We start from the raw sequence: 48,109 nt of genomic DNA on the forward strand, positions 1-48,109 counted from the left end.
GATTAAGATCGACGGCAATGACGACGAATTCTACGCGCATCGCGGCGACGCGATCCAAGTGTGGGTGGACAAGACCGATCCGAGCAAGGCCTGGCTCTGACCTGCGGGTCGGCCGGAGTTCGAGCCGGCGGCATCGACCGGCTTGCCGAACTGGAAAACGGCGGCATCGCGGCAGCGGTTCCTGCCCCGGCGCCGACGCCGGCCTATCAGCCGCAACCCGCCACGGCCGCTCCGGCGGCGCGTGGTTTCGGCCGCAAGGGGCTGTGAGCCTGTCCCGGCTCAGCCCGCCTGCCTGAATTCCCCGACGACGATCGCGCCGCGCGAACAATCGCGAACGGATTCGGAATTGAAACGATTCCAAAATCTTATCCATAATGGGTAGAAAAGCCTGCCCGACCACTGGACAGCGAAAGTGTCTTATCCTAGCGGCACGCCTCCGGCCCGCCGTCCTGGCGGAATGCCGGTTCAACAGCAGTAAGAATTTGGGGGCAATCATGAAGAAGTTTGTCGCGCTCGCCGCATTGATGGCGTGCGTCCCGGGGGTCGCTTATGGGCAGGACAAGCCCGCCGACGCCAAGCTTTCCGGCGTTCGTCTCGAGGCGCGCATCGGTTACGAAACGCCGACCGTCAGCGATGACAGCGGCGTCTACAAGATCGGCAGCGCAGTGTCGTACGGCGGCGAAATCGGTTTCGACCTTCGTGCCAAGAACGTCACGTTCGGTCCGTACGCGGTCTATGAGGCGTCGAGCGTGTCGCTGTGCGACGGTGGCGACTGCCTGAAGGAGAACGGCAATCTGGGCGTCGGCGGCCGCATCGGCTTCGTCGTGTCACCCAAGGTCGTGATCTACGCCAAGGCAGGCTATGCCCATATCAGCTTCAAGGCGAGCAGTGGCGGCGCTTCCGCCAACGCCAACAAGGACGGCGTGCAGGGCGCGCTGGGCGTCGACGTCAACGTCACCAGGAACGTCTATCTGATGGGCGAAGTTAACTACGCCGATTACGGTAGCTTTTACGGCATCAACCTGCAGCGCCGCCACGTCGCGGCGGGCGTCGGCGTCCGCTTCTAAGCGGCGGCCGATCGGCTGAAGAAAGGGCGTTCGGCGGGTCCGGGCGCCCTTTTTCGTCTCTGCCGAAATCGAATTCAGCCCGCCTGCTTGAACTCGCCGACGACGATCGCTCCGAGATCGCGATTGAAGCTCTCGGTCGTCGCGGTGCCGTTGCCGCGCATGGTGAAGGTGCCGGCGTCGACATAGCCGCCGCTCCCGGTCGGATCCGACAATATCTTGTAGGTCATCGGACCCGACGCGCTGGTCACGGTGATCGCCGATTTGCCTCCATTGTCGGTATAAGCGACCGAAATCGCGCCGGGATCGTCGATCGCGGCGGGAACCAGCAATTGGTGGTTCTTGCCGGGGCGGAGGACGAAACTCTTGGCCTCACCCGGGTTGAGCCCGATCGTCTCGACCCCGACCCCGTCGGGCGGTGGCGGCGACGTGTTGTCCTGCGCGATCGCCGCGGCAGGCAGCAGCGCGAGGGTGAGGAACAGCAGGCGCATGGCGTGTCTCCAGCCCCCGCTCGGGGGGAGAAACGCGTTGGGGGCGGAAGGGTTCAGTGGCGTGGGATTGGGCGCGACGGCGGCCCGACAATCCTAACCGTCACCCCGGGCTCGTCCCGGGGTCCACCGTCCCACATGCCCCAGGACTCGCGGCTCCGTGGATGCCGGCACAAGGCCGGCATGACGAACTAGAGGTCAGGCCGCGTCCGCGTGCCCCTCCGCAACTGCACCAGATCCCAACGATTGCCATAAAGGTCGAGGAACACCGCCACCTTGCCATAATCGTATATCGCCGGCGGACGCACCCATTCGACCCCGGCGGCGGTAAAGGCGGCATGATCGCGATCGAAATCGTCGGTCGCCAGGAACAGGAACACCCGCCCACCGGCCTGGTCGCCGATATACTTGGCCTGATGCTCGGTCGACGCCCGCGCGAGCAGGATGGTGGTAGCATTGACCGGCGCACCGGGCGGGCGGATCGTCACCCAGCGCTTATCCTGCTCGGGCTGGTAGCTGTCCTCGACCAGGGTGAAGCCGAGTTTGCCGACGTAGAAGGCGAGCGCTTCGTCATAGTCGCGAACGACGAGAGCGATATGGGCGAGGTGTGTCTGCATTCCGCCATTTCTAGCGGCGCGCGCTGGGTAGGGCCATTGCAAATTTGTACAAATTATCGTACATGATCGACATGCAAAGTCTGAGCATCTCCGAAACTCGCGCGAACCTGAAAGCGGTGCTGGACAAGGTCGTCGCCGACAAGGCGCCGATCGCGATCACCCGCCCGAAGGGCGAAGGCGTCGTCATGGTGTCCGAAAGCGAATGGGCGTCGATCGAAGAGACACTGTATTTGTTGCAGTCGCCGGCCAACGCCAAACGCTTGCTCGACAGCGTGGCCGAGCTCGACGCCGGCAAGGGTAAAGAGCGCCAACTGATCGAGCCATGAAGCTCGTCTTCTCGTCGCGAGCCTGGGAAGATTATCTTTCGTGGCAAGGCGACGATCGCCGCGGCTTCGATCGCGTCAACGCGCTGATCAAGGAATGCCTGCGCGATCCGTTCCGGGGAACCGGCAAGCCCGAACCGCTCAGCGGCAATCTGTCAGGCTGGTGGTCGCGCCGGATCAACCGCGAGCATCGGCTGGTCTATCGGGTGAGCGGCAAGGACGAGGCGCAATCGCTCGAGATCGCGCAATGCCGGTATCATTATTGAGCAATGCGACCCCGCGGACCGGAGCGTCACCGGTTTAACGAACGAGCGAACGGGCGACGGGTAAAGTCATCGCCCGTTCGTCACTTCATCAATCGTGCTCCCGCCCCCCAGCACCCATGTACAACTCCCGCCCGGTCTCGTTGTACAGCTCGCTCATCTTCGCCATCCCGGCTTCCGCTTCCTCAGCAGCGATGAACGTCTCCGGCGCCGAGTTCTGCTTGGCCGCGAAGTCGCGCACTTCCTGGGTGATCTTCATCGAGCAGAATTTGGGTCCGCACATCGAACAGAAATGCGCGGTCTTGGCGCCTTCCGCGGGCAGGGTCTGGTCGTGGTACTGCTCCGCCGTGTCGGGATCGAGCGACAGGTTGAACTGGTCGCGCCAGCGGAATTCGAAGCGGGCGCGGCTGAGCGCGTCGTCGCGCATCTTGGCCGCCGGGTGGCCCTTGGCGAGATCGGCGGCGTGCGCGGCGAGCTTGTAGGTCACCACGCCGACCTTGACGTCATCGCGGTCGGGCAGGCCGAGATGCTCCTTGGGCGTGACGTAGCAAAGCATCGCGGTGCCGTACCAGCCGATCATCGCGGCGCCGATGCCGCTGGTGATATGGTCGTAGCCCGGCGCGATGTCGGTGGTCAGCGGCCCGAGCGTGTAGAACGGCGCCTCGCCGCACGCCTCCAGCTGCTTGTCCATATTCTCCTTGATCTTGTGCATCGGCACGTGGCCGGGGCCCTCGATCATCACCTGGACGTCCTGCGCCCAGGCGCGCTTGGTCAGCTCGCCCAGCGTGTAGAGCTCGGCGAATTGCGCTTCGTCATTGGCGTCGGCGATCGATCCCGGGCGCAGGCCATCGCCCAGTGAATAGGCGATGTCATACGCCTTCATGATCTCGGTGATCTCGTCGAACCGCTCGTAGAGGAAGCTCTCCTTGTGGTGCGACAGGCACCATTTCGCCATGATCGAGCCGCCGCGGCTGACGATGCCGGTGACGCGCTTGGCGGTCAGCGGCACGTACGGCAGGCGGACGCCGGCATGGATGGTGAAATAGTCGACGCCCTGTTCGGCTTGTTCGATCAGGGTGTCGCGGAAGATTTCCCAGGTCAGGTCCTCGGCAATGCCGCCGACCTTTTCCAGCGCCTGATAGATCGGCACGGTGCCGATCGGCACCGGCGAGTTGCGGATGATCCATTCGCGGGTGTCGTGGATGTTGCGGCCGGTCGACAGGTCCATCACCGTGTCGGCGCCCCAGCGGATCGACCAGACCATCTTGTCGACTTCGGCGGCGACGTTGGAGGCGACCGCCGAATTGCCGATATTGGCGTTGATCTTGACCAGGAAATTGCGCCCGATCGCCATCGGCTCGGATTCGGGGTGGTTGATATTGTTGGGAATGATCGCGCGGCCGCGCGCGATTTCGTCGCGGACGAACTCCGGCGTGACGTAATCGGGGATCGCGGCGCCCCAATCCTGGCCGTCGCGGACATATTCCGCCAGGCGGGCGCGGCCGAGATTCTCGCGCTCGGCGACATATTCCATTTCGGGGGTGATGATGCCCCGGCGGGCATAATGCATCTGGCTGACATTCATCCCCGGCTTGGCGCGCAAGGGTCGCTTGACCACATTGGGGAAGGGATCGACGCCGCCCGAACGGTCGGGGCCGAGCTGGCCATTATCCTCGGGTTTGAGGTGGCGCGCGTCATAGCTTTCGACGTCGCCGCGCGCCTCGATCCATTCGCGGCGCAGATTGGGCAGGCCGGCCTGGATGTCGATCCGGGCGTTCGGATCGGTATAGGGGCCCGACGTGTCGTAGACGCGCAAGGGGGGCTCGTCGCAGCTCGGGTCGAGATCGATCTCGCGCATCGCGACCTTGAGCGGACCGACATGGATCTTGCGGCTGCCCCGGATGGGGCCGGTGGTCACACCGATTTCGGTACGCGCGGGGATGTCGGCCATGCAAACTCACTCCAATGTCGGAGCGAGGACACGGATTTCGGATGAAAACCGCCCACTCCCTCCGCCGGTCTCAACCGGATCAGGTTCGACGGGTCGAGGGCTCCTGCCCTCCTCTCAAGCGCGGATCGGCGCTCCCCCGGGGATGGCGTGCACGCTAGGCGCTTGAGCGCGCGAAGGAAAGCCACTTGTTTCGATCGGAGGCGCTCGCGCGGTCCGAAGACGATGGACGACCGCGCATCGGACGGTCACCCCTAGCGCGATCCGCGAACCCTGATCTTGCCTCCAACATATCCACACGCCGCAAAGTACAACTTAATCCAGGATATGAATCGAAACCAATCGAGATTAGGATTGTTGTTGGCGGATCGGGTCGTTTTTGCGAGCATCCCCGACTGAGAGACTTGGCGCTCCCGCTCCTGGGAGATATCATGCTCGACGGCCTGCCTATCCTGATCGTCGAGGATCAGCCGCTGATTGCGCTCGAGCTATGCGAAATCGTCGAGAATTTCGATGGCCGCGTGGTGGGACCGATCGCGAGCGTGGCGGAGGCGTTGGTCCGTGTCGATCAGGAGCATATCGCCGGCGCGATCCTCGACGCCAATCTGCGCGATCGCGATGTCACCCCGCTGGCGCTCCGCCTGATCGAGCGCGGCACGCCGGTCGTCATCTATACCGGTACGGGATTGCCCGACGAGCTCGCGCGAACCCATCCCGAGCTTCCCATGATCCTGAAACCGGCACGCGCGATCACCGTGCTGGCCGTCCTGGTCGATCGCATCAGGGGCGAATAAGCCATCTATATCGCGGCCGGGTGCACCTGATCGAGATGGAGATAGGCCGGGTTGAAATCGCCGGCCTCGACCAGGCCATCCCAATCGCGCACCTCGATCCAGCGGCGCGAGCGATGGATCAGGCCGTCGGCCTGCAGCCCCTTCAGCACGCGATTGACATGTACCGAGGTCAAGCTGACCGCGTCCGAGATCCATTCCTGGCTCATCGGGATCATGAATCCGTCGGGCGTGCCGAGCTTGGCGGCCTTCAGCCGCATCGCGAATTCGCAGATCAGGTGCGCGATGCGGGCCCGCGCGTCGCGCCGGCCGATATTGGCGATCCATTCGCGGAAGATCGATCCCTCGACAAGCGTTTCGTACCACATCGCCATGCCCACCGACGGATGATCGAACGCGATCTTGCGGATCGCATCGACCGGGATCAGCGCGACGTCGCAATCGGTCAGCGTCTCGACATTGTGATCGGCGCGGCCGAGCAGCGAATTCTGCAGGTCGACCAGGTCGCCATCCATGTGCAGCGAGAAGATCTGTTTCTTGCCTTCGCGCACAATCTTGTGGCGATAAGCGAAGCCGTGGATCAACAGGCAGCTATGCTGCGGCCGGTCGCCGTCCCACACGACATAATGTCCGGCCTTGAGGCGTCGAAAGGTGACCGGGAGCGCGCGCAGCGCCGCTTCGTCCGCGTTGCTCAGCGGCGCCCAGAATTTCAGCTTGTCGATCAAGGGTTGGAGCGTCAGGCGCTCTAGGCTGGTCAAAATGGTGTGCTCCCTCAGGCGGGAGCGCTCGCAAAGTCTCTCAGCCACCGATATGCGTCTAGACGGTCGGTGATGAAGCATCCTTAGCCTAGTTTGGCATCTTGTCCTAATCCTGAATGCGAAGGCATCTTAACATAGGTGCCAATCGTCCGCCGGATCAGAACGTATAGGCCACGCCCGCACCGCCCATCCATTGGTCGCGGCTGCCGGCGATCGAGACGATCGGGGAGTCGGCGAAGTCGTTGAGCATGCGCTTGTAGCTGCCGCCCGCGAGCAGCTTGAACCCATGGAGCAGGTCGCCGGTCAGCGACACGGTGACGAAGCCGCCCGCGGTCCAGCTCTTCCACCCGGCGCGGGTGTTGAACTGGGGCAGGCCGCTGGCAAGACTGCCCGCCGCGTCGACGTCGAAATAGGCACGGCCATATTTGCGGTCGGCATGCTCGGCCGAGGCGAACAGGCCGACCGCGGCCTTGCGGCTGACCGGGGTCATGTAATTGATCGTCGGCGACCAGATCGCGCCGCGCTGGGCGCCGGTGACGCCCTTGCGATAGCTGAGCGACACCGACAATTGGTCGTACTGGCTGGTGATCACCCCGGTCTTGCCGATGCCGACAAAGCCGCCGACCTCGAGCGAGCGGTCGCGCTTGCCGAGCGCACGGACGCGGGGGTCGTCGATATACGACAGCGCCGAGCGGTTGAGGTCGAGCACCGCGATCGGGCCCGCCTGAATATCCCAATTGGGCCCGGGCTTGTTGGGGATGAGGTCGATCGAGGCGCGATTGCCGATCAGCTGGAAATTGAACCCCGAGACCGATCCGATCACCACCGGCGCGACGGAAAAGCCGGAATGATCGGCGCCTTCATAATCGGGCGTGTAGACCGCGCCGGCGCCGATCGTGACATTGTCCCTACCGGTATCGAGCTGTTCCGGCGCGGTGGGGGCCGGCGGCGCTCCAGTGTCCTGCGCGAAAGCGGGCGCGGCGAGCAACAAGGCGGGGGCAAGCAGCAAAAGACGCACAGGCAGGCTCCGATCAGGATGACGTTTGGGTAAAGCAACGCCACCCAGGCGTTTTGTGTCCATGCCCCAGATACTAAAGCATATAGCGCATCGTCACCTGTTGCGTTTCGGCAACGCCGCCCAGCGCGAATTCGGCGGCGGCGAAGCGCGGCGGGCCGAACCCGATCGGGGGATTGCGGCTGAACCCGAATCCTTCGCGCGGAATGCCCAACAAAGTGTCGAGCTTCGCGTTCGAATTCTCGTCATGGATCAGCGCGGCGGCGTAGTTGCCCGGCGGCAGATCGTCGAACCGGATGATGTGCTGACTGGCCGGGACCGATCGCGTGACGGCATGCTTGTCATCGACGCAGCCGGGAAAGTTCCTGGGCTCGGCTGTCAGGCAGATTCGGATCAGCCCGCGCGCCGAGCGCATCCCGGCGACATCGATCTCAAGGCTCCCGACCGGGGCGGCCGGACTGGCGGCCGGCGCCGTCGCCGGGAGCAGCGCGCCCAGCACCAGCAGGGCGCCGGCCTTCGCCGCGCGCGAACCCGCCGACCCCGCGGTCGGTGCCGCAGAGGCGATCCCAGAAGCGGAAATAAAGGCCATAATTGCACCTATACTCGGCGTGATGCCGTTGATGATGGCTGGCGGTGATCAGCCATGCCCCCAATGGTCCCCGCCACATGAAGCGCGGGAAGATTTCCCAGCCCATATGGTTGGTCACCCCCATAAGCGTCATGATTCCAAGCACGAAGGCCAAAGCGCCGATATGGATCGGAATCGCGAAGACGAGGGCAGGAAGGACGATCGCCCCGGTTAGTGCCTCGATCGGGTGGAACGCCATCGCCGCCCAGGCGGTCGGCGGCCGGCTGGCATGGTGGACGGCATGCGCCAGCCGGAACGGCGCCGGCCGGTGCATCCAGCGATGCGTCCAATAGAACCAGGTGTCGTGCGCCACGAGGTAGAGCAGCACCGACAGCGGCAGATACCAGAGCGGGAAGGCGTGGAGATCGCCATAGATCCGCGTCCATCCGCGGTTCTGCCACCCCCAGGCAACCACGCCCGCGGGAATGCCATAGATCGCCGCCGAGGCGAGGCTCCAGGCGATCTCGCACCGGATCTGCCTGCCGAGCCCGGCATAGAGTCCCGGCCGCACCGCACGTGTCGCTAGCGCGAAAGCGCCACTGCTGATCAGATAGCGGACGCCGACGATCAGCGTCATCGCAAGCGCGGAGAGGAGGATGGCGAGCGCGGAGGTCACGGCGCTGATCTAGGCCTTTGTCGCGCGGGCGTGAAGTTCGCCCCGCACGCCCCATCGCATGATACCAATAAAACCCCGCGCAGGATGAATTACTTGGACGGAAATTATCGTCCCATTTTCAGATGTTAATTTAACGAGTTCAATCTGGATTAAAATTGAATCGCCATAGAATGCCCTTAGCATTACTAAAGTTGCAGTTCTTTTGGTCGACTTGCTCCACCGCTATCTTCAGGAACGATAGTTATGCGAAGCATTATCCTTTTGTCCGCTGCAACCCTCGTTTCGGCATCGGCGACGCTTCGCGCGGAGCCCCCTACGCTGCCGCAAGCTCAGTCGGCGCAGCCTTGGGTGGAGCCACAGGACAGCGCCATGGCGATCTCCGATCCGGACCAATATGCCTGGAGGCTATTCGTCGCCCTGAATTGGCCGGCAAGCGCCGCGCCAGGGATAGCCGACTCGGCCAAACCGCTCGGCAGCACAGGCGACACGGTCTGGGAAAGCTGGAAGAACGCCAACGAAGTCTTTCTCGTCGACGGCGCCGACCCCGGTCCGTGGAGCGGGGGTACCAAGCCGGCGATCAGGAGTTTCCGCGAATTTGATACACGAGCGCGACAGCTACAACTCCGCGACGCCATGCTTGGTAAGCAGAAGCTGTTCTTCGATCCGCAAACGTCGCCGCAGGGAGGGAATGAGACGCGCATGAACCGCGCGGCATATGAGTTCATCACCACCAACGATCTCTTCAACCTCGACGGCCAGCGAGCACTCGCCAAAAGAGGCGACCTGACCATCACCTTCCCACCGGCCGCCAAGGAGATCAAAGCACAATGGCGGGCAATCACGGCCGCCGACAAGCCGCGCTATCATTGGACCGAGGTGCGCAACAGCGACGGCACCACCTCGATCTTTGGTCTGACCGCATTGCACGTCATTTCGAAGGATCTGCCCAATTGGTTTTGGGCGACATTCGAACATGTCGACAATCCCACCCTGCCCAACAACGCGAAATGGGAATTGCCATCCAACGATACCTTCGGTTGCAAGGGACAAAAGCCCGATTGCAACAGGGTGCCCGCCGGAATGGGCCTCGAGGGAACTGCGTGGGCGAATTATCGCTTGCGCGGTACGCAAGTCGACTTTGCGACCTCTCGAGGAGGGGCCACATTGCTCGCGAATTCACAGCCCGAGGGACCGTTTCAAAAAACGTCATCATGCATCACCTGCCATTCACGGGCGACGGTTGCGGCTACGGGAAGGGCGCTCGACATCTTCAAGCCGAATGGCGACGGCTATGTCGGACCGGTCGATCCCACTTGGTTCAAACAGCCCAATGGATCGTCGAAATACGTCCAGTTCGACTTCGTCTGGTCGTTGACTCGCGCGCAACCGAAGGCGATGAAGAAATGACCCTTTCTTATACTGCGGATATCAAGCCGCTGTTCACGCCGAACGACATCAATTGCATGAACGGACACGGCGTGTTCCTCGGCAATGTCGGCTATATGACCGATCCCGATGGGGATGATGGTTATGCCGACCACGCCAATGCTCGGTCGGTGCACGATCATCTGACCGGTGTCGCCCCGCCGCGCATGCCGCCGGGCCAGCCGTGGAGCGCCGATCGCATCGCACAGTACAAGCAATGGATGGATGACGGCTTCGCACCCTAGTCAAGCGCCGCGACGGCCAGGACGTTGCTACCCGCCCGCCTGCCACGTCCGGACCGCGTCGATCGGCCAGGCGAGCATCAGTACGTTGAGCGTCAAATTGTCGCGGATCACCGCCAGGGCGAGCAGCTCGAAGAAGATCGCCAGCGCGACCGTCGCCCATGGCGGCAACCGCCGCGCGATCGCGAAGCCGATCATCATCATGACGATGTCGCTCATCGAATTGAGGATAGAATCCCCCGAATAACCCACCGCGATAGTCGCGGCGCGATAGCGGTCGATGATGATCGGCGAATTTTCGAGCAATTCCCAGCCGCCCTCGATCAGCACCGCGAGCGGCAGCGCCCAGAGGCGCAGTCGGCCGGGCAGGATCGACCAGAGCAATCCGTAGAACAGGAAGCCGTGGATGATGTGGCTGAGCGAATACCAGTCGCTGAGTTGCTGGCTGGTCTCCGGACTGTTGGGATCGCCGGCCCATAGAGCGATATGGCCGCACGGACAGAGTGGCGGGCGGCCCCAGGCTATTTCGATCGCGGCGAACAGGGCGATGGCGCCGATGGCGGCGACCAAGGCGCGGCGATCGACGGTGAGAGGCTGGCGGATCACCTCCCGACGCTAGGCGAAGGATCGACGGCCGTCACCCGGGATCAATTCCCCTCCCGCAAGCGGGAGGGGAGACTTGCCGTCACCCGGCGATCAAATCCACGCAATCCGCCGCCAGCGCCTCGAGTTCCTCGCGTGTCGCGCCGGCGCGGGCACGCACGCTGAGCGAATGGATCACCGAGGTCGCCAACCGCGCATGCGCCGCGGCGAGCGGATCGCCACGCGCGGCCAGCAATTGCTCGATCTTGCCGTCCTCCAGCTTGACGAAGGCCGCCAGCCGGGCGCGAATCTCGGCATCGTCGACCGCGCTGGTGGCGGAGGTCGATACCATGATGCAGCCCGACGGCCCGGTCTCCCCGGTCAGGAAGCCCTCGATCACGGCGCGGAACATCACCTTCAGGCTGGGCTTGAGCGGCAGATCGGCCGCGATCAACTGATCGAAAGCAGCCCCGGCGCGCTCGATCGTGCGCTCGAGCGTCGCCAGATAGAGCGCGCGCTTGTCGCCGAACGCGGCGTAGAGGCTGGGGCGCTGCAGTCCGGTCGCGTCGACCAGATCGTCGAGCGAGGTGCCGGCATAACCGCGCGTGCGAAAGCGCTCGGTGGCGGCGCCCAGCACCTCCCCGGTATCGAAGCCGCGCGGCCGGCCACGCCGCCGCGGTGTCGTGTCTGATTTTTGTACCAACTCGCAAACAATCCTTGACGCGAGATACATTTATGCGGATTAGTACAAAAATAAACAAGCCCCAGGAGGACTGTCATGAAACTCTATTTCATCCCGTTCGCGTGCAGCCTGGCAACTCGCATCGCGATCAATGAAGCCGAATTGGATGCCGATTTCGTGCAGGTCGTGCCGGACGGTGCGTTGCCCGATGGCCGCGCCTTCACCGATATCAGCCCGATGGGCTATGTCCCGGCGATGGAAGCGGGCAGCGTGACCCTGACCGAGGGGCCGGCGGTACTAACCTATATCGCCGATCTCGCCGCCGAGGGCGTGCTGGCGCCGCCGCCTTATACGCGCGAGCGCTATGAGCTGACCAAATGGCTCAACTTCATCTCGACCGAGATCCACAAGGGCGTGTTCGCGCCGTTGATGTCGCGGCACTCGACCGAGGGTGCGCGCGACTGGTCGCGGCAGCTGGTCGAGAAGAGGTTCGGCCTGCTCGAAACGCATCTGACCGGGCGTAACTATCTGCTCGACAGCTTTTCGGTCGCCGACGCCTATCTGCTCGCGGTGCTCAACTGGACCGAATATGCCGGGCTGAGCCTCGATGGCTGGCCAGTGCTGAAGGCGTGGCGCGCCGCGATGCGCGCGCGGCCGTCGGTCGCCGCGGCGATGGCGACCGAGATGCCGCTGCGCCAGGCGGCCTGATCGCCTGTTTGGAAATGCGCCCAGGCGCATTTCGCGGTGCCGGCCCGCATTGGGTGAACAGCGCCCCGCGCTGTTCAGGCCATGYCGGGAGCATGGCCGACCCAATGCGCCCCCACCCGACCTCCCATAGGATATCCTGATTGGGAGGTCGGGTGGGGGAGCGGGCCGGGGCCGCCTTAAAACTCGCTCTACCGCGAGTTTTCAAACGGTCCCTGAGGACGATCTTTCCACAGGGGATTCGTCCGCAGGGCTCAAACGTCTCGTTCCATGGGTTGCGCTCCCGACCAAAACGGGTAGCGATTCGTCATGGCAGGCCAAGTTGACTGTGACCTTGCGATTGTCGGCGGAGGATTGGCGGGCGGCCTGATCGCGCTCGCGCTGCGCAGGAAGCGTCCCGACCTCGACCTCAGGCTGATCGAGGCGAGCCCGCAGATCGGCGGCGACCATGTCTGGTCGTTCTTCGAGCGTGACGTCGCGAAAGAGGATCGCTGGCTCGCCGCACCGCTCGTTTCCTATGGCTGGCGCGGTTACGAGGTCGCCTTTCCGGCGCATGCCCGGACGCTTCCGACCAGTTATTATTCGATCGAGTCCGAACGTTTCGACCGCGTGGTGCGCGCGAGTCTCGCGCCGGGCCAGCTGATCGCGCAGAAAGCGCTGGCCGTCGGCACCACCGCGGTGGTGCTGGCGGACGGCGACCGGGTCGAGGCCAAAGGGATTATCGATGCGCGCGGCCCGGGCGACATGTCGTCGCTCGACCTCGGCTGGCAGAAATTCGTCGGGCGCGAATTGCTGCTGAGCGAACCGCATGAGGTGACGCGGCCGACGATCATGGATGCGACGGTCGAGCAGATCGATGGCTATCGCTTCGTCTATTCTTTGCCCTTCACCGCGACGCGGATGTTCGTCGAGGACACTTATTACAGCGACACGCCGGCGATCGATCACGACGCTTTGGTCGACCGCATCCAGGAATATGCGCTTGGCCGCGGCTGGGTGACGGAGGCGGTATCGCGCGAGGAAAGCGGGGCGTTGCCGGTCGCGATCGGCGGCGATTTCGAAGCCTTCTGGCGCGCCGGCGGGGTCAGGGTGCCCAAGGCGGGCCTGCGCGCCGGGCTGTTCCACCCGACCACCGGCTATTCGCTGCCCGATGCGGTGCGGCTGGCGGCGCGGATCGCCACGGTGAGCGATCTGTCGACCCCGGCTTTGTACGATCTGACCTATGGCATGGCGAGCGGCGCCTGGGCCGACCGCGCGTTTTACCGTACGCTCGACGCGATGCTGTTCCGCGCCGCCGAACCCGAAGAGCGTTACCGCATTCTCGAACGCTTTTACCGGCTGGGTCCGGGCCTTATAGGACGGTTCTATGCCGGACGATCGAGCGTGATGGACAAGGCCCGCATCCTGACCGGCAAGCCGCCGGTGCCGGTCGGTCGCGCGATCGCGGCGATCCGCAGGCAGCACGCATGAAGCGCGCGATCGTCGTCGGCGCCGGCTTCGGCGGCCTCGCCCTCGCCATCCGGCTGCAATCGGCCGGGGTCGAGACGGTCATCATCGAAGCGCGCGACAAGCCCGGCGGCCGCGCCTATTTCTGGGAGAAGGATGGGTTCACCTTCGACGCCGGGCCGACCGTCATCACCGATCCGGCGGCGCTGCGCGAATTATGGGGTCTGACCGGGCAGGACATCGCAACCGATGTCGATCTGATGCCGGTGATGCCTTTCTATCGGCTCAACTGGCGCGACGGCACCAGCTTCGATTATTCGAACGACGACGCCCAACTCCATGCCGAGATCGCCCGGCTCAACACCGACGACGTCGCCGGCTATCGGCGGTTCCTCGATTATTCGGGCCATGTTTATCACGAGGGCTATGAGAAGCTCGGCTCGACCGCGTTCCTCGATTTCGGCCAGATGGTCGCCGCCGCGCCCGCACTGATGCGCTATCAGGCGTGGCGATCGGTCTATTCGATCGTCTCGGGCTTCGTGAAGAACGAGAAACTGCGCCAGGCGCTCAGCTTCCACACCTTGCTGGTCGGCGGCAATCCGATGACAACCAGCGCGCTCTATGCGCTGATCCACAAGCTCGAACGCGACGGCGGCGTGTGGTTCGCGCGCGGCGGGACCAACAAACTGGTCGCGGGCATGGTTGCCTTGTTCGAGCGGCTGGGCGGAACCTTGCGGCTCGGCGATCCGGTGGTGAGGATCGCGACGTTGGGCGACCACGCGACCGGCGTCACCACCGCGAGCGGCTGGTCGGGCGAGGCCGACGCGGTCGCGACCAATGCCGATGTGATGCATTCCTATCGCGACTTGCTGGCGGGATCGCGCAGCGCGCAACGCAGCGTCGGCCGGCTCGAGCGCAAGCGCTGGTCGCCCTCGGTGTTCGTCGTCCATTTCGGCATCACGGGCAGCTGGCCCGGCATCCCGCACCACATGATCCTGTTCGGCCCGCGTTATCGCGAATTGCTCGCCGACATTTACGACCATGGCGTGCTGGCCGAGGATTTCTCGCTCTATCTCCACCACCCGACCGTGACCGATCCGACGATGGCGCCGGAGGGGCATTCGACCTTCTACGCGCTCGCCCCGGTCCCGCATCTCGGCAAGTTCCCGGTCGACTGGGCGGAGATCGGACCGATCCTGGAAAAGCGCATCCTCGATGAGATCGGCGCGCGGCTGATCCCCGACATTCACGAGCGGATCGTCACCAAGTTCAGCTACGCCCCGTCGGACTTCGCGCACGACCTCAACGCGCATCTCGGCAGCGCCTTCAGCCTTGAGCCGATCCTGACCCAGTCCGCCTATTTCCGCGTCCATAACCGCGACGCGAATATCCCCAACCTCTATTTCGTCGGCGCCGGCACGCATCCCGGCGCGGGCATTCCCGGCGTGGTGATGAGCGCCAAGGCGACCGCCAAATTGATGCTGGAGCAGAAATGAGTTTTATCGAAAAAATCCTCCCCACTTGTGGGGAGGGGGACCGCGCGACGAAGTCGCGTGGTGGAGGGGGATATCCTCCCCGGAATCCCTTGTGGCCCGCCCCCTCCACCAAGTCGCTGCGCGCCTTGGTCCCCCTCCCCGTAAACGGGGAGGATCTATGAACCGCCTCGCCGTTTACTGCGGCTCCGCTTCCCCAAGCGATCCGCGTTACGTCGACAATGCCCGCGAGGTCGGCCGCACGCTCGCCGAGCGCGGGATCGGTGTCGTCTATGGCGGGGGGCGGCTCGGGCTGATGGGCGCGATCGCTGACAGCGCGCTGGCCGCGGGCGGCGAGGTGATCGGGATCATTCCCGAAGCCCTGGTCGCCGCCGAGGTCGCGCATAAGGGCCTGACCGAGCTCCATGTCGTCGGCACGATGCACCAGAGGAAGCAGGCGTTCACCGATCTGTCCGACGGCTTCGTCACCTTGCCTGGCGGGACGGGCACGATGGACGAATTGTGGGAAGCGTTGAGCTGGGCGCAGATCGGCTATCACGCCAAGCCGGTCGGGCTGATCAATCTCGACGGCTATTATGACGGGCTGATCGAATTCTGGGAGACGATGGCACGGGTCGGCTTCGTCCGGCCGCAGCATCAGGGACTGCTGATCGTCGCGGACACATTGGGCGACTTGCTCGACAAGATGGCCGCTTTCCAGCCAGCCACCACGATCGGACAGATCGGCGCGAAGGACCTGTGAGCGCCCGATCCTTCGTTCGACGCGACCGGATGGAAATGTGAGCGCGAGCGGCGATCTTCCCAGCCGCGCGGCGATCGTCGCCACGGCGCACGAAGCAATCGCCCGCGGATCGAAGAGTTTCGCCGCCGCCTCCTTGCTGTTCGACCGCAAGACCCGCGAGCATGCCTGGCTGCTCTACGCCTGGTGCCGGCGCTGCGACGACCTCGCCGACGGACAGGAATTTGGCCGTGATTTGTCCGCCGTCCCCGATCCCGCGGCGCGGCTCGCGCTGATTCGCCGGCTGACCGACGCCGCGCTGGCCGGCGAGACAGTCGGCGATCCGGCGTTCGACGCGCTCCGCATCGTCGCGGCGGAAACGCGGCTGCCGCACCGTTTCGCGCATGATCTGATCGAGGGCTTTCGGCTCGACCTCGAGGAGTGGGGACCGCGCAGCGAAAACGATCTCTATCGATATTGCTATCACGTCGCCGGCGCGGTCGGCTGCATGATGGCGATCGCGATGGGGGTGTCGCCCGACGACGAGGACACGCTCGACCGCGCCTGCGACCTCGGCATGGCGTTCCAGCTGTCCAATATCGCGCGCGATATCGAAGAGGATGACCGCGGCGGGCGCTGTTACCTGCCCGAGGAATGGCTGGTCGAGATGGACATGCCGCCCGGCCAGCATATGAAGCCGCCCTTCCGCCCCCGTCTGACGGTCCTGGCGCGGCGCCTGGTCGAGCGCGCGGCGGCGTTCGAGGCGAGCGCGCGCGTCGGCACGCGGCGGCTCGGCCTTCGATCGGCCTGGGCCGTGCTGGCGGCAGCAGGCATCTATGGCGCGATCGGGCGCGAAGTGGTCGCGCGCGGCGACCATGCCTGGGACCATCGCGCCGGCACCTCGGCCGCCGCCAAGATCGGTTGGATCGCGCGGGCGCTCGGTCAGGCCGTGCAGCGCAACCGGCTCTATCCCGCGGCGCCGCGCGATCCGGATTTGTGGGCGCGGCCACGTGGTTAGCGGTGCGTAAAGGGTGTCCGGTCAGGACTCTGCAAGCCGGGCAGCCTAACTTACCCAATATGACCCTGTTGTCCGTAAAGTTCGCGCGTACCCTGCAGCGTGGCCGCGCCGAGCCGGCACCGCCGCCGACGCGCGCGGGGCTGTTGCTGACCTTGCTCAGGAAGCGCGCCGCCGCGCACAATGTCGGTGCCGATGATCTCGAGGCCATGCTGCGCGACCAGATCCGCTGGTCGCTGCCGATCCGCCGCGGTGCGGACGTGGAATTAGCTGATTAAGGGATCGCCCGGCCGCGCGCGGTGAAAATGCCACTCGGCGAGCCACATACCGGCGATGGGCAGGATCAGGGTGGCACCCTGTAACCACAAAGGTTGGGTCAGCTGGGTCAGGTTCCAGACGCCGTCGGCGACCAGTACGAGAGCGACGATCCATCCGCCGGGCCGCCATTGGCCGATCCGCAGCGCCGCAAACGCGCCAACCAGACCGGCGAGCAGCCAGCCCGCGGCGATGATCGCCTGGCCGGCGAGCGGCATCGCCATGACGAAGCGCGCAAGCATCTCCCGGTCGCTGGCGTCGGCCGGGATCGCGGCGGGGAACCAGCGTTCGGCGAGCTCCCACGCACCATCGATCAGCGCGATGGCGAGCACCAGCCCGATAATGGTCCCGATAATCCTGCGCATGATGTCCCCTGGCCTATGCCTGGGCCATCATTACCGGTGCGGTGAAGTCCGCGCCAGCTTAGCTGCGGCGCGCTTGCGCCTTGCTATTGTCCGCCATCGACTGGCCGACCTGGCGGCACGCCGCGGTGATGGTCGGATAGTCGATATCGGTGTTGCGGATCAGCGCCGCCGGCATCGCTGCCCGGCATTGCGCCGCGCTATAATAACGGACCGGCTCGATCCGCTGCTGCGCGCATTGCGTCTGGCCATCGCCGCAGCCCATGATCGCGATGACGTAGAATACAGAACCCATGCCTTCCTCCGTCGCGCCTATAATCCCTGGCGCATGACGACGGTTCCCTGATTGCCCGCGGCACCCTACATAAAGCGGCGATGCCGCCCACCGAACTCCCGCCGACCAAGGATCGCCCGCTGATCCCGACGCTTCGGCGCTTCCTCCCTTATCTGTGGCCCGCCGATGCGCCGGGGCTCAAGATACGCATCGTCATCGCGATGACCTTCGTCGTCCTGTCGAAGGTGGTGCAGGTCTATGTCACGGCCTATGCGCTTCGCTACGCGGTCAATGCGATGTCGGGACGCAACGATTGGGGCGTCGCCAACGTCCCGCAGTTCGTCATGCTGATGGTGATCGGCTATGCCGCCGGGCGCCTGTCGGGCGTCGTGTTCGACAATCTGCGCAACGTCGTATTCGAGCGCGTCGGCCAGGAGGCGACCCGGCAGCTTGCCGCCACCGTCTTCCGCCACCTCCATCGACTGTCGCTGCGCTTCCATCTCGAGCGCCGCACCGGGGCGGTGACCAAGGTCGTCGAGCGCGGCACCAAGAGCATCGACACGATGCTCTATTTCCTGCTGTTCAACATCGCGCCGACCCTGCTCGAACTCTGTTTCGTCATGCAGATTTTCTGGTCGAATTTCGGCTTGTGGCTCGACGTGGCGACGTTGGTGATGATCGTCGTCTATATCGGGTTCACGCGCATCGTGACCGATTGGCGCAATGCACTGCGCACGCGGATGAACGATCTCGACACCGGCGCCGTGGCGCACGCGGTCGACTCGCTGCTCAACTTCGAGACGGTCAAATATTTCGGCGCCGAGGAACGCGAAGCGAGGCGTTACGAGGCCGCGGTCGGCGCCTATGCCAATGCCGCGGTCAAGAGCGAGAACAGCCTGGCCTGGCTCAATATCGGCCAGGCCCTGGTCACCAATTTGATGCTCGGCGGCGGCATGGTGTTCATCGCCTGGGGTTGGGCGCACGGCCGCTTCTCACCCGGCGACGTCGTGTTCGTCTCGACCTTGCTGACCCAATTGTTCCGCCCGCTCGACCTGCTCGGCATGGTCTATCGCACCATCCGCCAGGGCGTGGTCGACATGGCGGCGATGTTCGACCTGCTCGATACCGGCGCCGAAATCGTCGACGCGCCCGGCGCGCTGCCGCTCAATATCGACCGCGGCCATATCCGGTTCGAGGACGTGCATTTCGGCTACGACCCGGGCCGCGACATCCTGAAGGGCATCGATCTCGATATTCCGGCGGGCAAGACGCTCGCGGTGGTCGGACCATCGGGCGCGGGCAAGTCGACGCTCGCGCGGCTGATGTACCGTTTCTACGATCTGACCGGCGGGCGGGTCACGATCGACGGCCAGGATATCAGCACGGTCACGCAAGCCAGCCTGCGCGCCGCGATCGGCATCGTCCCGCAGGACACGGTGCTGTTCAACGACACGATCGGCTACAATATCGCTTATGGCCGCGAAGGCGCTGGCGAAGAGGAGATCGTGCGCGCCGCCAAGGGCGCGGCGATCGCCGGCTTCATCGAGCGCCAGCCCGACCAGTACGAGACGCGGGTCGGCGAACGCGGCCTGAAATTGTCGGGCGGCGAGAAACAGCGCGTGGCGATCGCCCGCACCCTGCTCAAGGACCCGCCGATCCTGATCCTCGACGAGGCGACCAGCGCGCTGGACAGCCGCACCGAGGCCGAGATCCTCGGCACGCTCCAGGCGATCGAGCGCGGGCGCACGACGATCGTCATCGCCCATCGCCTGTCGACCGTGGTCCATGCCGACCAGATCGTCGTGCTCGACAACGGCCTGGTCGCCGAGCGCGGCACGCATGCCGAGCTGCTGCGCAAGGACGGCCTCTATGCCGATATGTGGGCACGCCAGGCGCAGGAACGGCAGGAAGCGCTGGCGGCGGAATAGGTTGACGCAAGCAGCGGTTACGCGGTCAATGCGGGCATGATCCGCTTCCTGTTAGCCGTCGTCCTGGCACTTGTCGCCGCCCCAGCCCTCGCCGATCCTACCGACGGGCTGCAACCGCCAATTACCGTTCAGTCCAAGTTCGTCCCCGCGCGGACGGTGCAGATCTGGCTGCCGCCCGGTTACGCGACCTCCAGGCAACGCTACCCCGTGCTCTACCTCCACGACGGGCAGAATGTGTACGACACGCCGTCGCCCTTTTCGGGCAAGAGCTGGGAAGTGCATCGCGCGCTCGACCGGCTGATCGCGGCCAACAAAGTGCGGCCGGCGATCCTGGTCGCGGTGTGGAACACCGACAATCGGCTGGGCGAATATATGCCGCAAGCCGCGGTGCCAGCGCTGGGGGCGAAGGGCGATCCGGCCTCGGCCGACCTGTTCAAGAAGCTGCCGGTCGAACGTGCCAGGATCGTCGGCGACGCGTACGTCAATTTCCTCGCGACCGAGCTCAAGCCGCTGATCGATCGCCGCTATCGCACGTTACACGGCCCCCAAAACACCATGCTGATGGGGTCGAGCATGGGCGGGCTGATCTCGGCCTATGCGGTGACGCGCTATCCCAAAATGTTCGGCGCGGCGGCGTGCCTGTCGACCTCGTGGCCGATCGGCGACGGGTTCGCCGAACGCTGGTTCGAGGCGCATTTGCCGCCCAGGACCGCGCGGCTCTATTTCGATTACGGCACCGGGACCAATGACGGATCGATCGAGCCGTTCCAGCACAAGCTCGACGCGGCGGCCGGACCGCGCGGCGGTGGCTGGGTCAGCCGGGCGTTTCCCGGCGCGGAGCATAGCGAGCGCGCCTGGCAGGCGCGGGTCGATATCCCGCTGACCTTCCTGCTCGGACGCTAGATAAAGAAAGGGGCCGTTCCCCGGCCCCGGCGCGGCCGCCCTATCGCGGCCGCCGGTTGGCGAGCTGGCTTGCCTACCCCTCCCGCTCGCCGCGAAGGGGTGCGTCCCGGTCAGGCGACCGGGACGAACGAGGTGGCGGCGTTGACGAGAACCATCGTGCAGACGAGCGCGCTGAACACCGAAACCGCAACCTGCTGAGCCGAAGCGAAACGAACCGACATGATCTTAACTCCCTATTGTGGATGGCTATCGGACCATCCGACGACCATGCCGACTGGTTTGCAGGGAGCGTGCCAGTTTTATAAGCTATTGATATTACTGGATTCGTAATTTTCGGAAAGCGCGTAATGGCGATTTTTACCGAGATGAAATTGCATTTTGCGCTATATGTCGGTGAATATTACCGATCCGATTGGATACAATTGCGGCCATCTTCCTTGGCGGCATAGAGCAGGCGGTCGGCACGGCCCATGGCGGAGCCGATCGTGTCGTCCGGCGCGACCGGAGTGAGCCCCGCAGAGAAGGTCACCGCGCCCAGCGGCGCGTCGGTTTCGCGCAGGCGATAGCGTTTGGCGGCGACTGCGGCGCGCGCGCCCTCGAGCGTCGACAAGGCGTCGGCCGGGGACAGTCCGGTGAACATCACGACGAATTCCTCGCCACCAAAACGCGCGACGAGATGCTCGTCGCAGCCCACACGCAGTGCTTCGGCGATCGCTTTCAGCACGCGATCGCCGACCGCATGGCCGAACCGGTCGTTGACCGACTTGAACTTGTCGACGTCGCAGATCGCGATGCAGATATTGGCACCGTCGGCGACGGCCGCGGCAAAGGCGTCCTCGAACGCGCGGCGATTGGGCAGGCCGGTCAGCGGGTCGCGGCGCGCATCGTCGCGTGCTTGCTCGAGCTCGTGGCGGAGGCGGTCGGCCTCGTGGGTCGCTTCCTGCAATTTGGCCTCGGCCGACGAGACGCGGTCGAGCATCGAGCTCGCCATGCGCACCACCTCATCGATCGCGCTGCCGTCGCGGGCATCGCGCGCATCGCGGATCGCGTCGCGCGAGGCGCGCAGATCCTGGCCGAACCCGCGCGCATCGGCATGCATCGCCCGCACCGTGTCGCCGAAATCCTCGACCTGCATCTGCGCGCGCGCGACCAGCGATTGGGCCTTGGTGTTGTCGGCGACGACGGTGAGCTGCGGCGGCGACTTGAGGGTGGGCGCCGAATCGCCGCCGGCGGTCGCCGGGGCCCCCATCACCGCCCTGCCGCCAAGCTCCTCGATATCGCGCGAGCTCAGCCGCACGCCGCCATCGGTGATCCGCGCGACGGCGGCGGCCAGCGGCCCGCGTGGGTCGCTCAACACTTTGTGGGCAAAGGCGTAATGCGCCGGATCGACGCTCAGGCGGTGCCGCGCGAGGAATTCGCCGATCGCGGCATAGAGCCGATCCGATGCCTTGGATGAATTTTCTACGGCGCTCGCCACCGTCCGCTCCCTTGCCAAAATCGCACCTGGGCGATGGCAAAGTCCTAGCCGCGATAGGCTAAGATCGCGTTTGCGAACCTATCGGATAGGTAGCCGTTGCGTGTGACTACCTATCCGTCTTTGTGACAACGACGGCACCGTCTCAGCGAAGCTGCAAAGACCCTATTTAAGCGCCTTGACCGCATCCAGCGTCAGTTTGACGTGGTCGACGTACGACAGGTCCGAATGGACGAACCTGATCTTGCCGTCGCGGCCGATCACGTAGCTGGTGCGGTTGGTGATGTCGCGCGCCTTGCCGGTCTTGGGATCGGTGAACTGCTTGCCGAGCGCGACGTCATAGGCGCTGACGATGCGCGGCCCCGCGCTCGCCACCGGGAATTTGCCGGCGCATTTCTCGGTCGAGAATTTGACCAGGGTCGGCACCGCGTCGGTCGACATGCCGATCACCGTCGCGCCGGCGGCCTTGAACTCGTCGATATGTTCGGAGAATTCGTGCGCCTCGGCATTGCAGCCCGACGTATAGGCGGCCGGGAAGAAGTAGAGCACGACCGGCCCCTTCTTGAGCTGATCGGCCAGATGCAGGCGGAACACCTTGCCGTTGATCGCGCCGCGCGTGGTGAAATCGGGCGCGGCGGCACCGGTCGACAGCGCCGCGACGGCGGGGACCGCGATCAGGGCGAGCGAAAGGGGAAGAAGGCGAAGCGGCAGGCGCATGGACGACTCTCCGAAGGATAGAGCAGGGGGCGGCAAGGCGAGCATTTCCTAGACCCGCGGAGTGGTGGACGCCAGCGCGGAGATATGGCGTTGGCCTGTGAACCCCTCTCCCGCCTGCGGGAGAGGGAGGGGCCCGCCGCCGTAAGGCGGTGGGAAGGTGAGGGTCTTCTGTCTTCTTCTGTTTCGACACACGCATGGAAGAAGAAAGAAGACCCTCACCCAACCCTCTCCCGTAAACGGGAGAGGGCTTTTGCGCATCAGTAAACCCGCTTCTTCGGCTTGATATAGTCGATATCGTCGGTCAGCGTGTAGTCGTGGACCGGGCGGTAATCGAGCGTCACGCTGCCGCCCTTGCCGCCCCAGCCGTCGAACGTCGCGATGGTGTGCTTCATCCAATTCTTGTCGTCGCGCTCGGGGAAATCCTCGTGCATGTGCGCGCCGCGGCTCTCTTTTCGGTTCGATGCGCCGCGGATCGTGACAACAGCCTGGCCGAGCAGATTGTCGAGCTCGAGCGTCTCGACCAGGTCGGTGTTCCAGATCAGCGAGCGGTCGGTGATGGCGACATCGGCGAGCGATTTGTAGACCACGTCCATATGCCCGACGCCTTCGTCGAGCAACGCGGTGTCGCGGAACACCGCGCAATGCTTCTGCATCGTGCGCTGCATGTCGGCGCGGATCTCCGCGGTCGGCTTGGCGCCCTTGGCGTTGCGGAAATGGTCGAGCCGTTCGATCGCCTGATCGTCGGCGGCGGTCACGACGGTGCCGTGCTTCGAATCCTTGCGGATGATCTCGGCGATGCGCTTGCCGGTGGCGCGGCCGAACACGACCAGGTCGATCAGCGAGTTCGAGCCAAGGCGGTTGGCGCCATGGACCGAGACGCAGGCCGCTTCGCCGACCGCGAACAGGCCGGGGACGACCGCATCGGGATCGCCGTCCTTAAGATGGACGACTTCACCATGATAATTGGTCGGGATGCCGCCCATATTGTAATGGACGGTCGGCGTGACCGGCAGCGGCTGACGGGTCAGGTCGACGCCGGCGAAGATCTTGCCGGTCTCGGTGATGCCGGGCAGCCGTTCGTGCAGCACCTTGGGATCGATATGATCCAGATGCAGGTAGATATGGTCCTTGTTGGCGCCGACGCCGCGGCCTTCGCGGATCTCGGCGGCCATCGAGCGCGCGACGACGTCGCGGCTGGCCAGGTCCTTGGCCGAGGGAGCATAGCGCTCCATGAAGCGCTCGCCTTCGGAATTGGTCAGATAGCCGCCTTCACCGCGCGCGCCTTCGGTGATCAGCACGCCGGCGCCGTAGATGCCGGTCGGGTGGAACTGGACGAATTCCATGTCCTGCAGCGGCAAGCCCGCGCGCAGTACCATGCCGCCGCCGTCGCCGGTGCAGGTATGGGCGCTGGTCGCCGACTGATAGACGCGGCCATAGCCGCCGGTGGCCAGCACGGTGGCATGGCTGCGGAAGCGGTGGATCGAGCCGTCTTCCATGCAGAGCGCGATCACGCCCTTGCACTCGCCGCCTTCCATGATCAGGTCGAGCGCGAAATATTCGATGTAGAAATCGGCGTCGTACTTCAGGCTCTGCTGATAGAGCGCGTGGAGCATGGCATGGCCGGTGCGGTCGGCCGCGGCGCAGGTGCGCTGCGCGGGCGGGCCTTCGCCCATATTCTGCATCATGCCGCCGAACGGGCGCTGATAGATCTTGCCCGCATCGGTCCGGCTGAACGGCACGCCGGCATGTTCGAGTTCGTAGACCGCGGCCGGGGCCTCGCGCACCATGTACTCGATCGCATCCTGGTCGCCGAGCCAGTCCGAGCCCTTGACGGTGTCGAACATGTGCCAGGTCCAGTGATCGGGACCCATATTGCCCAGGCTGGCGGCGATGCCGCCCTGTGCCGCGACGGTGTGGCTGCGGGTCGGGAACACCTTGGTGATGCAGGCGGTCTTGAGGCCGCTTTCGGCGACGCCCATGGTTGCGCGCAGGCCCGAGCCGCCCGCGCCCACCACGACGGCGTCATAGGTGTGATCGATGATCTTGTAGCTGTCGCTCATTACGCCCCCGCCAGCGCCGCGCGCAGGATCGAGAAAATGGCGGTGACCGCGATCACCGCGAGGAAGAATTCGATCAGGACGATCGTCACGACGCGACTTTCGTCGTGCTGATAATCCTCGATCAGCACCTGCAGCCCTAGCCGCGCATGCCAGCAGGTCGAGATCACCAGCAGGATAAGCGGTACCGCGACCCAGGCCGAGGCGATCCAGGCATGGACGGTCTCAAAATCGAACCCGCCGAGCCGGGTCAGCGAGATCATGAACCAGATCAACAGGAACAGGTTCGATCCCGCGGTGATGCGCTGGCGCCACCAATGATGCGCGCCTTCCTTGGCGCTGCCGAGACCGCGGACGCGGCCGAGTTCGGTGCCCTGGCCCATTATTTGGCGACTCCGAGGATGACGTCCTTGAGCAGCACGCCCCAGAACAGAAGAGTGATGAGGATCGAGAAGACGATCGTCAGGATCGATCCGGTCTTGTTGGTCTTGAGCTCATAGCCGGCGCCAGCATCGAGGAAGAAGTGCCGGATGCCGCTCATCATATGCTGGAACAGCGACCAGCTGAGCCCGACGCCGAGCACATAGCCCAGGATGCTCCAATAGCCGCCCGAGAACCACGACACGAACCAATCGTAGCTTTCCTTGCCGCCGCCGAGCGCCGCCAGCCAGCAGGTGAACAGCAATCCGCCGACGATGGCGAGACCGTCGCCGGTGGCGCGGTGAAGGATCGACACCAGCATGTGCGGACCCCACCGATAATGCGTCAGGTGGGGCGAAATCGGGCGGTCGGGTTTGGACGGCGTGGCCAAGTAAAGTCCCCTGCGAAAGCGCTGCGCCCTCTTAGCCCCGGAGCGTCGGGATGCAAGGGTGGGGCTAGCACCTAAATCCCCTCTCTCGCGCTCTTCCTAATTCTTCAATCGGATGGATGAGAAAGAAGAAAGAAGGAGAAAGAAGAAGACCCTCACCCAACCCTCTCCCGCAAGCGGGAGAGGGCAAATGGGACTCGTTGCGATGAAAGCGGACTATTTCCCCTCTCCCGCGTGCGGGAGAGGGAGGGGCCCGCCGCGAAGCGGTGGGAGGGTGAGGGTCTTCTTATTCTTCTTTGGTCCGCCGGATCAGCGCCTCGCGGAGGACGTGAATAACGCCGTCCAAGTTGCTCAAAACGTCATTGTTCCAGAAGCGGAGAATCTCGAAACCTTCGGATTCGAGGAAGGCCGTCCGCTTGGCGTCACGTGCTTCGCTATGTTGCCCGCCATCGATCTCGACGATCAACATCGCCTCCAAGCAGGCGAAGTCGGCGATGTACGGCAGCAGGCTGTGCTGGAAGCGGAATTTGAACCCGTCGATCTGGCGGTTGCGGGCGGCTTGCCAGAACTTTTCCTCCGCGTCGGTTCGGTCGCGGCGGAGTTGGGAGGCGTGTTCGCTTATCTGACGGCGGACGGGTCGCATGCGCAGGATTTTAGAAGAAAGAAGACCCTCACCCAACCCTCTCCCGTGAACGGGAGAGGGCAGATAGATCCAATCTGGTGGTATCTCCCCCTCCCCCATCCTAACCCTGCCTTAACCAAGTACGCGCTAGCTCTGGCGTCCGACCGGCTAATTCCTCCCAGCGGCCGGTAAGGCGGAGAAAAATCGTTGAGCACGCATGACTTGCCCGTCCCCGGCGCCATCGCCGCGAAGATCGACCTTCGCGCGCGGTTGAGGGTGTTCGACTTCGACGGCACGCTGGCCTCGTCGAGCCGCGAGGCCTGGGCCGTGCTCGAGCCAGAAATCCACGCTATTTCCGAAGCTTATTGGCAGCAATGGCTGCGGTGCTTCGCCGACGAGCGGATCTGGGCGACGCACGAGACGCAGAAGATGATCGACATCGGCTGCGACTTTCTGCGCAACCGCTTCCTCGACACGTCGGGCCGCGCCTGGGTCGAGTCGATCGAGCGCTCGGTCGCCGCGGCGTTTTCCGCCGATGTGTCGCCAATGGCATTGCTGTCGATGATCTCCGCCAGCGACCGCGCCGCGTTGGGCGTGATGGTGGCACGAATCGATCGCGACGATCCCCGCCTGCCGATGCTGCTCGACACCCTGATGCGGCTCTCCGCGCTCGAGGGCGAGATCACCGTCGATATCTATAATTCCTATCGCGAGCATCGGGCACAGGGCGCGCGCGACCGGCTGTCGGTCGAATTCCGCGACGGCATCGCCGCGATGGTCGAGCGCGCGACCAGCGAAGGCGCGACGTTGCGCGACCAGGCTGCTCGCAGTTCGGGATCGGCGCGCGGCATGATCGACAAGACCGCCGAAGTCGCGGCCGCGGCCGAGCAATCGGCCGTGGCGATGCGCGAGGCGGCACAGACCGCGGCGGGCCTGATCCGCGCGATCGAGGATGCCCGGACCGAAGTCGAAGCGGCGGCCGAAATCGCCACCCGCGCCAGCTCGCAGGCTGGCCAGGCGGTCGAGACCAGCGGTGCGCTCAGCGATCACGCCAAGTCGATCGAATCGATCCTGGGGCTGATTCGCGACATTGCCGGACAGACCAATTTGCTCGCGCTCAACGCGACGATCGAGGCGGCGCGCGCCGGTGACGCCGGCCGCGGCTTCGCGGTGGTGGCGCAGGAAGTGAAGAGCCTGGCCAACCAGACCGCGCGCGCGACCGACGATATCGCCGCCAAGATCGCCGCGATCCAGTCCGCCACCCGATCGACCGTCGATACCAATGCATCGATCAAGACCACCGTCGCCGAAGTGCAGGAAAGCGCCAACCGCATCCGCTTCGCGATGGAAGCGCAGGCGCAGACGGTGACCGCGATCACTGCCGCGGTCGACGAAACCGCGCTTGCCGCCGATTCGATGTCGAACACCATCGCCACGATCCGCGAGGACACCGAAGCCGTCGCCAACGAAATCGACGGCGTCGGCAAGGGATTCGATTCGCTCGACGGTCAGCTCGGGCAGCTCAAAGCCAGCGCCAGCGACTTCGTCGCCAAGGTAGCGGCATGAATCCAGGAGAGGATAACGTGGGAGAAACTCCGTCGGTCGTTTGGCCCGACGAATTGCGCCAGGCGCTCAAGCGCGACCTGCCGCCGTTCGACTGGGATGGTCAGGTCGCGCCGATCTGCGCGGAAATCGTGCCGATCGTCGAACCGCATTATGAGAGCATCTGCCGCGTCTTCTGGGATCATTATGTCGCGCATCCCGCGACCGCGCACGTCCGCGCTTATTACACGCCGGAGAAGTTCGACGCGCAGATCGCCGGCAGCGTCGTCTATATGCGCGCCAAGTTCGAGCACCCGCTCGGCCGCGACTGGAAAGCGATGGCCTGCGCGCATGCCCGCGACGCGGACCAGGCCGGCGTCCCGCTCGCGCCGTTGCTCTCCTCGCTGGCCGCGGCGCACCAGGCGACGTTGCGCGTCGTCGGGGAAGCCTGCGCCCAGGATGGTGTGCGCATGGCACGCTATTCCGATGTGATGCTGCGCGTGTCCTTGGTCGAGGCGCATCTGCTGACGAGCTATATCAGCCATCTGGTCAGCACGCGCGCGCAGGAAGCGCGGCTGGAAAGTTCGCACAAATTCCGCGAATCGATCGCGGCGTCGATCGAAGGCACCGCGCAACTCGGCAACAAGATCCGCGGCCAGGCGGCACGCACCTCCAATTCGGCCCAGGGCATGCTCGACAAGACCGCCGAAGTCGCGGCCGCAGCCGAGCAATCGGCCGTGGCGATGCGCGAGGCGGCGCAGACCGCGGCGGGACTGATCCGCGCGATCGAGGATGCCCGGACCGAAGTCGAGGCAGCGGCCGAGATCGCCACCCGCGCCAGCTCGCAGGCCGGCCAGGCAGTCGAGACCAGCGGTGCGCTCAGCGACCACGCCAAGTCGATCGAATCGATCCTGGGGCTGATCCGCGACATTGCCGGCCAGACCAATCTGCTCGCGCTCAACGCGACGATCGAGGCGGCGCGTGCCGGTGATGCCGGGCGCGGCTTCGCCGTCGTCGCGCAGGAAGTAAAGAGCCTGGCCAACCAGACCGCGCGGGCGACCGACGACATCGCCGCCAAGATCGCCGCGATCCAGTCCGCCACCCGATCGACCGTCGAGACCAATGCCAGCATCAAGGCGACTGTCGCCGAGGTGCAGGAATCGGCGTCGCGCATCCGGTTCGCGATGGAATCGCAAGCACAGACGGTGACCGCGATCACCGCCGCGGTCGACGAAACCGCGCTTGCCGCCGATTCGATGTCGAACACCATCGCCACCATCCGCGAGGATACCGAAACCGTCGCCGCCGAAATGGGCGCGCTGGCGAGCGACGTCAGCGATGTCGACGACCGGCTGGGCGGGCTGAAAGACGCAGCCGACCAGTTTTCGACGAGCGTGGCGGCGTAACTTTCAAATTCCCCCGGAAGGGAGGGGATCTAGGCGCAAAGCTGCTTGGTGAAGAGCTGGGTGGGGACGCATATTCCTGTCGTCATCCCAGAGGGATCCTCCCGTCGCCCCAACATACTCCGGTCACCGCAGCTTACTCGTCCGTCACCCAGCGCCTACCGTCACCCCAGCGAAAGAACATCGGGTTGAGCATGCCCCGCATGCTCAAGGATCGTCCGGGGGACGATCCGACCCGATGTTGGTCTCTGGCGGTGACGCGATGCCGCTTGAGATCCCAGCTTTCGCTGGGATGACGAGTTTTGGCAAGTCGATCGCTTTAAGAACAACGGCTTATTTGGGTTCTCGCCTAGGGCAAACTGGGTAGAAACCCATTGAAAAGCCGTCTGTCGGCAAGCGACCCAGCAGCGGTCGTTCGCGTTCGTTCTTGAGATTCCTAAAACCAGTCGCCACAGCTATCAACGTAAGCCTTCGTGCGGCACTAATTTGGGCGAACCAGAATGCTGAAAAATATTCTGCACTTTGGTCGAAGCAAGCCGGATGGCCGGGTCGGCTATTCGTATGTCTCCAACGCGGACGACTGCCCAATGAGTCTCGCGCAAACGGGGCAGATCGTTCGAGTCGAGGGCAAAGGTCCGCCGTGGATCGTCGTTGATGAAGCGCCTACCACGGCGATACTGGCACGGTGGCCGGGAAGACTGTGGAAGGTTTCCATCATCGAAGCAGCGCCCGAGAAGGATCAACCTCTCGCATACGCGAGGTATGTCCGCGCCTTGGCTGTGAAGGTGATCGACGAACAGAACCCGGCGCGACTGTTCGGCGAGCAAGGTGAAGGGGTGTTGACCATCCTCAATCACGCCGCGGTGTTGACTCATGAGATTGCGCTGCAGCTGTCGTCCGTACGGCATCCGGATGCGCCAACCACATATGATCGTGTTTTCCGTCGTTGGGCCGATGCCGAAGGTATCGAGATCGGATATGATGAGAGTCTTGACGGCACTTTGCGCGTCGGATCGATGCCACATGGATCACCGATCTACGAAGGATTGAGCGTCCTTCACACGGTCGTTTTCCAAAGAGCGAAAATCCTCGGCGGAGAGGCAGCGACGACCATCGAGGATGAGGATGAATATCTGAACGAGCCGTGGCAAACGGCCGGAGCAGTTCTCGCGGATGCAGCGCTTGCTCTGGGCGCGCCAAAGTTCGTAAGCGCTAGTGACCAAGCCATTCTGCTAAAGGGATGGGCCGGCTTAGAAGATCGGCGGCTGTGATCTTCAGTTTCTATAAAGCTGCCTTTCCGCTTCCCACCCAGTCTCAGACGTTCGCGTGCTGTAGGCCCGATCCGGGAGCGGTCGGACCGTTATCGACCCGATCATGGACATTCCGTTATCCAGCGGGCAAGCTCGGAGGCCGTCGCTCTACGCGGCGTCGATGAATTGGGCGGTCGGGTGGCATTGGCTGGAGGTCTCGTGGCGAACGCTTTTCCGCACGGCACTGTCCACGAAGCAGGGGACGACCTGCAAGCAGCGCTGCGATCGGATCCCGAACTCTTTGCGCTGTGGGAAGGCCTGACGCCGCTCGGTCGCAACGAGTTCATCTGCTGGGTCGACGATGCGAAACAGCCGGCGACGCGCCAACGCCGCATCAGGCGAACCTGCGAAGAATTGCTGGAGGGGAAGAAGCGACCATGCTGCTGGGTCGGCTGCATCCATCGCACCGACAAGGCGCCGAGCCGATGGCAACAAGCCGTGCTGATCGATCAGAAGGGAAAGAATGGCCGATAAGCCGGGCTGGAGGCGATGTCCGGTTTGGCTCCTTCACCTCATCCCCGATCCCGCGAAGAATTTGAATCAACCCCCCACCTGGGAGGCATTGCCCGTCGCGGATGCACCCCGTAATCGCTGGCCATGACCAACATCCTCCTGACCGGCAGCAGCCGCGGCATCGGTGCTGCGATCGCGCAGGTTCTTTCCGCCAGCGACGGCATCCGCCTGATCGGGCACGGTACCGCGAGCGGCATTGCCGCCGATTTCGCCGACCCGGCCGGCCCACGCCAATTGTGGGACAAGGCGCTGGCCGAGCTCGGCAGCATCGACGTCGTGATCAACAATGCCGGGGTGTTCGAGGACAATCCGATCGACCTTGGCGACGACGACTGGGTCGCCGGCTGGGAGCGCACGATGCGGATCAACCTGACCGCGAGCGCCGAATTGTGCCGGTTCGCGGTTCGGCATTGGCAAGAGCGCCAATCGGGCGGCCGGATCGTCAACGTCGCCAGCCGTGCCGCCTATCGCGGCGACAGTCCCCAGCACTGGCATTATGCCGCGTCCAAGGCGGGCATGGTGGCGATGACCAAGTCGATCGCGCGCGGCTACGCCGCCCAGGGCATCCTCGCTTTCGCGGTCTGTCCGGGTTTCACCATGACCGGCATGGCCGAGGAGTATCTGTCGAGCCGCGGCGGCGATAAATTGCTCGCCGATATCCCGCTCGGGCGCGTCGCCGATCCGGAAGAAATCGCCAATGCGGTCGCCTATCTCGCGACCTCCGCACCGCCGTCGATGACCGGCGCGGTGATCGACGTGAACGGGGCCAGCTATGTCCGTTGAGGCGGAGCGCACGATCGACAGCTGGCGGCTGACCCTGCCGTGCACGCGCGCCGAGGCCGAGGCGATCGATGCCGCCGAGATCGCGATCGACGCGGTGCTGATGACGACCGAGGAAGTCGAGGACGATGTCGAGCGCTGGCGGCTCGATGCCTATAGCGAGGCCGAGCCCGACGCGGCGATGATCGCGGCGATCCGCGCGCTGGTGCCGAGCGCGGCCGATGTCGCGCCGCTGGTCGAGCCGCTCTATGACGAGGATTGGGTGACGTTGAGCCAGGCCGGGCTCGAGCCGATCCGCGAAGGCCGCTTCGTCGTCCACACCAGCGCGCATCCGATCGATCCGCCGGCGGGCGGGCGCGCTTTCCTGATCGATGCCGGGCGCGCGTTCGGCACCGGGCACCATGCCACCACCTCGGGCTGTCTGAAGATGCTCGACGCGATGGCCGAGCGGCGCTTCGCCAATATCATCGATATCGGCACCGGCACCGGCCTGCTCGCCTTTGCCGCGCGGCATTTGTGGCCCGAGGCGCGGGTGATGGCGACCGATATCGACCCGATGGCGATCGACGTGACGCGCGAGAATGCCGAGGCGAACGCGATTGCCGGCGTCGAGCTGATCGTCGCCGACGGCGCGCTCGACGACGCGATCACCGCGGCCGCGCCTTATGATCTGATCATCGCCAATGTGCTCGCCGGGCCGCTCGTCTCGATGGCGCCCGAACTCGCGGCGATCGCGACGCCGGGCGCGACGATCGTGCTGGCGGGGCTACTCGAAACGCAGCGCGATCAAGTGGTTGAAGCCTATGCCGCTTGCGGTTGCACTCTGCTACAGACCGACCGGCGCGGCGACTGGACGATCCTGAAGCTCGAAGCCGGCAGGGTCCGCTATGTGCCGACCAAGCCGTTCGATCCCAAGGGCCGGGACGGCTGGGCGTTGGATATCTGATTCTCGAAGGGGGATTTATGACTCGTGCTGTTCCGCTGACCCTGGCCATGCTGATCCTCGCCGGCTGCAGCGGCGGCGGTCCCGCCGGCAATTCGAGTTCGAGCTTCGACAAGGGGTTCGTCGATTCGTTCCGGCCCAAGTTCATCGCGCAATGCCAGGAAGGCGCGCAGAAGACGTCGGGCTCGACCAAGGACTTCTCGGTCGTCTGCGGCTGCGTCGCCGACAAATTGATCGCCAACAAGAGCGTCGGCGAGCTGATGACCGGCCCGTCACAGGAAGACACCAAGCGCTATGCCGGCGAATGCTTCCGCGAGCATCCGGTCAGTTAGTCGAGCCAGGCACAAAGATTCGTAAGTCTTTTGGAATCTGGACTTCCCGAATACTTTCGACTTTTTCGACTAGAACGCCGGTGCGTGAAGCGCCAAAATGCCCGTAAACGCCGAAATAGTTCGCCTCGCGGCCGAGGAAGCAAAGGTGATAAGCAGCGCCATCGCGCCTTGTCGACAGTCCGCGCGCGTCCTTCGCCGCGTCCAGCCAAGGCAGATCGCCGTAAGAAACGGACCCGACGTCCGATAGATCTTTGATATCGTGCAAGAAAATTGACTGCTCAAAGCCTGGCATCCACACACCGCAAATCCTGCGTTGCGGCAAGGTGAGGTAACAGCGCTGTTCGCCCCGAAACAATTTGAGGCCTCTCGCGCGAAACCAGCAATCGTTAGCCGCCATCCTCTCCGAGTTGAGCGCCGGAACAGGCTGCGTGCGGACAAGCACAATGCAACCAACGACAAAAGCCGCCAGGGCCAACCAAAGAAGATATGGCGACTTAGCCAACCACTGCAGGCCCCTTACCCCGCGCATAGTCCTGCGTGCCGCGGGTCATGACCTCGTCCTCGGGGAGGATTTCCGCGATCGGAATGTCAGGCTGCGCCTTCAATCGTTCGTAGAGCGGGGCGAAGTCGGTCTCCACCGTCACGCGGAGCAATTCGTCGAAGCTGGGGATGACGAAATAATTCTGCTGGAAGTCGTCGATCCGATATTCGGTCCCCATCACCCGCGCGAGGTCGAAGCCGATCCGGTTGGGGCTGGGATCGTCGAGCGCGAACTGGCTTTCGGCATAGCTCGACACGATCCCCGAGCCGTAGATGCGCAGGCCCTCGGGCTCGGCGATCAGGCCGAATTCGACCGTGTACCAATAGAGCCGGCCGAGATATTTGAGCGCGTCCAGCCCCAGGGCGCGCTGACCGCCCTGGCCATAGACGGCAAGATAATCGGCGAACACCGGGTCGGCGAGCATCGGCACATGGCCGAACACGTCGTGGAAGACGTCGGGTTCCTGGAGATAATCGAGCTGGTCGGGGCGGCGGATGAAATTGCCCGCGACGAAGCGGCGATTGGCCATATGGTCGAAGAACACGGCATCGGGGACGAGGCCGGGGACGGCGACGACTTGCCATCCGGTCAGCTTCATCAGCCGCTCGGACAATTCCTCGAAATCGGGGATGCCGGGCTTGCTGAGCTTGAGCACGTCGAGCCCGCGCAGATAGGCTTCGGACGCGCGGCCGGGGAGCAATTTCGCCTGGCGCGCGAAGAGCGTATCCCAGGTGGCGTGCTCCTCCGGCGTATAATGCTGCCAATCCTGCGGAATCGTCCAGTCGGACGCGGCACCGGGCGGCGGAGAATCAAGAACGTGCGTTTCAGTTGCCATTGAAACCATCTATCACGACGACCGTGGGGAAAGAAATCGTGTCGCGCGCCTCGAGCGTCCTGGGATGGTTCGGCCGAGCGCTGATCTTCGTCGTCCTGGCCTATGTCACGGCGGGTCTGGTCGGCGGGTCGATCCCGGCCAATGCCGGCTGGACACCGCCAGCGCAGGGCGTGCGTATCCTGGTCGAGGATAATGGCATCCATACCGGGCTGGTGCTGCCGGTCCGCGCCGCCGGGATCGACTGGAGCCAGGATTTCCCGGCCGGCGACATCGCCGATCCGCGCTATGCCCGGTTCGGCTGGGTCGCGGTCGGCTGGGGCGATCGCGCTTTCTATGTCGAGACGCCGACCTGGAGCGACGTCCATCCGCTCACCGTGCTGCGCGCCGCGACCGGCAGCACGCGCACCGTGCTCCATGTCGAGCATGTCGACGAGCCGCCGCTCGCGCCCGACACCCGCGCGATCGTGCTGAGCGAAGAGCAATATCGCCGGCTGGTCGCCTATATTCGCGCCAGCCGCGGGCCGGGCGGCAAGGTCGCGGGCGGGTACGACGTCAACGACGTCTTCTATGACGGGCGTGGGTCGTACAGCGCGATCCGGACATGCAACGAATGGACCGGTGGCGCGCTTAGAGCGGCAGGCGTGAGAGTAGGCGTATGGACACCCTTTCCGATCGACGTGATGGCATGGTTCTGACCCCGCCGAGCAAGGCGCAATGGGCGGCGGAATTCCCCCGAATGGTGGGAACGATAGCGCGCATCCCGGTCGAATGGCCCGAGCTGATGAAGGCGCCGGCGGGCGACGGGCGGCCGATCATGCTGCTGCCCGGCCTGTTCAATTCGGACCGGTCGAACGTGGTGATGAAGCGCTATCTGACCGCGCTCGGCTATCGGGTCGAGGGCTGGCGGCTGGGGCGTAATCGCGGTGCCAAGGCGATCGGATCGGAAGGCGAGAAGCTGCTCGCGCGGTTGGAGGCCTATCATCGCGACGCCGGCGAGCCGGTGACGTTGATCGGGGTCAGTTTGGGCGGGATCATGGCGCGCTTCCTGGCGCATCGCGCGCCGGAGATGGTGCGTGAGGTCATCACCGTCAGCTCGCCGTTCGCCGGCGATCCGCACGCGACCAATGTCTGGCGGGCGTTCGAATGGCTGACCGGCGAAAAGGTCGATTCGCCCGACGTCGTCGCCCGCCGCGAGGAGATCGCGCAGCCGCTGCCGGTGCCGTCGACCGCGATCTGGTCGGCCAGCGACGGACTGGTCAACGGCCATTTGTGCCACGACCCGCAATGCCGCGAGATCGAGATCGTCAGCAGCCATATGGGGGTGCAAATGCACCCGGACACGCTGCGCGCGGTTGCGGGGGTGTTGGGTGGGGAAAAGGGGACGAAATCAATTCAAGCCCCTCCCCCTTTAGGGGAGGGGTAGGGGGTGGGGGATGCCTCGCAGAGCGCTTCGCCCGTGACTGCCCCACCCCAACCCCGTTCCGGGTGAACAGTCCCCCGGACTGTTCAGGTTGTGCCGGGGGCACAACCGACCCGGAACGCCTGAAGGGGAGGGGCTTGAACTTCCTCAGTTCTGCGGCGCCGGGTCGCCGGCGCGGTAACCGTCATAGGTGCCGCATTGCGACGGGTCCTTCTTGCACGCTTCCGCCGCTTTCTTCCGCGCAGCGCCCTCGCGGGCTTCCTGCTTGCGCATCTTGCGGCCGTAATTGCGGTCGGCTTCCGACTGGCTGGTGGTGGTCCAGTCGACCGCCTTGCCCGTCGCCTTGACCGGCAGGGTCGCGACATCGACCACGGTCTTGGCGAGGCACCCGCCGGTCAGGAGCGGCAAGGCGGCCGCGGCGGCGATCAGGATCTTACGCATCTACTCGTCCCCAAGGATCATTTGCCCGCGCCGGCCCGATAGGCAGCACGCGCTTTGACGCCAATTAGCGGAAAATCGGTGAAAAAGCCATCGATGCCCGCCGCAAGCTGGCGCCGGATCGCCGTGTCGACATCGCCATGCGCACGAGGATCGGCCCCTTTCCTGAGCGAGGCCGGCAGGAAGAAGTTCTCCGCGCGGAACGTCCAGACATGGACGCGCAGGCCGGCGGCATGGGCATCGGCGACCAGTGCCGACGGCGCGCCTTCGCCCTTGTCGACCATGTCCTTGTTGGGGCCGATCCCCCAGGCATAAGCGGCGACCGCCTTCAGTCCCGCGGGCGTGATCATCGCGGCATAGCTGGGCGTGGCGTGGTCGGCGGGGCCACCAGTCGCGTCCATCAGCTGGATCAGGCGGATCTTCGTGATCGAATGGAGCAGCTTGAGGTTGTCGACCTCGAAACTCTGGATGAACACCGGGGCATCAGCCGAATCCCAGCCCGCCTTTTTGAGTTCGGCGACCAATTGGCGCTCCATCGGCTTGCCGATCGAGGCGAAATAGGTCGGGTGCTTGGTTTCGGGATAGATGCCGATCGTGCGGCCGACTTCTTTCGACCGTTGCTTGGCCAGGGCGATGATCTCGGCAAGCGTCGGGATCTCGAACTTGCCGTCATACGCGGCATTGGCCGGGCGCAATTGCGGCAGGCGCTCCTTGGCCCGCAAGGTCTTGAGCTCGGCGAGGGTGAAATCCTCGGTGAACCAGCCGGTGTGGCTTTCGCCATCGATCAGCCTGGTCGTCTTGCGGCTGGCGAATTCGGGGTGGTCGGCGACGTCGGTGGTGCCGGTAATGTCGTTCTCGTGCCGCGCGACGAAGACATTGTCCTTGGTCAGGACGAGATCGGGCTCGATGAAATCGGCGCCCTCGTCGATCGCGAGATTGTAGCTCGCCAGCGTGTGTTCGGGGCGTTCGCCGCTCGCCCCGCGATGGCCGATGACGATGGGATCGGAAAGCGGCGTCATCTTGCCACCCTGCCCCGCCATCGCCGAAGATGCCAGCGCGGCGATGCCCAGCACCGTTACGGCGCGAATTCGCTTGAAAACCGTCATGCGCGACCCGATTCCCCTATCTACAGACGCCCGGCCCTATCGGCGTTTTGTGACCGGGAGGCGACGATGAACGATCATGCCATGGACGCCCCCTATCGCCCGGCGGCGCTCGACAAGGGCATGCAAGGCCTGATCGGCAAGGGGATCGACCGCTACGAAGGTCCGCTCAAGGTCAGCGGCACCGCGCCTTATGCGGTCGAAGGCGCGCCCGACGGGACGCTCTATGCGCATATCGTTGGCGCATCGATCGGCGCCGGCAAGGTGCTGAGCATCGACACCAAAGACGCCGACGCCATGCCGGGCGTGGTCAAGGTGATCGTCGAGCATCCCGATTTTCCGTCGAGCGGCGGCAGCAGCCGCGAGCCGATGAGCGACTGGAGCGATGACATCGATCATTTCGGCCAGCCGATCGCGCTGATCGTCGCCGAAAGCCTGGAAATCGCGCGCGACGCCGCGCTCTCGGTCGCGGTGACGTACGAAACGCGCGACGGGCGGTTCGATCCTGCCGAGCAAACGCCCATCGTCGACCACAAGATCGGCTTCCTGCCCAATATCGTCATCGGCGATGTCGATGCGGCGATCGCGGCGGCGGAAGTCCGTTTCGACCAGATTTATACCACCCCGCCGCATTTCCCCGCCGCGCTCGAGCCGCATGCGACCATTGCCTGGTGGGAAGGCGAGAATCTGGTGGTGCGCGCCTCGCTCCAGGTCCTGAACGGCGCGCGCGAGACGATCGCCACCCAATTGGGGCTCGATCCGGCGCGAGTCCGCATACTCGCGCCCTATGTCGGTGGCGGGTTCGGCGGCAAGACCGGGGTCGGACCCGAAACGATCCTGGCCGCGGTCGCCGCGCGCGAGATCGGGCGGCCGGTCAAGATCGCGCTGCCGCGCCGCCAGACCGCGGCCCTGGTTCATCATCGCGGCGACACGGTGCAGCGCATCCGCATCGGCTGCGACGCCGAGGGTCATATCGCCGCGTTCGCGCATGACAGCGTGACCTCGCAGAAACCGGACAAGGGATTCCTCGAGCCGGTCCATTTCGGCACGATCCCGCTCTATGCCGGCAAGCACCGCCGCTTCACCACCGCGCTGACGATCGTCGACTTGCCGTCCTCGGGCGCGGTCCGCGCGCCGGGCGAGGCGGTCGGCACCTTCGCGGTCGAATGCGCGATGGACGAATTGGCCGAGCAACTCGGGCTCGATCCGATCGAGCTGCGCCGCCGCAACGAGCCCGAGACCGATCCGACCAGCGGCAAGCCGTTTTCGACCCGGCTAATGCTGCAATGCTATGACGACGGCGCGCGGCGGTTCGGCTGGGACCAGCGCAATCCGGTGCCGGGCCAGAATCGCGAGGGTGAGTGGCTGATCGGCCATGGCATGGCGGCGGCGCTGCGCGGCAATTTCACCGTCAACAGCGAAGCGCGCGTCACGCTCACCGCCGAGGGCCGCGCGGTGATCGAGACCGACATGACCGATATCGGCACCGGCACCTATACCGTGCTGGCGCAAGTCGCGGGCGAGATGCTGGGGCTGCCGGTAGCGGCGATCGACGTCCGGCTGGGCGACAGCGATCTGCCGGTCAGCGCGGGATCGGGCGGATCGTTCGGCGCGGGCAGCTCGGGGTCGGCGGTGGCGCTGGCGTGCGAGGACATCCTGGCCGAGCTCGCGCGGCGGATGAACGCGGCGCCGGAGGAATTGACGCTCAAGGATGGCGTGGTCAGCGCGGGCGGACGGTCCTCGCCGATCGCCGACCTGGTCCGCGGGAAGCCGATCGCCGCCCATGGCAAGACCGGCCCCGGCCAGGTCAGCCGCCGCACCAGCCAGGCGAGCCACGGCGCGCAATTCGCCGAGGTCGCGGTCAATGCGGTCACCGGCGAAATCCGCGTGCGCCGCCTGATCGGCGTGTTCGACGTCGGCCGCGTGCTCAACGAGAAGACCGCGCGCAACCAGATGGTCGGCGGGATGATCTGGGGCATCGGCTATGCGCTGAGCGAGGATGCCGTGGTCGATACTCGCACCGGGCAATTCGTGAACCCCGACTTCGGGGAATATCATGTCGCGGTTCATGCCGATGCGCCGGCGGTCGAATGCCATTTCATCGAACAGGTCGATGATCAGGCGAATCCGGTCGGGGCCAAGGCGGTCGGCGAGCTGGGGATTTCCGGCGCCGGCGCGGCGGTGGCGAACGCGGTTTACAATGCGACCGGGATAAGGGTGCGGGACTTTCCGATTACGCTCGACAAGCTGCTGGCTGGGTTGCCGCCGGTATGAGGGGGGCTGACCAAAAATCCTTCCCGTTTACGGGGAGGGGGACCGCTCGCGAAGCGAGCGGTGAAGGGGGCGTCCCGCAAGCCGATTCCGATGAGGAGCGCCCCTTCCACCAAGCCGCTTTGCGGCTTGGTCCCCCTCCCCATCCTGGGGAGGATTTTGGAGTTACCCATGGCCGATAACGACGCCGTCATCGCCGCCGCTTTGGCCTGGCGCGGCGCGCCGATGGCGCTGGCTACCGTGGTCTCGACCTGGGGCTCCGCACCGCGCCCGCGCGGCAGCCATATGATCGTCCACCAGGACGGGCGGTTCGAGGGGTCAGTGTCGGGCGGCTGCGTCGAAACCGACATCATGACCGCCGCCGCCGAGGTGATCGCCGGCGCGCCGTTCCAGCTCAAACATTATGGCGTCGCCGATGCCGCGGCGTGGGAAGTCGGACTTCCCTGCGGCGGCGAGATCGCGGTGCTGGTCCAGCCGGTCGCCGCCGACGGATTCGATCCCGAATTGTTCGACCGTATCGCCGAGGCGCGGGCCAGCGGCACGGCGCTCGACGTCGTCACCAATCTCGACACCGGCCAATCGAGCCTGCGTCCGATCGAGGGCGCCGCGTTCGTCAATCGCTATGAACCGCCGCGCCGCTTGCTGATCGTCGGGGCGGTGCAGATCGCGCAGGCGCTGACCGGGCTGGCGCGCGAGCTCGGCATCGCGACGACGGTGATCGATCCGCGCGCGCGCTTCCTGACCGCCGAGCGCTTCCCCGGCGTGACGCTCGACGACCGCTGGCCCGACGAGGCGGTCGCCGCGCTCAAGCCCGATCCAGCGACCGCGGTCGTCACGCTGTCGCACGACATCAAGATCGACGATCCCGCGCTCGCCGCCGCGCTGGCGGCACCGACCGGCTATATCGCCGCGCTGGGATCGCGGCGGAGCCATGCCGCGCGGCGGGAGCGTCTGGGCGCGCTGGGCGTTTCAGACTCCGACCTCGACCGCATCGATGCACCCGCCGGAATCGACATCGGCGCGGTCGGCCCGGCCGAGATCGCCTTGTCGATCGCCGCCGGCATGGTGGGAGCATTGCATGATCGAGCCTGAAACCACCGCATTGATCCTGCTCGCCGCGGGCAAGTCGGCGCGCTTCGGCCTGTCCGACAAGCTGACTGAGATGTTCCTGGGGCAGCCGCTCGGCATGCACGTCGTCACCGCGTTGGACGCGGTGCCGTTCGCCCGGCGCATCGCGGTGCGCGACGGCGTCCAGCTCGATTATGCCGCGCGCGGCTATCACGAGGTGCACAACAGGCATCCCGAACAGGGATTGTCGCTGTCGCTGAAAATGGGCGTCGCGGCGGCGCGCGGTCCGGGGATCGAAGCGGTGCTGATCGCGCTGGCCGACATGCCGCGCGTGACCGCGGCGCAAATCTATCGCCTGTTCCACGCCGCGACCGGTCCCGACACGATCGTCGCATCGAGCGACGGCGTGCACCCCAAGCCGCCGGCTTTGTTCGGCGCCAACCGCTTCGACGCGCTCGAAAGCCTCGACGGCGATGCCGGCGCGCGCGACCTCATCCTTGCCGGGCGGCATGTCGTCACGCATCCCGACGAACTGATCGATGTCGATACCGAAGAGGAATTCGACGAACTGATGGCCAAGTTCGGGCAGATCCGCAGCCGCCTAGAATCCTGATTCGTCATTCCCGCGACAACGGGAACCCAGCCCCTGCGTTCTCCGCTGATTCGGCGGACATGGCCTGGCGATGGGTCCCCGCTGTCGCGGGGATGACGGACATAAGCCGCCTTCGCTCATTCGTGCCGCAAGGCGTCGATCGGGTTGAGCGAGGCCGCGCGGCGCGCCGGGAAGAAGCCGAACACCACGCCGATCGCGCCCGAGATCAGGAAGGCGATGACGTTGATCTGGACGTCGAAGATGAACGGCAATTGCCCGAGGATCGACAATAATATCACCGCGAGCTGACCCAATAGCAGCCCGATCAATCCGCCCAGGCACGACAGCACCACCGCCTCGACCAGGAATTGCATCAGCACTTCGTTGGCGACCGCGCCGATCGCCAGGCGGATGCCGATCTCTCGCGTGCGTTCGGTGACCGAGACCAGCATGATGTTCATGATGCCGATGCCGCCGACGATCAGGCTGATCCCGGCCACCGCGGTGACGATGTTAGTGAGCAAGGTGGTCGTACTGCTCAGCGTGTCGGAAATCTGCTTGGTGTCGAAGATGTTGAAATCGTCGTCCTTGCCGCCGGTGATGTGGCGGCGTTCGCGCAGCAAATCGGTGATCGACGCCTGAACCTGCGCGGTCGAATAGGCTTCGTCGACGCCGACCAGGATGAGGCGCACGTCGGTATTGCCGGTCATCCGCCGCTGCACCGCCTTGATCGGCATGATCACGACATCGTCCTGGTCGCCGCCGAAACCGGACTGGCCCTTGGTCGTCAGCAAGCCGATCACGTCGCAGGAAATGCCGGCGATGCGCATCCGGGTGCCGATGGCGGGCTGGGTCTTGTAGAGATTGGTATAGACCGTGCTGCCGATGATGCAGACCGCCTTGCCCGATGCTTCCTCGGTAGGCGTGAAGTAACGGCCGCTGGTGAGCGGCCAGGGCTGGACCTGGAAATAGCCGTTGGTGGTGCCGTTGATCGTGGTCGACCAATTCTGGCCTTCATAGATCGCGGTGCCGGTCGATTGCGCTTGCGGCGCGACCGCGGTGACGCCGGTGATCTGCTTGCCGATCGCCTCGACATCTTGAGGGTCGAAATCGGGCGGCCGCGGCCCGCCGCCGCCGCGGCCGAAGCCCTGGCCGGGGCGGATCTGGAGCACGTTGGTGCCCAGACTCGCGATCGATTTCTGGACCTGGAGCGTGGTCGCCTTGCCCAGGGTCACCATCGCCACGACCGCGGCGACGCCGATGACGATGCCGAGCACGGTCAGGAACGACCGCAGCAGATGGCGCCGGATCGAGCGGATCGCGAGGATGAAGGTGGTGCCGAGCATGGCTAAGCCTTCCTCTCCCCTTGTGGGAGAGGATAGCGGAGCTTGCGAGCTTGCTCGCTAGCGCAGCTTGGTGAGGGGAAGCGGCGCTTGAGCGCCGCGCGGTCGCTGTGCGACTGCTTACCCCTCACCCAGCTCCGACTAGGGCCTTGCTGCGCAAGACCCAAGTCTGCGCAACCCTCTCCCACAAGGGGAGAGGGAAGAAGTGGTCCCGCGCCCTTCATCCCACTCTCTCCCCCTGCCGGTGCCCCGCCTCGACGCGTTCGACCAACCCGTCCTTGAAATGGACGATGGTCTTGGCGAAGGCGGCCATGTCGGCTTCGTGGGTGACCATCAGCACGGTGATGCCGGCATTCTTGTTGAGGTCGGTGAGCAATTCCATGATCTCGACCGAGCGTTCGCTGTCGAGATTGCCGGTCGGCTCGTCGGCGAGCAGCACCGCGGGCTGGGTGACGATCGCACGGGCGATGGCGACGCGTTGTTGCTGGCCGCCCGACAATTCGGCCGGCGTGTGGTCCCACCATTCCTTCAGCCCGACCTTGTCGAGCGCGCCGAGCGCGGTCTCGCGCCGTTCGGCCTTGGCGTCGCCGCGATAGAGCAGGGGCAATTCGACATTCTCCAGCGCCGAGGTCCGCGCGAGCAGGTTGAACCCCTGGAACACGAAGCCGAGATATTTGCGCCGGAGCAAGGCGCGCTGGTCGCGGTCGAGGCTCTCGATATGATGGCCCTTGAACACGAACTCGCCCGCCGTCGGCATGTCGAGGCAGCCGAGGATATTCATCGTCGTCGACTTGCCCGACCCCGACGGCCCCATCACCGCGACGAAATCGCCCGCCGCTATGTCGAGGTCGACGCCCTTCAGCGCCTGGAACGCGGTCGCGCCGGTGCCATAGGTCTTGGTGACACCGCGCAGCCGGATCAGCGGCTCTGGGAGCGTATCAGCCACCGCTCTGTCCGCCGCCGCCGCCGCCCGAGCGCCGCCGGCCGCTGCCGCTGCCGCCCGACTTGCCGCTGGTCGCGCCGGCAAGCTGGCCGGTCACGACTTGCATCCCCGGCTGGAGATCGCCGCCGGTGATCTCGGTCATCGAGCCGTCGCTGTCGCCGGTGGTGACCGATATCGCCTTGAGGCTGCCATCGGCCTGTTTGACGTAGACGCTCTGCCTGGAGCCGCGTTCGAGCGGGGCCGCGCCGTCACCGCCGCCACCGCCACGCCGCCGCATCCGGGGAGTGAGCGCGCCGGCAATTCCGCCGCTCGCCTGCGCCGCCGGTGCTCCCGCCGTCTGCGGCTTGAAGCGCAAGGCGGCGTTGGGGACGAGCAGGACGTTCTTCTTTTCCATCGTGACGATGTCCGCAGTCGCGGTCATGCCCGGCCGCAATTGCTCGTCGGGATTGGCGACCGAGAGATCGGCAGCGTAGGACACGACCTGCGCGGTGGTCGAACCGGTCGACGAGGTCGAGGACGACGAGGTCGCGTCCTGCACCGACAGGTTCGATCCGACATCGACCCGGGTGATCATCGCCGGGAAGGTCTTGCCGGGGAAAGCGTCGACGGTGAAGGTGGCGCGCTGTCCCTGCTTGACGTTGCCGACATCGGCTTCGTCGATCGCGACTTCCAGCTTCATCTGGCGCAGATCCTGGGCGATGACGAACAAAGTCGGCGTGTTGAACGACGCCGCGACGGTCTGGCCGGGATCGATCTGGCGCGCCAGCACCACGCCGGTGACCGGCGAGCGGATCACCGCGCGCACCCGCTGGGTCTGGGCCGACGACAAAGCGGCGCGCGCCGATATGACATTGGCATTGGCCGCGCTGAGATTGGCCAGAGCGCGGTCGCGATCGGCGATCGCCTGATCCATCTCGGTCTTGGCCGGCACGCGGCCGCCCGACAGCCGGCTGACTTCCTGATAGCGCGAGAGCGTGGCTTTGGACTGGGCGAGCGTCGCCTGCGCCTGGCCGACCGCGGCATTGTTCGCGGCCAAGGTTGCCTGCGCCTGCTTGACCTGATCGTCGAACTGCGACGGGTCGATCAGCGCCAGAGGCTGGCCGGCGGTGACGCGGTCGTTGACGTCGACCAGCACCTTGATCACCTGGCCCGACAGCTGCGAGCCGACCGTCACCTGATTGATCGGCGCGAGCTTGCCGGTCGCCGACACGGTGACGGTGAGATTGCCCTTTTGCGCCTGTTCGGTCGCATAGCCCGATGTCGCGGCGGCGCCGAACAGCCGCATCAGGAGCAGGACGACCAGCACGACGCCAATCGCGATCCCCGCCCACAGGGCATAGCGCTTGAGCTTGGACGGCGGGCGCCCGCCGAGGAAGTCGTCGAGTTCGGCCTGGTTGGTCGCCATATTCTTATCCCTGCGGGAGTTCGGGCGGCTTGGTGGCATCCCACCCGCCGCCGAGCGCGAGGTAGAGCGCGACCATCGCCTGCGCCTGATCACCGCGCGCGCTGTTCAAGCCATTCTGCGCCGAGAGCAACGCCGCCTCGCTGTTGTTGAGGGTGGTGATGTCGGTCAGCCCGGCGCGATACTGGCTGCGCGCGAGGATCGCCGCGGCGTTCGAGGCATCGAGCGCGACCGCGAACTCGCGTTGGCGCTGTTTCGCCGCCTGCAGCGCCTGGAGCGCGTTCTCGACATCCTCCAGGCTGGTCAGCACGGTCGATTTATAGGCAGCGAACGCGCCCTGGGCGGCGGCTTCCTGCGACCGTACCCGGCTGCGCGTGCGGCCGCCGTCGAAGATCAATTGGGTCAGCCCGGCGAACAGGCTGCCGGTGATGACATTGGCGATGCTGCCGAGCGCCGAAGCCGAAGTGCCGATATTGCCGGTGATGTTGAGCGCCGGGTAGAGCGCGGCCTTCTCCACCCCGATCTGCGCGGTCGCGGCGCCGAGAGTGCGTTCGGCCGAGCGGACATCGGGGCGCTGGCGCAGCACGTCGCCGGGAATGCCGGTCGGAATATCGGCCGGACCCATCGGGATCGGCTGCACCGCCTCCAACTCAGCCTTGAGCGCGCCCGGCGCCTGGCCGGTCAGTACCCCCAGCCGGTTCACCGCGGCGGCATAATTCTGTTCGATCGTCGGGATTTGCGCCGCGGTCTGGGCGCGTTGCGCGCGCGCTTGCTCCTGGTCGAGGCTGGAGACCAAACCCGCCTGGACGCGGAAACCGGCAATCTCCAGATTGTCGTCCTGGATCGCCAGGCTGTCGCGCGCGATCTTGAGCGCGGCCTGATATTGGCGGGCCAGGATATAGTTGCGCGCGGCCTCCGACGCGATCGAGGTCTGGACGGTGGCGAGGTCGTAGCCCGAGGCCTGTTCGGTCGCCCGCGCCGCCTCGATCGAGCGGCGCGTGCCGCCGAACAGATCGGCCTGATAACTGGCATCGGCGCCGATCGAGAAATTGTCGCGCGGGCCGACCGAATCGAGCAGATTGCGGCTATAGCCGGCCGATCCGCTGACCGTCGGCAATAAAGAGGCGCGCGCCTGGACCAGTCCTTCGCGCGCCTGTTTCAACCGCGCCACCGCTTGTGCGATGTCGAGATTGTCGCGCCGCGCGCGGTCGATGATGCTGGTCATCTCGGTGTCGCCGAACGACGACCACCAGGTCGAGATATCGGGCAGTGCGCCAGTCGTCGCAGGACCGGAATAGGCATCGGGCACGCCGAGCGAGGCGCTCGCCGGCGGCTTGTAGTTCGGCCCCACCATGCAGGCCTGGAGCGGCAGCACGACGGTGAGCATCAAAGCGATACGCGACCGTTTCATGAGCGAAAGCATGGCGGCCGGTAGGACAGAGGTCCATGCTTAATATGTCTTATTTTGTCGCAATCGGGCCGGTTCGGTTCATCTTCGGCGCTTCGCTGTCACGGTGCCGGCCCGCTCCCCCACCCGACCTCCCAATCAGTTTATGCTATGGGAGGTCGGGTGGGGGAGCGGGCTGGTGCCGCACCTGTTTCAGCTTGCTGAAACGGACTCAAAGCTGCCTATTCTAGCTCCAGAATCACTTGATCGACCGCCAGGCTGTCGCCGGCCTTCGCCGCCAGCGACTTGACCGTCGCCGTCTTTTCCGCGCGCAGGATATTCTCCATCTTCATCGCCTCGACCACCGCGAGCGGCTGGCCGGGCTGGACGGCATCGCCTTGCTTGACGTCGAGCCGGACGAGCAGTCCGGGCATCGGCGCGATCAGGAATTTGGACAGATCGGGCGGGATCTTCTCGATCAGATGCTCGGCATAAGGCGCGACATGCGCGGGCAAGGTGCGCGCGACATGCGACGCGCCGCGCGTGGTCAGGCGGAAGCCGGTCCGCGTCCGCGCGATCCGCACAGTCAGGTCCTCATCGCCGAGCTCGGCAGTGACGATATGGTCGCCGGGCGTATATTCGAGTGCCAGGTCGAGATCATCGCCGTCGACCACCACGCCGTCGGTCGAGATTTCGACCTGATGGTCCTGGCCGTCGATCCGCACGGTCCAGGCCGAGGGCGGGCGCAGGCGCTTGCCGAGCTGGCCGTCGATCCGCCGCGCGCGATCGGCCTCCGCCGTCGCGGCAAAGGCAGCGACCGCGGCGAGCGCCTTGAGCAGATCGGGCGCGGCCGGTGCGCCGGTGAAGCCGTCGGGATATTCCTCGGCGATGAAGCCGGTGGTCAGCGCGCCGTCGCGAAAGCGCGGATGCTGCATCAGCGCCGACAGGAAATCGAGATTGTTGCCCGGGCCCTCGATCACGAATTCGTCGAGCGCCGCGATCTGGCGATCGATCGCTTCCTCGCGGGTCGGCGCCCAGGTGATCAATTTGGCGATCATCGGGTCGTAGAACATGCTGACTTCGCCGCCTTCGAGGACACCGTCGTCGACGCGAACCTTGGCACGCCGCTCCCCTTCAGGGGAGGGGCTTGGAGATTGGTGGCTGTCGGCTGCCGGCGGCTCGTACCGCACCAGCCGCCCGATCGACGGCAGGAAACCGCGATACGGGTCCTCGGCATAGACGCGATTCTCGATCGACCAGCCGTTGATCTTGACGTCGCTCTGCCCGAACGAGAGCTTCTCGCCGGCAGCGACGCGGATCATCTGCTCGACCAGGTCGAGGCCGGTAATCTCCTCGGTCACCGGATGCTCGACCTGGAGCCGGGTGTTCATCTCGAGGAAGTAGAAGCCCTCGCCGCTGGTGTCGGCGCCCGATACGATCAGCTCGACCGTACCGGCCGAATAATAGCCGACCGCGCGCGACAGTGCGACCGCCTGCTCGCCCATCTTGCGGCGCATCTCCGGCGAGACGAACGGCGACGGCGCTTCCTCGACCACTTTCTGGTGGCGGCGCTGCACCGAGCATTCGCGCTCGTTCAGATAGACGATATTGCCGTGCTGGTCGCCCAGCACCTGGATCTCGATATGGCGCGGGCTCTCGATGAA

General features: G+C 65.1%; 53 protein-coding genes and 1 riboswitch (1 of these 54 running past the window's edge). Of the genes, 27 read left to right on the forward strand and 26 right to left on the reverse strand.

Going from position 1 to position 48,109, the window contains the following annotated elements:
- A protein-coding gene (locus tag AC1DQQ_RS20360) for a hypothetical protein (RefSeq protein ID WP_478032402.1) crosses the window boundary here: on the forward strand, positions 1-100 show its final stretch. It extends 311 nt beyond the left edge of the window; 100 of the gene's 411 nt are visible here — the last part of the coding sequence; the start codon falls outside the window, past its left edge; it ends in the stop codon at positions 98-100.
- Between the two features lie 394 nt (positions 101-494).
- A complete protein-coding gene (locus AC1DQQ_RS20365; RefSeq protein WP_478032400.1) occupies positions 495-1,067 on the forward strand; it encodes an outer membrane protein in 573 nt (190 codons plus the stop codon).
- Between the two features lie 74 nt (positions 1,068-1,141).
- On the opposite strand, the gene AC1DQQ_RS20370 is transcribed toward AC1DQQ_RS20365, so the two are convergent.
- Both AC1DQQ_RS20370 and AC1DQQ_RS20375 read right to left on the reverse strand, forming a co-directional pair.
- Positions 1,142-1,555: a hypothetical protein gene (locus AC1DQQ_RS20370; RefSeq protein WP_478032399.1), complete on the reverse strand. Its 414-nt coding sequence runs from the start codon at positions 1,553-1,555 to the stop codon at positions 1,142-1,144.
- 188 nt (positions 1,556-1,743) lie between these two features.
- The gene (locus AC1DQQ_RS20375; protein ID WP_478032398.1) at positions 1,744-2,169 is read right to left on the reverse strand and encodes a VOC family protein; all 426 of its coding nucleotides are present in this window, start codon (positions 2,167-2,169) and stop codon (positions 1,744-1,746) included.
- A 62-nt stretch (positions 2,170-2,231) separates the two neighbouring features.
- On the opposite strand from AC1DQQ_RS20375, the gene AC1DQQ_RS20380 reads away from it, so the two are divergent.
- Together AC1DQQ_RS20380 and AC1DQQ_RS20385 are read left to right on the forward strand one after the other, a co-directional pair.
- Positions 2,232-2,495 (forward strand): type II toxin-antitoxin system Phd/YefM family antitoxin, encoded by a 264-nt coding sequence (locus tag AC1DQQ_RS20380; RefSeq protein ID WP_478032397.1) that lies wholly within the window; start codon positions 2,232-2,234, stop codon positions 2,493-2,495.
- Positions 2,492-2,758, forward strand: a complete 267-nt coding sequence (locus AC1DQQ_RS20385) for a Txe/YoeB family addiction module toxin (protein ID WP_478032396.1) — start codon at positions 2,492-2,494, stop codon at positions 2,756-2,758. The genes AC1DQQ_RS20380 and AC1DQQ_RS20385 overlap by 4 nt, the downstream gene beginning before the upstream one ends.
- An 88-nt stretch (positions 2,759-2,846) precedes the next feature.
- On the opposite strand, the gene thiC is transcribed toward AC1DQQ_RS20385, so the two are convergent.
- The gene (gene thiC, locus AC1DQQ_RS20390; RefSeq protein WP_478032394.1) at positions 2,847-4,706 is read right to left on the reverse strand and encodes a phosphomethylpyrimidine synthase ThiC; all 1,860 of its coding nucleotides are present in this window, start codon (positions 4,704-4,706) and stop codon (positions 2,847-2,849) included.
- A 38-nt stretch (positions 4,707-4,744) separates the two neighbouring features.
- Positions 4,745-4,855: riboswitch (TPP riboswitch) on the reverse strand.
- Positions 4,856-5,134: 279 nt separating this feature from the next.
- On the opposite strand from thiC, the gene AC1DQQ_RS20395 reads away from it, so the two are divergent.
- Entirely contained in the window at positions 5,135-5,497 is a 363-nt protein-coding gene (locus AC1DQQ_RS20395) for a response regulator (protein WP_478032393.1), read from the forward strand.
- A 5-nt stretch (positions 5,498-5,502) separates the two neighbouring features.
- Here the strand turns inward: AC1DQQ_RS20395 and AC1DQQ_RS20400 are convergent, their stop codons facing one another.
- The 4 genes from AC1DQQ_RS20400 to AC1DQQ_RS20415 form a co-directional block, all read right to left on the reverse strand.
- Entirely contained in the window at positions 5,503-6,252 is a 750-nt protein-coding gene (locus AC1DQQ_RS20400) for a Crp/Fnr family transcriptional regulator (protein WP_478032391.1), read from the reverse strand.
- A gap of 157 nt (positions 6,253-6,409) precedes the next feature.
- Entirely contained in the window at positions 6,410-7,270 is an 861-nt protein-coding gene (locus AC1DQQ_RS20405) for a MipA/OmpV family protein (RefSeq protein ID WP_478046595.1), read from the reverse strand.
- Positions 7,271-7,343: 73 nt separating this feature from the next.
- Positions 7,344-7,766 (reverse strand): DUF2141 domain-containing protein, encoded by a 423-nt coding sequence (locus AC1DQQ_RS20410; RefSeq protein ID WP_478041321.1) that lies wholly within the window; start codon positions 7,764-7,766, stop codon positions 7,344-7,346.
- Positions 7,699-8,472 (reverse strand): sterol desaturase family protein, encoded by a 774-nt coding sequence (locus AC1DQQ_RS20415; RefSeq protein WP_478032542.1) that lies wholly within the window; start codon positions 8,470-8,472, stop codon positions 7,699-7,701. Before AC1DQQ_RS20415 ends, AC1DQQ_RS20410 begins: the two co-directional genes overlap by 68 nt.
- A gap of 282 nt (positions 8,473-8,754) precedes the next feature.
- Here AC1DQQ_RS20415 and AC1DQQ_RS20420 point away from each other — a divergent pair, with 282 nt between their 5' ends.
- A complete protein-coding gene (locus AC1DQQ_RS20420; protein ID WP_478032387.1) occupies positions 8,755-9,918 on the forward strand; it encodes a hypothetical protein in 1,164 nt (387 codons plus the stop codon).
- Positions 9,915-10,181: a hypothetical protein gene (locus tag AC1DQQ_RS20425; protein ID WP_478032386.1), complete on the forward strand. Its 267-nt coding sequence runs from the start codon at positions 9,915-9,917 to the stop codon at positions 10,179-10,181. Before AC1DQQ_RS20420 ends, AC1DQQ_RS20425 begins: the two co-directional genes overlap by 4 nt.
- A 27-nt stretch (positions 10,182-10,208) precedes the next feature.
- Here the strand turns inward: AC1DQQ_RS20425 and AC1DQQ_RS20430 are convergent, their stop codons facing one another.
- Together AC1DQQ_RS20430 and AC1DQQ_RS20435 are read right to left on the reverse strand one after the other, a co-directional pair.
- Positions 10,209-10,781, reverse strand: coding sequence for a DUF2585 domain-containing protein (locus tag AC1DQQ_RS20430; protein ID WP_478046620.1), 573 nt, complete (start codon positions 10,779-10,781; stop codon positions 10,209-10,211).
- Between the two features lie 82 nt (positions 10,782-10,863).
- Positions 10,864-11,463 carry a TetR/AcrR family transcriptional regulator gene (locus tag AC1DQQ_RS20435; RefSeq protein ID WP_478046596.1) on the reverse strand — a complete coding sequence of 200 codons (600 nt, stop codon included), beginning with the start codon at positions 11,461-11,463 and terminating at the stop codon, positions 10,864-10,866.
- Positions 11,464-11,538: 75 nt separating this feature from the next.
- Here AC1DQQ_RS20435 and AC1DQQ_RS20440 point away from each other — a divergent pair, with 75 nt between their 5' ends.
- The 6 genes from AC1DQQ_RS20440 to AC1DQQ_RS20465 all read left to right on the forward strand — a co-directional run bounded on the left by AC1DQQ_RS20440 (position 11,539) and on the right by AC1DQQ_RS20465 (position 17,097).
- Positions 11,539-12,150: a glutathione binding-like protein gene (locus tag AC1DQQ_RS20440; protein WP_478046597.1), complete on the forward strand. Its 612-nt coding sequence runs from the start codon at positions 11,539-11,541 to the stop codon at positions 12,148-12,150.
- Positions 12,151-12,456: 306 nt separating this feature from the next.
- Positions 12,457-13,617, forward strand: coding sequence for a lycopene beta-cyclase CrtY (gene crtY, locus AC1DQQ_RS20445; RefSeq protein WP_478046598.1), 1,161 nt, complete (start codon positions 12,457-12,459; stop codon positions 13,615-13,617).
- Positions 13,614-15,089, forward strand: a complete 1,476-nt coding sequence (locus tag AC1DQQ_RS20450) for a phytoene desaturase (RefSeq protein WP_478046599.1) — start codon at positions 13,614-13,616, stop codon at positions 15,087-15,089. The genes crtY and AC1DQQ_RS20450 overlap by 4 nt, the downstream gene beginning before the upstream one ends.
- Positions 15,090-15,246: 157 nt before the next feature.
- On the forward strand, positions 15,247-15,828 hold the full coding sequence (locus AC1DQQ_RS20455; RefSeq protein ID WP_478046600.1) for an LOG family protein: 582 nt from the start codon (positions 15,247-15,249) through the stop codon (positions 15,826-15,828).
- A gap of 37 nt (positions 15,829-15,865) precedes the next feature.
- Positions 15,866-16,822, forward strand: a complete 957-nt coding sequence (locus tag AC1DQQ_RS20460) for a phytoene/squalene synthase family protein (RefSeq protein ID WP_478046601.1) — start codon at positions 15,866-15,868, stop codon at positions 16,820-16,822.
- Between the two features lie 59 nt (positions 16,823-16,881).
- Positions 16,882-17,097, forward strand: a complete 216-nt coding sequence (locus AC1DQQ_RS20465) for a hypothetical protein (RefSeq protein ID WP_478032378.1) — start codon at positions 16,882-16,884, stop codon at positions 17,095-17,097.
- Here the strand turns inward: AC1DQQ_RS20465 and AC1DQQ_RS20470 are convergent.
- Both AC1DQQ_RS20470 and AC1DQQ_RS20475 read right to left on the reverse strand, forming a co-directional pair.
- Complete coding sequence (locus AC1DQQ_RS20470; RefSeq protein WP_478032377.1) at positions 17,086-17,499, reverse strand: hypothetical protein; 414 nt, start codon at positions 17,497-17,499, stop codon at positions 17,086-17,088. The genes AC1DQQ_RS20465 and AC1DQQ_RS20470 overlap by 12 nt on opposite strands.
- A 58-nt stretch (positions 17,500-17,557) precedes the next feature.
- Positions 17,558-17,791, reverse strand: a complete 234-nt coding sequence (locus AC1DQQ_RS20475; RefSeq protein WP_066827762.1) for a hypothetical protein — start codon at positions 17,789-17,791, stop codon at positions 17,558-17,560.
- 80 nt (positions 17,792-17,871) lie between these two features.
- Here AC1DQQ_RS20475 and AC1DQQ_RS20480 point away from each other — a divergent pair, with 80 nt between their 5' ends.
- Positions 17,872-19,698 carry an ABCB family ABC transporter ATP-binding protein/permease gene (locus AC1DQQ_RS20480; RefSeq protein ID WP_478032376.1) on the forward strand — a complete coding sequence of 609 codons (1,827 nt, stop codon included), beginning with the start codon at positions 17,872-17,874 and terminating at the stop codon, positions 19,696-19,698.
- Positions 19,699-19,734: 36 nt separating this feature from the next.
- Positions 19,735-20,601 (forward strand): alpha/beta hydrolase, encoded by an 867-nt coding sequence (locus AC1DQQ_RS20485; protein WP_478032374.1) that lies wholly within the window; start codon positions 19,735-19,737, stop codon positions 20,599-20,601.
- 400 nt (positions 20,602-21,001) lie between these two features.
- Here AC1DQQ_RS20485 and AC1DQQ_RS20490 read toward each other — a convergent pair whose 3' ends face one another.
- The 6 genes from AC1DQQ_RS20490 to AC1DQQ_RS20515 all read right to left on the reverse strand — a co-directional run bounded on the left by AC1DQQ_RS20490 (position 21,002) and on the right by AC1DQQ_RS20515 (position 26,336).
- Positions 21,002-22,078, reverse strand: coding sequence for a GGDEF domain-containing protein (locus tag AC1DQQ_RS20490; protein WP_478046602.1), 1,077 nt, complete (start codon positions 22,076-22,078; stop codon positions 21,002-21,004).
- 162 nt (positions 22,079-22,240) lie between these two features.
- Entirely contained in the window at positions 22,241-22,792 is a 552-nt protein-coding gene (locus AC1DQQ_RS20495) for a peroxiredoxin (RefSeq protein ID WP_478032372.1), read from the reverse strand.
- Between the two features lie 257 nt (positions 22,793-23,049).
- A complete protein-coding gene (gene sdhA / locus AC1DQQ_RS20500) occupies positions 23,050-24,852 on the reverse strand; it encodes a succinate dehydrogenase flavoprotein subunit (protein WP_478032371.1) in 1,803 nt (600 codons plus the stop codon).
- The gene (sdhD, locus tag AC1DQQ_RS20505; protein ID WP_478032370.1) at positions 24,852-25,232 is read right to left on the reverse strand and encodes a succinate dehydrogenase, hydrophobic membrane anchor protein; all 381 of its coding nucleotides are present in this window, start codon (positions 25,230-25,232) and stop codon (positions 24,852-24,854) included. Before sdhD ends, sdhA begins: the two co-directional genes overlap by 1 nt.
- Positions 25,232-25,591, reverse strand: coding sequence for a succinate dehydrogenase, cytochrome b556 subunit (sdhC, locus tag AC1DQQ_RS20510; protein ID WP_478032369.1), 360 nt, complete (start codon positions 25,589-25,591; stop codon positions 25,232-25,234). Before sdhC ends, sdhD begins: the two co-directional genes overlap by 1 nt.
- 352 nt (positions 25,592-25,943) lie before the next feature.
- A complete protein-coding gene (locus tag AC1DQQ_RS20515; RefSeq protein ID WP_478032367.1) occupies positions 25,944-26,336 on the reverse strand; it encodes an endonuclease domain-containing protein in 393 nt (130 codons plus the stop codon).
- Positions 26,337-26,501: 165 nt separating this feature from the next.
- Between AC1DQQ_RS20515 and AC1DQQ_RS20520 the strand changes: the two genes are divergently transcribed.
- The 7 genes from AC1DQQ_RS20520 (at position 26,502) to AC1DQQ_RS20550 (ending at position 33,102) form a co-directional block, all read left to right on the forward strand.
- A complete protein-coding gene (locus AC1DQQ_RS20520; protein ID WP_478032540.1) occupies positions 26,502-27,845 on the forward strand; it encodes a methyl-accepting chemotaxis protein in 1,344 nt (447 codons plus the stop codon).
- A gap of 17 nt (positions 27,846-27,862) precedes the next feature.
- The gene (locus tag AC1DQQ_RS20525; protein ID WP_478046603.1) at positions 27,863-29,227 is read left to right on the forward strand and encodes a methyl-accepting chemotaxis protein; all 1,365 of its coding nucleotides are present in this window, start codon (positions 27,863-27,865) and stop codon (positions 29,225-29,227) included.
- Between the two features lie 497 nt (positions 29,228-29,724).
- Complete coding sequence (locus AC1DQQ_RS20530) at positions 29,725-30,495, forward strand: hypothetical protein (protein WP_478046604.1); 771 nt, start codon at positions 29,725-29,727, stop codon at positions 30,493-30,495.
- A 198-nt stretch (positions 30,496-30,693) separates the two neighbouring features.
- Entirely contained in the window at positions 30,694-31,008 is a 315-nt protein-coding gene (locus AC1DQQ_RS20535) for a YdeI/OmpD-associated family protein (RefSeq protein WP_478046605.1), read from the forward strand.
- Between the two features lie 123 nt (positions 31,009-31,131).
- Positions 31,132-31,830 carry an SDR family NAD(P)-dependent oxidoreductase gene (locus AC1DQQ_RS20540; protein ID WP_478046606.1) on the forward strand — a complete coding sequence of 233 codons (699 nt, stop codon included), beginning with the start codon at positions 31,132-31,134 and terminating at the stop codon, positions 31,828-31,830.
- Entirely contained in the window at positions 31,820-32,773 is a 954-nt protein-coding gene (locus AC1DQQ_RS20545; protein WP_478046607.1) for a 50S ribosomal protein L11 methyltransferase, read from the forward strand. Before AC1DQQ_RS20540 ends, AC1DQQ_RS20545 begins: the two co-directional genes overlap by 11 nt.
- Before the next feature lie 17 nt (positions 32,774-32,790).
- Positions 32,791-33,102, forward strand: a complete 312-nt coding sequence (locus tag AC1DQQ_RS20550; protein ID WP_478032360.1) for a hypothetical protein — start codon at positions 32,791-32,793, stop codon at positions 33,100-33,102.
- On the opposite strand, the gene AC1DQQ_RS20555 is transcribed toward AC1DQQ_RS20550, so the two are convergent.
- Positions 33,095-33,604 carry a hypothetical protein gene (locus tag AC1DQQ_RS20555; protein ID WP_478046608.1) on the reverse strand — a complete coding sequence of 170 codons (510 nt, stop codon included), beginning with the start codon at positions 33,602-33,604 and terminating at the stop codon, positions 33,095-33,097. The genes AC1DQQ_RS20550 and AC1DQQ_RS20555 overlap by 8 nt on opposite strands.
- Positions 33,597-34,478: a phenylalanine 4-monooxygenase gene (gene phhA / locus AC1DQQ_RS20560; RefSeq protein WP_478046609.1), complete on the reverse strand. Its 882-nt coding sequence runs from the start codon at positions 34,476-34,478 to the stop codon at positions 33,597-33,599. The genes AC1DQQ_RS20555 and phhA overlap by 8 nt, the downstream gene beginning before the upstream one ends.
- A gap of 38 nt (positions 34,479-34,516) precedes the next feature.
- Between phhA and AC1DQQ_RS20565 the strand changes: the two genes are divergently transcribed.
- Both AC1DQQ_RS20565 and AC1DQQ_RS20570 read left to right on the forward strand, forming a co-directional pair.
- Positions 34,517-35,173: a TIGR02117 family protein gene (locus AC1DQQ_RS20565; protein ID WP_478041340.1), complete on the forward strand. Its 657-nt coding sequence runs from the start codon at positions 34,517-34,519 to the stop codon at positions 35,171-35,173.
- The gene (locus AC1DQQ_RS20570; protein ID WP_478046610.1) at positions 35,164-35,901 is read left to right on the forward strand and encodes a lipase family alpha/beta hydrolase; all 738 of its coding nucleotides are present in this window, start codon (positions 35,164-35,166) and stop codon (positions 35,899-35,901) included. The genes AC1DQQ_RS20565 and AC1DQQ_RS20570 overlap by 10 nt, the downstream gene beginning before the upstream one ends.
- A 144-nt stretch (positions 35,902-36,045) precedes the next feature.
- Here the strand turns inward: AC1DQQ_RS20570 and AC1DQQ_RS20575 are convergent, their stop codons facing one another.
- A complete protein-coding gene (locus tag AC1DQQ_RS20575; protein WP_478046611.1) occupies positions 36,046-36,339 on the reverse strand; it encodes a hypothetical protein in 294 nt (97 codons plus the stop codon).
- Between the two features lie 17 nt (positions 36,340-36,356).
- A complete protein-coding gene (locus AC1DQQ_RS20580; protein ID WP_478046621.1) occupies positions 36,357-37,376 on the reverse strand; it encodes a glycerophosphodiester phosphodiesterase in 1,020 nt (339 codons plus the stop codon).
- A gap of 132 nt (positions 37,377-37,508) precedes the next feature.
- Here AC1DQQ_RS20580 and AC1DQQ_RS20585 point away from each other — a divergent pair, with 132 nt between their 5' ends.
- From AC1DQQ_RS20585 to AC1DQQ_RS20595, 3 genes are all read left to right on the forward strand, one after another.
- Positions 37,509-39,713, forward strand: a complete 2,205-nt coding sequence (locus AC1DQQ_RS20585) for a xanthine dehydrogenase family protein molybdopterin-binding subunit (protein WP_478046612.1) — start codon at positions 37,509-37,511, stop codon at positions 39,711-39,713.
- 168 nt (positions 39,714-39,881) lie between these two features.
- Positions 39,882-40,802 (forward strand): XdhC family protein, encoded by a 921-nt coding sequence (locus tag AC1DQQ_RS20590; protein ID WP_478046613.1) that lies wholly within the window; start codon positions 39,882-39,884, stop codon positions 40,800-40,802.
- Positions 40,789-41,391 (forward strand): nucleotidyltransferase family protein, encoded by a 603-nt coding sequence (locus AC1DQQ_RS20595; protein ID WP_478046614.1) that lies wholly within the window; start codon positions 40,789-40,791, stop codon positions 41,389-41,391. The genes AC1DQQ_RS20590 and AC1DQQ_RS20595 overlap by 14 nt, the downstream gene beginning before the upstream one ends.
- A gap of 116 nt (positions 41,392-41,507) precedes the next feature.
- Here AC1DQQ_RS20595 and AC1DQQ_RS20600 read toward each other — a convergent pair whose 3' ends face one another.
- From AC1DQQ_RS20600 to AC1DQQ_RS20620, 5 genes are all read right to left on the reverse strand, one after another.
- Positions 41,508-42,716: an ABC transporter permease gene (locus AC1DQQ_RS20600; RefSeq protein ID WP_478046615.1), complete on the reverse strand. Its 1,209-nt coding sequence runs from the start codon at positions 42,714-42,716 to the stop codon at positions 41,508-41,510.
- A gap of 217 nt (positions 42,717-42,933) precedes the next feature.
- On the reverse strand, positions 42,934-43,659 hold the full coding sequence (locus tag AC1DQQ_RS20605) for an ABC transporter ATP-binding protein (RefSeq protein WP_478046616.1): 726 nt from the start codon (positions 43,657-43,659) through the stop codon (positions 42,934-42,936).
- The gene (locus AC1DQQ_RS20610) at positions 43,652-45,061 is read right to left on the reverse strand and encodes an efflux RND transporter periplasmic adaptor subunit (RefSeq protein ID WP_478032347.1); all 1,410 of its coding nucleotides are present in this window, start codon (positions 45,059-45,061) and stop codon (positions 43,652-43,654) included. Before AC1DQQ_RS20610 ends, AC1DQQ_RS20605 begins: the two co-directional genes overlap by 8 nt.
- Before the next feature lie 4 nt (positions 45,062-45,065).
- Positions 45,066-46,469: an efflux transporter outer membrane subunit gene (locus tag AC1DQQ_RS20615; RefSeq protein WP_478046617.1), complete on the reverse strand. Its 1,404-nt coding sequence runs from the start codon at positions 46,467-46,469 to the stop codon at positions 45,066-45,068.
- Positions 46,470-46,687: 218 nt separating this feature from the next.
- Positions 46,688-48,109 (reverse strand): ATP-binding protein (locus AC1DQQ_RS20620; RefSeq protein ID WP_478046618.1); only part of this gene is annotated, 1,422 nt, incomplete at its 5' end.

Source organism: Sphingomonas sp. P4_G3, from assembly GCF_056401105.1.

Excerpts from the sequence above, each read along its gene's own strand:
- AC1DQQ_RS20365 (WP_478032400.1), top strand. The coding sequence starts at position 495 with ATGAAGAAGTTTGTCGCGCTCGCCGCATTGATGGCGTGCGTCCCGGGG.
- AC1DQQ_RS20370 (WP_478032399.1), bottom strand. The coding sequence starts at position 1,555 with ATGCGCCTGCTGTTCCTCACCCTCGCGCTGCTGCCTGCCGCGGCGATC.
- AC1DQQ_RS20375 (WP_478032398.1), bottom strand. The coding sequence starts at position 2,169 with ATGCAGACACACCTCGCCCATATCGCTCTCGTCGTTCGCGACTATGAC.
- AC1DQQ_RS20380 (WP_478032397.1), top strand. The coding sequence starts at position 2,232 with ATGATCGACATGCAAAGTCTGAGCATCTCCGAAACTCGCGCGAACCTG.
- AC1DQQ_RS20385 (WP_478032396.1), top strand. The coding sequence starts at position 2,492 with ATGAAGCTCGTCTTCTCGTCGCGAGCCTGGGAAGATTATCTTTCGTGG.
- thiC (WP_478032394.1), bottom strand. The coding sequence starts at position 4,706 with ATGGCCGACATCCCCGCGCGTACCGAAATCGGTGTGACCACCGGCCCC.
- AC1DQQ_RS20395 (WP_478032393.1), top strand. The coding sequence starts at position 5,135 with ATGCTCGACGGCCTGCCTATCCTGATCGTCGAGGATCAGCCGCTGATT.
- AC1DQQ_RS20415 (WP_478032542.1), bottom strand. The coding sequence starts at position 8,472 with ATGACGCTGATCGTCGGCGTCCGCTATCTGATCAGCAGTGGCGCTTTC.
- AC1DQQ_RS20420 (WP_478032387.1), top strand. The coding sequence starts at position 8,755 with ATGCGAAGCATTATCCTTTTGTCCGCTGCAACCCTCGTTTCGGCATCG.
- AC1DQQ_RS20425 (WP_478032386.1), top strand. The coding sequence starts at position 9,915 with ATGACCCTTTCTTATACTGCGGATATCAAGCCGCTGTTCACGCCGAAC.
- AC1DQQ_RS20440 (WP_478046597.1), top strand. The coding sequence starts at position 11,539 with ATGAAACTCTATTTCATCCCGTTCGCGTGCAGCCTGGCAACTCGCATC.
- crtY (WP_478046598.1), top strand. The coding sequence starts at position 12,457 with ATGGCAGGCCAAGTTGACTGTGACCTTGCGATTGTCGGCGGAGGATTG.
- AC1DQQ_RS20450 (WP_478046599.1), top strand. The coding sequence starts at position 13,614 with ATGAAGCGCGCGATCGTCGTCGGCGCCGGCTTCGGCGGCCTCGCCCTC.
- AC1DQQ_RS20455 (WP_478046600.1), top strand. The coding sequence starts at position 15,247 with ATGAACCGCCTCGCCGTTTACTGCGGCTCCGCTTCCCCAAGCGATCCG.
- AC1DQQ_RS20465 (WP_478032378.1), top strand. The coding sequence starts at position 16,882 with ATGACCCTGTTGTCCGTAAAGTTCGCGCGTACCCTGCAGCGTGGCCGC.
- AC1DQQ_RS20470 (WP_478032377.1), bottom strand. The coding sequence starts at position 17,499 with ATGCGCAGGATTATCGGGACCATTATCGGGCTGGTGCTCGCCATCGCG.
- AC1DQQ_RS20475 (WP_066827762.1), bottom strand. The coding sequence starts at position 17,791 with ATGGGTTCTGTATTCTACGTCATCGCGATCATGGGCTGCGGCGATGGC.
- AC1DQQ_RS20480 (WP_478032376.1), top strand. The coding sequence starts at position 17,872 with ATGCCGCCCACCGAACTCCCGCCGACCAAGGATCGCCCGCTGATCCCG.
- AC1DQQ_RS20485 (WP_478032374.1), top strand. The coding sequence starts at position 19,735 with ATGATCCGCTTCCTGTTAGCCGTCGTCCTGGCACTTGTCGCCGCCCCA.
- AC1DQQ_RS20495 (WP_478032372.1), bottom strand. The coding sequence starts at position 22,792 with ATGCGCCTGCCGCTTCGCCTTCTTCCCCTTTCGCTCGCCCTGATCGCG.
- sdhA (WP_478032371.1), bottom strand. The coding sequence starts at position 24,852 with ATGAGCGACAGCTACAAGATCATCGATCACACCTATGACGCCGTCGTG.
- sdhD (WP_478032370.1), bottom strand. The coding sequence starts at position 25,232 with ATGGGCCAGGGCACCGAACTCGGCCGCGTCCGCGGTCTCGGCAGCGCC.
- sdhC (WP_478032369.1), bottom strand. The coding sequence starts at position 25,591 with ATGCTGGTGTCGATCCTTCACCGCGCCACCGGCGACGGTCTCGCCATC.
- AC1DQQ_RS20530 (WP_478046604.1), top strand. The coding sequence starts at position 29,725 with ATGCTGAAAAATATTCTGCACTTTGGTCGAAGCAAGCCGGATGGCCGG.
- AC1DQQ_RS20540 (WP_478046606.1), top strand. The coding sequence starts at position 31,132 with ATGACCAACATCCTCCTGACCGGCAGCAGCCGCGGCATCGGTGCTGCG.
- AC1DQQ_RS20545 (WP_478046607.1), top strand. The coding sequence starts at position 31,820 with ATGTCCGTTGAGGCGGAGCGCACGATCGACAGCTGGCGGCTGACCCTG.
- AC1DQQ_RS20550 (WP_478032360.1), top strand. The coding sequence starts at position 32,791 with ATGACTCGTGCTGTTCCGCTGACCCTGGCCATGCTGATCCTCGCCGGC.
- phhA (WP_478046609.1), bottom strand. The coding sequence starts at position 34,478 with ATGGCAACTGAAACGCACGTTCTTGATTCTCCGCCGCCCGGTGCCGCG.
- AC1DQQ_RS20570 (WP_478046610.1), top strand. The coding sequence starts at position 35,164 with ATGGTTCTGACCCCGCCGAGCAAGGCGCAATGGGCGGCGGAATTCCCC.
- AC1DQQ_RS20575 (WP_478046611.1), bottom strand. The coding sequence starts at position 36,339 with ATGCGTAAGATCCTGATCGCCGCCGCGGCCGCCTTGCCGCTCCTGACC.
- AC1DQQ_RS20580 (WP_478046621.1), bottom strand. The coding sequence starts at position 37,376 with ATGGCGGGGCAGGGTGGCAAGATGACGCCGCTTTCCGATCCCATCGTC.
- AC1DQQ_RS20585 (WP_478046612.1), top strand. The coding sequence starts at position 37,509 with ATGAACGATCATGCCATGGACGCCCCCTATCGCCCGGCGGCGCTCGAC.
- AC1DQQ_RS20590 (WP_478046613.1), top strand. The coding sequence starts at position 39,882 with ATGGCCGATAACGACGCCGTCATCGCCGCCGCTTTGGCCTGGCGCGGC.
- AC1DQQ_RS20595 (WP_478046614.1), top strand. The coding sequence starts at position 40,789 with ATGATCGAGCCTGAAACCACCGCATTGATCCTGCTCGCCGCGGGCAAG.
- AC1DQQ_RS20600 (WP_478046615.1), bottom strand. The coding sequence starts at position 42,716 with ATGCTCGGCACCACCTTCATCCTCGCGATCCGCTCGATCCGGCGCCAT.
- AC1DQQ_RS20610 (WP_478032347.1), bottom strand. The coding sequence starts at position 45,061 with ATGGCGACCAACCAGGCCGAACTCGACGACTTCCTCGGCGGGCGCCCG.
- AC1DQQ_RS20615 (WP_478046617.1), bottom strand. The coding sequence starts at position 46,469 with ATGAAACGGTCGCGTATCGCTTTGATGCTCACCGTCGTGCTGCCGCTC.